Source organism: Arthrobacter sp. NPDC093139, assembly GCF_044754165.1.
In the GTDB taxonomy this organism is placed as follows: domain Bacteria; phylum Actinomycetota; class Actinomycetes; order Actinomycetales; family Micrococcaceae; genus Arthrobacter.
In genome coordinates this window covers 1-56,415 of record NZ_JBIVOO010000011.1, presented here as the reverse complement: position 1 = coordinate 56,415, position 56,415 = coordinate 1, and the positions used below count along the sequence as shown (strand labels likewise).

At 65.6% G+C, this 56,415-nt stretch carries 53 protein-coding genes (1 of these 53 only partly in view); 32 read left to right on the top strand and 21 right to left on the bottom strand.

Features of this window, described 5'->3' with window-relative positions:
• Position 1, bottom strand: a 1-nt sliver of a protein-coding gene (locus ACIP90_RS16120; protein WP_400580558.1) for a 3-keto-5-aminohexanoate cleavage protein. It extends 917 nt beyond the left edge of the window; only 1 of the gene's 918 nt is visible here; only part of the start codon is in view: it crosses the left edge, with 1 base visible at position 1; its stop codon lies beyond the left edge, outside the window.
• A 125-nt stretch (positions 2-126) separates the two neighbouring features.
• Between ACIP90_RS16120 and ACIP90_RS16115 the strand changes: the two genes are divergently transcribed.
• The 5 genes from ACIP90_RS16115 (at position 127) to ACIP90_RS16095 (ending at position 4,264) form a co-directional block, all read left to right on the top strand.
• Positions 127-1,305: an XdhC family protein gene (locus ACIP90_RS16115; RefSeq protein WP_400580556.1), complete on the top strand. Its 1,179-nt coding sequence runs from the start codon at positions 127-129 to the stop codon at positions 1,303-1,305.
• Between the two features lie 92 nt (positions 1,306-1,397).
• Entirely contained in the window at positions 1,398-2,507 is a 1,110-nt protein-coding gene (moaA, locus tag ACIP90_RS16110) for a GTP 3',8-cyclase MoaA (RefSeq protein ID WP_400580555.1), read from the top strand.
• 3 nt (positions 2,508-2,510) lie between these two features.
• Positions 2,511-2,777 (top strand): MoaD/ThiS family protein, encoded by a 267-nt coding sequence (locus ACIP90_RS16105; RefSeq protein WP_400580553.1) that lies wholly within the window; start codon positions 2,511-2,513, stop codon positions 2,775-2,777.
• A gap of 63 nt (positions 2,778-2,840) precedes the next feature.
• A complete protein-coding gene (locus ACIP90_RS16100) occupies positions 2,841-3,299 on the top strand; it encodes a molybdenum cofactor biosynthesis protein MoaE (protein ID WP_400580551.1) in 459 nt (152 codons plus the stop codon).
• Positions 3,300-3,766: 467 nt separating this feature from the next.
• Positions 3,767-4,264, top strand: a complete 498-nt coding sequence (locus ACIP90_RS16095) for a DUF1097 domain-containing protein (RefSeq protein WP_400580549.1) — start codon at positions 3,767-3,769, stop codon at positions 4,262-4,264.
• A 139-nt stretch (positions 4,265-4,403) separates the two neighbouring features.
• Here the strand turns inward: ACIP90_RS16095 and ACIP90_RS16090 are convergent, their stop codons facing one another.
• Positions 4,404-5,171 carry an IclR family transcriptional regulator gene (locus ACIP90_RS16090; RefSeq protein ID WP_400580547.1) on the bottom strand — a complete coding sequence of 256 codons (768 nt, stop codon included), beginning with the start codon at positions 5,169-5,171 and terminating at the stop codon, positions 4,404-4,406.
• Positions 5,172-5,320: 149 nt separating this feature from the next.
• On the opposite strand from ACIP90_RS16090, the gene ACIP90_RS16085 reads away from it, so the two are divergent.
• Genes ACIP90_RS16085 through ACIP90_RS16070 form a run of 4 tightly spaced genes read left to right on the top strand, consistent with a single transcriptional unit; the run spans position 5,321 to position 8,212 of the window.
• The gene (locus tag ACIP90_RS16085; protein WP_400580545.1) at positions 5,321-6,028 is read left to right on the top strand and encodes a CoA transferase subunit A; all 708 of its coding nucleotides are present in this window, start codon (positions 5,321-5,323) and stop codon (positions 6,026-6,028) included.
• 1 nt (position 6,029) lies between these two features.
• Complete coding sequence (locus tag ACIP90_RS16080; RefSeq protein WP_400580658.1) at positions 6,030-6,746, top strand: CoA transferase subunit B; 717 nt, start codon at positions 6,030-6,032, stop codon at positions 6,744-6,746.
• Entirely contained in the window at positions 6,743-7,912 is a 1,170-nt protein-coding gene (locus ACIP90_RS16075; RefSeq protein WP_400580543.1) for an acetyl-CoA C-acyltransferase, read from the top strand. Before ACIP90_RS16080 ends, ACIP90_RS16075 begins: the two co-directional genes overlap by 4 nt.
• Positions 7,913-7,924: 12 nt before the next feature.
• Positions 7,925-8,212, top strand: a complete 288-nt coding sequence (locus ACIP90_RS16070) for a hypothetical protein (protein ID WP_400580541.1) — start codon at positions 7,925-7,927, stop codon at positions 8,210-8,212.
• A gap of 423 nt (positions 8,213-8,635) precedes the next feature.
• On the opposite strand, the gene ACIP90_RS16065 is transcribed toward ACIP90_RS16070, so the two are convergent.
• Both ACIP90_RS16065 and ACIP90_RS16060 read right to left on the bottom strand, forming a co-directional pair.
• Positions 8,636-10,675 carry an ABC transporter ATP-binding protein gene (locus ACIP90_RS16065; RefSeq protein WP_400580539.1) on the bottom strand — a complete coding sequence of 680 codons (2,040 nt, stop codon included), beginning with the start codon at positions 10,673-10,675 and terminating at the stop codon, positions 8,636-8,638.
• A complete protein-coding gene (locus ACIP90_RS16060; protein ID WP_400580537.1) occupies positions 10,672-12,420 on the bottom strand; it encodes an ABC transporter ATP-binding protein in 1,749 nt (582 codons plus the stop codon). Before ACIP90_RS16060 ends, ACIP90_RS16065 begins: the two co-directional genes overlap by 4 nt.
• Before the next feature lie 174 nt (positions 12,421-12,594).
• On the opposite strand from ACIP90_RS16060, the gene ACIP90_RS16055 reads away from it, so the two are divergent.
• Together ACIP90_RS16055 and ACIP90_RS16050 are read left to right on the top strand one after the other, a co-directional pair.
• Positions 12,595-13,113, top strand: coding sequence for a YbaK/EbsC family protein (locus ACIP90_RS16055; protein WP_400580535.1), 519 nt, complete (start codon positions 12,595-12,597; stop codon positions 13,111-13,113).
• A gap of 101 nt (positions 13,114-13,214) precedes the next feature.
• On the top strand, positions 13,215-14,054 hold the full coding sequence (locus tag ACIP90_RS16050) for a PhzF family phenazine biosynthesis protein (protein ID WP_400580533.1): 840 nt from the start codon (positions 13,215-13,217) through the stop codon (positions 14,052-14,054).
• A gap of 12 nt (positions 14,055-14,066) precedes the next feature.
• Here the strand turns inward: ACIP90_RS16050 and ACIP90_RS16045 are convergent, their stop codons facing one another.
• Positions 14,067-14,987 (bottom strand): 2-hydroxyacid dehydrogenase, encoded by a 921-nt coding sequence (locus ACIP90_RS16045; RefSeq protein WP_400580531.1) that lies wholly within the window; start codon positions 14,985-14,987, stop codon positions 14,067-14,069.
• A 217-nt stretch (positions 14,988-15,204) separates the two neighbouring features.
• Between ACIP90_RS16045 and ACIP90_RS16040 the strand changes: the two genes are divergently transcribed.
• Positions 15,205-15,645: a VOC family protein gene (locus tag ACIP90_RS16040; RefSeq protein ID WP_400580529.1), complete on the top strand. Its 441-nt coding sequence runs from the start codon at positions 15,205-15,207 to the stop codon at positions 15,643-15,645.
• A gap of 17 nt (positions 15,646-15,662) precedes the next feature.
• Here the strand turns inward: ACIP90_RS16040 and ACIP90_RS16035 are convergent, their stop codons facing one another.
• A complete protein-coding gene (locus ACIP90_RS16035) occupies positions 15,663-17,132 on the bottom strand; it encodes a cation:dicarboxylate symporter family transporter (protein WP_400580528.1) in 1,470 nt (489 codons plus the stop codon).
• Between the two features lie 425 nt (positions 17,133-17,557).
• On the opposite strand from ACIP90_RS16035, the gene ACIP90_RS16030 reads away from it, so the two are divergent.
• The 4 genes from ACIP90_RS16030 (at position 17,558) to ACIP90_RS16015 (ending at position 21,251) form a co-directional block, all read left to right on the top strand.
• A complete protein-coding gene (locus tag ACIP90_RS16030) occupies positions 17,558-17,812 on the top strand; it encodes a hypothetical protein (RefSeq protein ID WP_400580526.1) in 255 nt (84 codons plus the stop codon).
• A gap of 173 nt (positions 17,813-17,985) precedes the next feature.
• Positions 17,986-18,588, top strand: coding sequence for a dTMP kinase (locus tag ACIP90_RS16025; protein WP_400580524.1), 603 nt, complete (start codon positions 17,986-17,988; stop codon positions 18,586-18,588).
• Between the two features lie 297 nt (positions 18,589-18,885).
• Positions 18,886-19,836 (top strand): SRPBCC family protein, encoded by a 951-nt coding sequence (locus ACIP90_RS16020; protein WP_400580522.1) that lies wholly within the window; start codon positions 18,886-18,888, stop codon positions 19,834-19,836.
• A 137-nt stretch (positions 19,837-19,973) separates the two neighbouring features.
• Entirely contained in the window at positions 19,974-21,251 is a 1,278-nt protein-coding gene (locus ACIP90_RS16015; RefSeq protein WP_400580520.1) for a phosphotransferase family protein, read from the top strand.
• A gap of 73 nt (positions 21,252-21,324) precedes the next feature.
• On the opposite strand, the gene ACIP90_RS16010 is transcribed toward ACIP90_RS16015, so the two are convergent.
• Positions 21,325-21,531, bottom strand: coding sequence for a hypothetical protein (locus ACIP90_RS16010; protein WP_400580519.1), 207 nt, complete (start codon positions 21,529-21,531; stop codon positions 21,325-21,327).
• Between the two features lie 502 nt (positions 21,532-22,033).
• Between ACIP90_RS16010 and ACIP90_RS16005 the strand changes: the two genes are divergently transcribed.
• From ACIP90_RS16005 to bcp, 7 genes are all read left to right on the top strand, one after another.
• Entirely contained in the window at positions 22,034-22,834 is an 801-nt protein-coding gene (locus tag ACIP90_RS16005) for a hydroxypyruvate isomerase family protein (RefSeq protein WP_400580517.1), read from the top strand.
• Between the two features lie 167 nt (positions 22,835-23,001).
• The gene (locus ACIP90_RS16000; RefSeq protein ID WP_400580515.1) at positions 23,002-23,880 is read left to right on the top strand and encodes a 2-hydroxy-3-oxopropionate reductase; all 879 of its coding nucleotides are present in this window, start codon (positions 23,002-23,004) and stop codon (positions 23,878-23,880) included.
• Between the two features lie 125 nt (positions 23,881-24,005).
• Positions 24,006-25,796 (top strand): glyoxylate carboligase, encoded by a 1,791-nt coding sequence (gcl, locus tag ACIP90_RS15995; protein WP_400580514.1) that lies wholly within the window; start codon positions 24,006-24,008, stop codon positions 25,794-25,796.
• Positions 25,797-25,826: 30 nt separating this feature from the next.
• Positions 25,827-27,041, top strand: a complete 1,215-nt coding sequence (locus ACIP90_RS15990; RefSeq protein ID WP_400580512.1) for a glycerate kinase — start codon at positions 25,827-25,829, stop codon at positions 27,039-27,041.
• A complete protein-coding gene (gene allB, locus ACIP90_RS15985) occupies positions 27,034-28,377 on the top strand; it encodes an allantoinase AllB (protein WP_400580510.1) in 1,344 nt (447 codons plus the stop codon). The genes ACIP90_RS15990 and allB overlap by 8 nt, the downstream gene beginning before the upstream one ends.
• 11 nt (positions 28,378-28,388) lie before the next feature.
• The gene (locus ACIP90_RS15980) at positions 28,389-29,075 is read left to right on the top strand and encodes a winged helix-turn-helix domain-containing protein (protein ID WP_400580508.1); all 687 of its coding nucleotides are present in this window, start codon (positions 28,389-28,391) and stop codon (positions 29,073-29,075) included.
• Positions 29,076-29,207: 132 nt separating this feature from the next.
• The gene (gene bcp / locus ACIP90_RS15975; RefSeq protein WP_400580507.1) at positions 29,208-29,687 is read left to right on the top strand and encodes a thioredoxin-dependent thiol peroxidase; all 480 of its coding nucleotides are present in this window, start codon (positions 29,208-29,210) and stop codon (positions 29,685-29,687) included.
• Positions 29,688-29,784: 97 nt separating this feature from the next.
• Here the strand turns inward: bcp and ACIP90_RS15970 are convergent, their stop codons facing one another.
• Complete coding sequence (locus ACIP90_RS15970; protein ID WP_400580505.1) at positions 29,785-30,744, bottom strand: polysaccharide deacetylase; 960 nt, start codon at positions 30,742-30,744, stop codon at positions 29,785-29,787.
• A 12-nt stretch (positions 30,745-30,756) separates the two neighbouring features.
• On the bottom strand, positions 30,757-32,274 hold the full coding sequence (locus tag ACIP90_RS15965) for a purine-cytosine permease family protein (protein WP_400580503.1): 1,518 nt from the start codon (positions 32,272-32,274) through the stop codon (positions 30,757-30,759).
• 106 nt (positions 32,275-32,380) lie between these two features.
• Between ACIP90_RS15965 and ACIP90_RS15960 the strand changes: the two genes are divergently transcribed.
• Positions 32,381-33,955, top strand: coding sequence for a PucR family transcriptional regulator (locus ACIP90_RS15960; RefSeq protein ID WP_400580501.1), 1,575 nt, complete (start codon positions 32,381-32,383; stop codon positions 33,953-33,955).
• A gap of 127 nt (positions 33,956-34,082) precedes the next feature.
• Here ACIP90_RS15960 and purU read toward each other — a convergent pair whose 3' ends face one another.
• Genes purU through glyA form a run of 7 tightly spaced genes read right to left on the bottom strand, consistent with a single transcriptional unit; the run spans position 34,083 to position 42,945 of the window.
• Positions 34,083-34,979 (bottom strand): formyltetrahydrofolate deformylase, encoded by an 897-nt coding sequence (purU, locus tag ACIP90_RS15955; protein ID WP_400580499.1) that lies wholly within the window; start codon positions 34,977-34,979, stop codon positions 34,083-34,085.
• 3 nt (positions 34,980-34,982) lie between these two features.
• Entirely contained in the window at positions 34,983-36,356 is a 1,374-nt protein-coding gene (locus ACIP90_RS15950; protein ID WP_400580497.1) for an L-serine ammonia-lyase, read from the bottom strand.
• Entirely contained in the window at positions 36,356-36,991 is a 636-nt protein-coding gene (locus ACIP90_RS15945) for a sarcosine oxidase subunit gamma (RefSeq protein ID WP_400580495.1), read from the bottom strand. The genes ACIP90_RS15950 and ACIP90_RS15945 overlap by 1 nt, the downstream gene beginning before the upstream one ends.
• A complete protein-coding gene (locus ACIP90_RS15940; RefSeq protein ID WP_400580494.1) occupies positions 36,984-39,941 on the bottom strand; it encodes a sarcosine oxidase subunit alpha family protein in 2,958 nt (985 codons plus the stop codon). The genes ACIP90_RS15945 and ACIP90_RS15940 overlap by 8 nt, the downstream gene beginning before the upstream one ends.
• Complete coding sequence (locus tag ACIP90_RS15935) at positions 39,938-40,360, bottom strand: sarcosine oxidase subunit delta (protein WP_400580493.1); 423 nt, start codon at positions 40,358-40,360, stop codon at positions 39,938-39,940. Before ACIP90_RS15935 ends, ACIP90_RS15940 begins: the two co-directional genes overlap by 4 nt.
• Positions 40,361-40,387: 27 nt before the next feature.
• The gene (locus ACIP90_RS15930; protein WP_400580492.1) at positions 40,388-41,608 is read right to left on the bottom strand and encodes a sarcosine oxidase subunit beta family protein; all 1,221 of its coding nucleotides are present in this window, start codon (positions 41,606-41,608) and stop codon (positions 40,388-40,390) included.
• Positions 41,605-42,945, bottom strand: coding sequence for a serine hydroxymethyltransferase (gene glyA, locus ACIP90_RS15925; RefSeq protein ID WP_400580490.1), 1,341 nt, complete (start codon positions 42,943-42,945; stop codon positions 41,605-41,607). The genes ACIP90_RS15930 and glyA overlap by 4 nt, the downstream gene beginning before the upstream one ends.
• A 141-nt stretch (positions 42,946-43,086) precedes the next feature.
• Between glyA and ACIP90_RS15920 the strand changes: the two genes are divergently transcribed.
• Positions 43,087-43,758: a GntR family transcriptional regulator gene (locus ACIP90_RS15920; protein ID WP_400580488.1), complete on the top strand. Its 672-nt coding sequence runs from the start codon at positions 43,087-43,089 to the stop codon at positions 43,756-43,758.
• Positions 43,759-43,864: 106 nt separating this feature from the next.
• On the opposite strand, the gene ACIP90_RS15915 is transcribed toward ACIP90_RS15920, so the two are convergent.
• From ACIP90_RS15915 to hxlB, 3 genes are all read right to left on the bottom strand, one after another.
• Positions 43,865-44,413: a hypothetical protein gene (locus ACIP90_RS15915; protein ID WP_400580486.1), complete on the bottom strand. Its 549-nt coding sequence runs from the start codon at positions 44,411-44,413 to the stop codon at positions 43,865-43,867.
• A 492-nt stretch (positions 44,414-44,905) separates the two neighbouring features.
• Positions 44,906-45,529, bottom strand: coding sequence for a 3-hexulose-6-phosphate synthase (hxlA, locus tag ACIP90_RS15910; RefSeq protein WP_400580484.1), 624 nt, complete (start codon positions 45,527-45,529; stop codon positions 44,906-44,908).
• Between the two features lie 88 nt (positions 45,530-45,617).
• The gene (gene hxlB, locus ACIP90_RS15905) at positions 45,618-46,220 is read right to left on the bottom strand and encodes a 6-phospho-3-hexuloisomerase (protein WP_400580482.1); all 603 of its coding nucleotides are present in this window, start codon (positions 46,218-46,220) and stop codon (positions 45,618-45,620) included.
• Positions 46,221-46,434: 214 nt separating this feature from the next.
• On the opposite strand from hxlB, the gene ACIP90_RS15900 reads away from it, so the two are divergent.
• The 3 genes from ACIP90_RS15900 (at position 46,435) to ACIP90_RS15890 (ending at position 49,309) form a co-directional block, all read left to right on the top strand.
• Positions 46,435-47,745 carry a LuxR C-terminal-related transcriptional regulator gene (locus ACIP90_RS15900; protein ID WP_400580657.1) on the top strand — a complete coding sequence of 437 codons (1,311 nt, stop codon included), beginning with the start codon at positions 46,435-46,437 and terminating at the stop codon, positions 47,743-47,745.
• A gap of 34 nt (positions 47,746-47,779) precedes the next feature.
• Entirely contained in the window at positions 47,780-48,352 is a 573-nt protein-coding gene (locus ACIP90_RS15895; protein ID WP_400580480.1) for a GNAT family N-acetyltransferase, read from the top strand.
• 150 nt (positions 48,353-48,502) lie between these two features.
• A complete protein-coding gene (locus ACIP90_RS15890; RefSeq protein ID WP_400580478.1) occupies positions 48,503-49,309 on the top strand; it encodes an IclR family transcriptional regulator in 807 nt (268 codons plus the stop codon).
• Positions 49,310-49,385: 76 nt separating this feature from the next.
• On the opposite strand, the gene ACIP90_RS15885 is transcribed toward ACIP90_RS15890, so the two are convergent.
• Both ACIP90_RS15885 and ACIP90_RS15880 read right to left on the bottom strand, forming a co-directional pair.
• On the bottom strand, positions 49,386-50,612 hold the full coding sequence (locus ACIP90_RS15885) for an aromatic ring-hydroxylating dioxygenase subunit alpha (protein WP_400580477.1): 1,227 nt from the start codon (positions 50,610-50,612) through the stop codon (positions 49,386-49,388).
• An 80-nt stretch (positions 50,613-50,692) separates the two neighbouring features.
• Positions 50,693-51,898: an NAD(P)/FAD-dependent oxidoreductase gene (locus ACIP90_RS15880; protein WP_400580475.1), complete on the bottom strand. Its 1,206-nt coding sequence runs from the start codon at positions 51,896-51,898 to the stop codon at positions 50,693-50,695.
• Between the two features lie 360 nt (positions 51,899-52,258).
• On the opposite strand from ACIP90_RS15880, the gene ACIP90_RS15875 reads away from it, so the two are divergent.
• The 4 genes from ACIP90_RS15875 to ACIP90_RS15860 form a co-directional block, all read left to right on the top strand.
• Positions 52,259-54,262, top strand: a complete 2,004-nt coding sequence (locus ACIP90_RS15875; protein ID WP_400580473.1) for a BCCT family transporter — start codon at positions 52,259-52,261, stop codon at positions 54,260-54,262.
• Positions 54,263-54,436: 174 nt separating this feature from the next.
• Positions 54,437-55,561, top strand: coding sequence for a GTP 3',8-cyclase MoaA (gene moaA / locus ACIP90_RS15870; RefSeq protein ID WP_400580471.1), 1,125 nt, complete (start codon positions 54,437-54,439; stop codon positions 55,559-55,561).
• Positions 55,562-55,568: 7 nt separating this feature from the next.
• Positions 55,569-55,835 carry a MoaD/ThiS family protein gene (locus tag ACIP90_RS15865; RefSeq protein ID WP_400580469.1) on the top strand — a complete coding sequence of 89 codons (267 nt, stop codon included), beginning with the start codon at positions 55,569-55,571 and terminating at the stop codon, positions 55,833-55,835.
• A gap of 307 nt (positions 55,836-56,142) precedes the next feature.
• The coding region (locus ACIP90_RS15860; protein ID WP_400580467.1) for an alcohol dehydrogenase catalytic domain-containing protein at positions 56,143-56,415 on the top strand (273 nt) is incomplete at its 3' end.

Genomic DNA, 56,415 nt, shown 5'->3' with positions numbered 1-56,415 from the left:
TGGTGGTACTCCTCCGCTAGACTAACGATAATCGATTATAACGCGATTAGGCAGCCGAAGACCAGAGCCCATGGGGTTCAGGTGTTAAGGCTGATCGAGAACGGCAACATGCGAGGGTGAGAAGCAATGCGCGAGATACTTGACGACCTTCTTGCCTGGTGGCGAGCTGGCCACACAGTCGGGATGGGCACCGTCGTGGCTACCTTTCAATCCGCACCCAGGCTACCGGGCGCCTCCCTTATCGTGGGGCCGGACGGAGAAGCCGTCGGCTCAGTCTCGGGCGGATGCGTCGAGGGTGCTGTCTACGAGCTTGCACAGTCAGTGGTGGAAAACGGCGCCCCCGTTCTGGAACGCTACGGCGTGAGCAGCGAAACGGCCTTCTCCGCCGGACTGACGTGCGGCGGCATTCTCGATGTATTTGTCGAGCCCATAAACCGTGAGACCTTCCCCGATCTGGAGTCAGTTGCCAGAGATGTGGACGAAGGGCGCCCGGTGGCCGTCGCCACCGTAATAGAGCATCCCGACCCCGAGCGGCTGGGTGCCAGGCTGGTAGTAAGGCCTGAAGGAGAATCAACCGGCACCCTTGGCGGCGCCGTCCTCGATGACGCGGTAGGCGATGATGCGCTAGGCCTGCTGGGACTGGGCCACAACGGCACGTTCACCTACGGTCCTCACGGTGAGCGGCTCGGCGATGGTGTCAAGGTCTTCGTTTGGGCCTTCGCCCCCGCGCCGCGCATGCTGGTGTTCGGAGCCATCGACTTCGCCGCGGCGGTTGCCAGCATCGGTTCCTTCCTCGGCTATCACGTCACCGTCTGCGACGCCCGCCCGGTGTTCGCAACCCGTGCCCGGTTCCCGTCCGCCGATCAGGTCATCGTCGACTGGCCCCACCGGTACCTGCGCAGCGAGGCCGAAGCAGGCCGCATCGACGGCCGCTCTGTTCTCTGCGTACTCACCCACGATCCGAAATTCGATGGGCCGCTGCTGGAGACGGCACTCACTCTTCCTGTGGGATACATCGGTGCCATGGGATCCCGACGTACCCACGAAGACCGCATGGGCCGGCTCCGCGAGGCTGGAGTCAGCGAAGAACAGCTGCGCCGGCTGTCGTCGCCGATTGGGCTCGATCTTGGTGCCCGAACCCCTGAGGAAACAGCGGTCAGCATCGCAGCCGAAATCATCGCTCACCGCTGGGGCGGGACCGGGACCCCCTTGGGCAGCACCAGCGGGCGCATCCATCACGACATGTGGGCAAAAGCACCGGGGGCGCTTACCCCGGCCCACAACCACATCGAGGCCTCCACGTGAAAGTCGCCCCCGTGACGGGACCATCAGCGCCAGAAACCCCAACGTGCACACCCTCCGTGCCGGGGAAAACAACATCACCCACCCCCCTCGGCATGCCGAGCATCCGCCCCGGCCCGGAACCTGAACCCGATGCGGTACCGCCGCTCCCCCACCGTGAAGCACCCGACGGGCTCTGGGACCGGTACGGGCGGCGCGCCACAGACATGAGGTTGTCCCTTACCGACAGGTGCAGCCTGCGCTGCACCTACTGCATGCCTGCCAAAGGCCTCGAATGGATGGCCAAGCAGGCAGTCATGACCGCCGAGGAGATAATCCGGACTGTCCGCCTCGGCGTCAGGGAGCTTGGCATCCGTGAGCTGAGACTGACCGGCGGAGAGCCCTTGGTGCGTGCAGATCTCCTTGACGTCATATCCGGGATCCGTGCCAATCATCCGCACCTGCCGATCGCCATGACCACCAATGGTGTCGGACTCCAAACGAAGGCGGCCCCGCTGAAGGCAGCTGGACTGACCAGGATTAACGTCTCCCTCGATTCCCTGCACGAGGAGACCTTCAAGCGGCTGACGCGCAGGCCGTTCCTCACCCAGGTCCTGGCCGGAGTAGATGCTGCCCGTGACGCCGGGCTCGGACCCGTCAAGCTCAACGCCGTCCTCATGCGCGGCATCAACGACGCCGAAGCGCCAGAGCTCCTGCGCTGGTCACTGCAGCAGGGGCATGAGCTGCGCTTCATCGAACAAATGCCCCTGGACGCAGACCACGGCTGGAGCCGACGGGACATGATCACCGCCGCGGAAATCCGCGAGCTTTTGTCGACCGAGTATGTCCTGACACCCGACCCCGGCCACCGGGACGGGGCCCCCGCAGAGCGGTTTCAGGTGCGGCGCCGCGACTCCAGCCGAGGCGGCATCACAGGCCAGGCGCTGGGAACGGTCGGCATCATCGCCTCAGTGACAGAACCCTTCTGCGGCGATTGCCGCCGCACCCGGATCACTGCAGACGGAAAGATCATGAGTTGCCTCTTCTCCCGCCATGAGGTCGACTTTGTCTCGCTCATGCGGCAAGGAGCCACGGATCGCGAGCTCGCGGAAAGGTGGCAGGACGCAATGTGGGCCAAGCCCCGGGCCCACGGCATGGACCGCACGGGCCTTGGCACCGAGGATTTTGTTCAACCGGATCGCAGCATGAGCGCCATAGGAGGCTAACCAGTGCTCGTACGTTATTTTGCTGCCGCATGCGCAGCCGCCGGGGTCGAGGAGGAAGATCACCCCCTGCCCGAGGGCACCAGCCTGGAAACACTGCTGGCAGCTGTACTGGCGGTTCGCCGCCCGGAACCTCCGGCAGGAACGGCGCCCCTCTCGCGCATACTGCAGCGATGCAGCTTCCTGAGAAATCAGGTCGCCCTTCGTGACCCCACTGCAGGACTCGGGACAAGTGACGTCATCGATGTCCTGCCTCCCTTCGCCGGCGGATAGAACCCTGCAGCGGCAGACCGGCCGCAGCAATTGAACAGGGGAATGAATCAGAAGGAGCGGCCAATGAGCAGGGCAGAAACGCAAATCCAGGTCATAAGGACCTCACTGGCCTCCGAACCGATCGCCGTGGAAGAGGCAATCGCCGCTGTCGGGTCAGAAGGGGACGGTGCCGTTGTCAGCTTCAGCGGCGTCGTCCGCAATCACGATGGAGGCAAGAGTGTTGAGCAGCTGAGGTACTCCGCCCATCCGATCGCGGAGCGGGTGCTCAGAGAGGTAGTTGCAGCCCTCGTCCAAGAGAACACCGGCGCGGACAGTCAATCCTTGCGGATCTGGGCCGCACACAGGGTTGGCCGGCTTGAAATTGGCGACTCCGCGCTCGTGTGTGCCGTGGCGGCCCCCCACCGGCAGCAGGCGTTCGAGGTCTGCTGTGAATTGGTGGACCGGATCAAGGCGCAGGTCCCGATTTGGAAAGAGCAGTTTTTTAGCGACGGCACCACAGAATGGGTCTCCTCAGGGGGCTAACGTCGGCACTGTCCAGCCCTGGATACCGCTCGCGTTAGTGCCCGCTCGCGTACAGCCTCCCATGTGGGCCGCGACATCGCGTTTGGAAGCCCCACCGCCGGGCGGAGCAAAGAGTCATAGGGTTGTGTCGCTATGCCTGGAGACCCGTTCCGTGTGGCCCGAGACGCACAGCTGTCCGGGCCCCTGATTCACCTCAACAGTGTGCAATATCGGCTCAAAGCCTTGTGAGTGCAGTCACAGCCGTGTACAGTCGCAGTCAGATTATCAATTAACGATAATCGGTGAAGTGCCTCCCCTCCCGCTCCAGTTCCGCTAAGGCGATGCCGCCAAGGGCAAAAAAATATGGAGCGGCCCTGCTTTAGCTCAGGCCCAAAGGGACTGGACGTCGGCAGATGCCGCAGGGAGGGGTCACCGCCTTCCACCCCCTCAACTGATCAACGATGCTCTCTTGAAAGCAAGGAACAACTATGAAGGCTCTTGTAATTATCGGTATCACTGCAGGCGTTCTTGCCGGCTTCTGGGCCGAGTACAGCACTCCCCTTGGACTCATCACCTGGGTCGGATTCTTGTCATGGGCGTGCTTCTTCGCGGCGGGAGGCAAGCGGACGGGGCTTCTCAAGACCATCCCTGCGAACCTGACCGGTGTCCTGTGGGGCGCCGCAATGGTGTGGGGGGCGTCAACACTGCCGATTCCGGGGGCCCTGGGAGTCTCGGTCGCCATCGCTGCCTTCGCCATGTGCATCCAGGCACGCTGGAGTGTCCTGAGCTTTATCCCGGGGGCGTTCGCCGGCACCGCGGCATACTTCGGAAATAACCTCGACCTTCTAGGCACGTCACTGGCGCTTGTTATCGGTGCCTGCCTTGGTTGGATCTCCGAATTTGCTGCCGGCCTCATCATGAATGCCGGCAGCAGGAAAAGCGACGCCGCTGCGACTTCCGACGCAGCTGCCGTAGCCCATAACTAACGCGTGAAGCGCCGGCGGGCCACCAATTCCCGGCGGCGCTTTTGTCGTTCAGCCCTGCGGGCACCGGAGACGGGACAACCCCGCGCCAGCAGGAATCCGGCCCCTGCGCGTTCAAGCCAGAGGAGGGCAGGGCAGGGGCTCAGCGTTTGATCTTCTCGGATAGGGCGTGGGCGTGGCGCAGCAGCAGGCGCCCAAGGACGGGGCGCCGTTCGGCGGAGAAACGGGACTCTATACCGGTGATGCTCAATGCCCAGGCAGGCTGCCCGGCGGCGTCGAACACCGCCGCTCCCATGCCCCAACTTCCTTGAACGAGGAGCCCAGGATTGGTTGAATATCCCGCCGCGCGGGTCTCTTCGACCCGTTGGCGGATGAGGTCCGCAGCGTGTTCGGGGCCAAAGTGTTCTTCCAGTCGCGCGCGGGCAAGGTACCGCTCGGCGGCATCCCGCGGCAGGAACGAGAGGATAACCAGGCCCGCGGATGCGACGCCGAGAGGGAAGCGCTTGCCCTCGTAAAGAACGAAGGAACGGATCGGGAAGCTGCCGTCCTGGCGCAGCACGCAGACAGTTTCGTCGCCGCGTCGGGCCGACAGGAAGGCGCTCTCCCCGGTCTCTTCAGCAAGGGCCCGGACGTGGTCGCGGGCCAGTTCGGTGATGTCATAGCGCTCCGCGGCGATAGACCCCATGAGGTAGAGCTCGGGCCCCAGGTGCCAGCGGCCCGCCTTGGAATCATGGTCCAGGAACCCCTCGACCGCCAAAGATGACAGCAGCCGATGGGCCGTGGGGCGCGCCAACCCGGTGGCGCGGGCTACCTCTGTCGTCCCGATTCCGCGGGGCATGGCCCCGCTGACGGCTCGGAGAACCTGGCCGATGCGGCCGACGACTTGGGCCCCGGGAAGCGTTTCACTCATGTCTACATTATGGACGCTTTGGTCCGCTCTGACCACAAGGCGACCAATAAATGGTCAAGGGCACATTTACATTGACTGCACTCCAGGGCAAAAGCTACGGTTCATGACACACCTCGCACAGATCATATAGTGGACGAATAGGAAATAAGATGGCAGAAAAACTTTGGGGCAGCGCCGCAGAGGCACTGGCCGGAACCATCCAGGACGGAATGGTCCTCGCCGTCGGGGGATTCGGCCTCAGCGGCATCCCCCGGGACCTCATCGAGGCGGTACGCGACAGCGGCGCGCGTAACTTGACCGTCGTATCCAACAACATGGGCGTGGACGGCAAGGGACTGGGCCTGCTGCTGGAGAACCAGCAGGTGAGCAAGGTTCTGGCTTCCTACGTTGGGGAAAACAAGCTCTTTGCAGAGCAATACCTGGCAGGCACGCTCGATGTTGAATTCGTTCCGCAGGGAACCCTCGCGGAGCGTCTGCGCGCTGGCGGAGCAGGCATCCCCGCCTTCTACACTCCCACTGGCGTTGGCACGCCGATCGCGGAGGGTAAGCCTGAAGCAGAATTCGATGGCCAGCGTTGCATCCTGGAACGCGGCATCGTTGCAGACGTCGCCTTGGTCCGCGCCCACCAGGCAGACCGCGAAGGCAACCTCCGCTACAGAATGACTGCCCGCAACTTCAACCCCCTCGTCGCAGCGGCCGGCCGAACGACCATCGCTGAAGCCGAAGAAGTAATCGATGGTTACCTGGACCCCGAGGACGTAATCACACCAGGGGTCTTCGTGCAGCGAGTGGTGCGCGTCGTCAATCCGACCAAAGACATCGAACAGCGGACCGTACGGGTCCGCGCGGAGGTATGAAATCATGTGGACCCGTGATGAAATGGCGGCCATCGCCGCCAGCGAACTCGAAGACGGCCAGTATGTGAATCTGGGCATCGGAATCCCGACGCTAGTGGCCAACCACCTGCCCGAGGGCGTCCGCGTTACTCTCCAAAGCGAGAACGGCTTGCTGGGCATGGGCCCGTTCCCCTACGAAGGCGACGAGGACGCGGACCTCATCAACGCCGGCAAACAGACCGTCACAGTTCTGCCGGGCGGCAGTTTTTTTGACTCCGCTGTTTCCTTCGGCATGATCCGTGGCGGACACGTACAGACCGCCATCCTCGGTGCCCTGCAGGTATCCGGGGCAGGAGACCTGGCTAACTGGACCATTCCAGGAAAGCTCGTGAAGGGTATGGGCGGTGCCATGGACCTTGTCGCCGGCACACCGCGCGTGATCGTAGTCACCGACCATGTAGCCAAAGACGGTACCCCGAAGATCGTGTCCGAGTGCGACCTTCCGCTGACCGGTGTTGGCGTTGTCGACCGCATCATCAGCGACCGTGCAGTCTTCGATGTAGTGGACGACGCGCTTGTCCTGCGCCAAATTGCCCCAGGGCATACCGTCGAAGAACTTCGCACTCAGACCGGGGCGGCATTCACCGTTGCCCTCGAGCTGGCTTCCGGTGATCCCGAGGCACTCCGGCAGGCGGACACCCCTGAGCCCGCATCCGAGGCCGTCGGGGCAGACGCATGAGCGCACTGATCGCCGGCTACGCCCGGACACCCTTCGCCCGGTTCAACGGACAATTCGCCTCCATCCCGGCCACATCCCTTGGCTCTCACGCGATCGCGGCAGCGCTTAGCCGTGCCGGGGTAAATCCGCAGGAAGTCCAAAGAGTGATCGCCGGACACGTCCTGCAGGGCGGAGCGGGCCAAAACCCCGCCCGACAGTCTGCCGTGGCGGCAGGAATCCCCTTGAGCGTCCCGGCAATCACGCTGAATGCAGTGTGCCTCTCGGGCATCGAGGCCGTCGCTTCCGCCGCACGGCTGATCGACAGCGGTGAGGCGGACATCGTCGTAGCGCTCGGCCAGGAGTCCATGTCCTTGGCTCCTCACGTGTTCAACGCGAGGGCCGGACAAAAGTACGGGGCATTGCAGGCCGTGGACACACTGGAACTCGACGGCCTTACTGACGCCTTCGAACGCCGATCGATGGGGATTTCCACCGAGGACGGCAATACCGACTACGGTCTGGACAGGGCAAGCCAGGATGCATGGGCAGCGGCCTCGCACCAGCGCGCCGAGGCACATACCGCCTTCCATGCCCAAGAAATCGCCCCCTACACGATCACCTCACGCCGTGGAGATAGCGTAGTCGCCGGTGACGACGGAGTTCGGAACGGGACGACCAGCGAGTCACTCGCAGCCCTGCGTCCGGCCTTCAGCAAGGCAGGGACCATCACGGCCGGCAACTCCTCGCAAATCACAGACGGCGCCGCCGCATTGGTCCTCGTCAGCCAAGCAGCTGCTGCACGGCTGGGCCTGTCCCCAATCGCTGCAGTGGAATCCCACGCCTTCGTGGCCGGGCCGGACGTGCGGCTGCACGACCAACCCGCCAACGCGATCCTGGCCGCACTCAAGAAAGTCAACGCCGGAGTAGAAGACCTGGCCGCCGTCGAGATCAACGAGGCGTTCGCCGCCGTGGCCGTCCAATCGGTCCGCACACTCGGAATCAGCCCCGATATCGTCAACACCCGTGGCGGCGCGATCGCCCTCGGACACCCCATCGGAGCCTCAGGTGCCCGTATTGTCGGAACACTGGCGCGTCAACTCGCCGAGCTTGGATCGGGTCAGCTGGGCGCCGCGGGAATCTGCGGCGGAGGCGGACAGGGATCCGCGGTCGTTCTCAGGTCGCTCTAGGGACTGCATCCGATGACGACAAGCATCAAGCTCATGCCTGAGCAACTAAACAGGCCCACCCAGTATGGCTACCAGCGATCGGTTGTGGCGAATTGGTGCGAGCTCATCCCTGGCGACACTGTGTTGCTTCTCGGCCCCCTGGCCGGGGAGCGGCACAGGGGAACGATAGACGCCATTTCGGCGGACGGCACCGTCATGTGGCTGCTACTGGAGAACGCCGGCGGTCGGAAACTATTCCATCACGTCGACGGCTACCAAACACTCGTCGATCCTGTCAGGACCGGACGTGGGGATCAATAAGCAAAAAAATATCCGACTCCCGGCGCTGGCGGCGGACACGCAACTCACGCAACCCGAAAGTCGGGGCCAGCGCCGGGCCTCCCCTCTACCCCAGTGGCAGAGTGCCAGAAAATGGGTCAGAATCCCGATACCTGCTATTGAGGACTGCGCCAGCCGGGGCAAGGGACCACTAATGCCGGCAACTACCGCTGTCAGTGATGAAGTACACCCCAACCTGACGTCAGGTAAGAAGCCGAAGGGGCGTCAGCATAGGGTCTGTTTCCCCTTTTTCTGACAAAGCTCAAGAGGCTCTTAGATCTCAACCTGACAAGACTGATACTGGCCAGCACCGGATGGGCGCTTGTCTCCGTCTGCTTATCTTCCCCTTACGCCGGTGTCAGTGCATAAGTCAGCCTGGAACGGCGCCGCCTTGCACCAGCCGCCTTAAACCTCCGCGACTGGAGCCGCGAACTGCGCCTCGTACAACCGCGCATAAGCCCCACCACGTGCCAGCAACGAAGCGTGCGTCCCCTGCTCCACGATCTGCCCGGCCTCCATGACCAGGATGAGGTCGGCGTCGCGGATAGTTGACAGACGGTGCGCAATTACGAAGCTCGTCCGGTCGCTCCGCAGGGCACTCATCGCCTTCTGCACCAGCACCTCCGTCCGGGTATCAACGGAAGAAGTCGCCTCATCGAGAATCAAAACGGAAGGCCGGGACAGGAACGCCCGGGCAATCGTCAGCAGTTGCTTCTCCCCCGCTGAAACATTGGAACCCTCGTCCTCCAATACGGTGTCGTAGCCCTCCGGAAGCGAGCGCACGAACCGGTCCACATACGTCGCCTGCGCCGCCTCCAGGATCTCCGCCTCCGAAGCACCAGGCCGGCCGTACGCAATGTTGTCCCGGATGGTCCCGCCGAACAGCCACGTATCCTGCAGCACCATGCCCAGCCGCGAGCGCAGCTCACGTCGCGGCACGGAGGTGATGTCCACGCCGTCGAGCGTTATCCGCCCCGCGTCAATCTCGTAGAACCGCATCATCAGGTTCACCAGCGTGGTCTTGCCCGCGCCGGTCGGCCCCACAATCGCCACCGTCTGCCCCGGCTCCGCCACCAAAGAAAGCGAAGAGATGAGCGGCTTGTCCGGCGAGTAGGAGAAGGACACGTCCTCGAACACCAGCCGTCCCCGCGCTCCGCCATCGGGAGAGGCAGCAGGCAATGGATCCGGCAGCTCCTCGTCCTCGTCCAATAACGAGAACACCCGCTCGGCGGACGCCACCCCGGACTGCAGCAGGTTGGCCATGGACCCTAGCTGCGCCAGCGGCATGGTGAACTGCCGCGAGTACTGGATGAACGCCTGCACATCCCCCAGCTGCATCGCCCCGGACGCCACCTGCAGGCCGCCCACCACCGCTATCCCCACGTACACCAGGTTCCCGATGAAAGTCATGGCCGGCATGATCAGCCCGGAAACGAACTGCGCGCCGAAGCTCGCCTCATACAGCTCCACGTTCTTTTGCCGGAACCGTTCCTCCACCTCGTGCTGCCGGCCGAACACCTTCACTAGCGCATGCCCGGTGTACGTCTCCTCAATCTGCCCGTTCAGCTCCCCCGTGTTCTTCCACTGCGCCACAAACAGCTTCTGCGAGCGCTTGGCGATCAGCGCCGTGATCACCAGCGTCAGCGGCACGGTCACCAGCGCGATCAACGCCAAGGTGGGCGAAAGGATAAACATCATCACCAGCACCCCCACCACCGTCAGCACAGACGTGACCGCCTGGCTGATGGACTGCTGCAGGCTCTGGGAGATGTTGTCGACGTCGTTGGTCACCCGGCTCAGCAGCTCCCCGCGCTGGATCGAATCGAAATACCGCAGCGGCAGCCGGTGGATCTTCGCCTCCACCTCCCCGCGCAGCCCGAACACCGTCCGCTGCACCACCCCGTTCAGCACATACGCCTGCACCCACATAAACGCCGATGCCAGCACGTACAGCACCAGCGCCCACAGCAGCACCGTGGACAGCGCCGCGAAGTCGATCCCCTGGCCAGGCGTCAGCGCCATCGGCGTGAGCATGTCCGCCTGCTGGTTCTGCCCGGACGCCCGCAGCTGCGCAATCACGTCCGCCTTGCTCGCCCCGGCCGGCAGCTCCCGGGACACCACTCCGGCGAAAATAAGGTTGGTGCCCTCCCCCAGCAGCCGCGGCCCGATCACCGACAGCGCCACACTCGCGGTCCCCATCACCAGCACCAGCAGCAGCCACCCCCGCTCTGGCCGCAGCGTGCCCAGCAGCCGCTTGGCCGACGGCCCGAAGTTCATCGCCTTCTCGGCGGGGACGTTCATCCCCGCGAACGGCCCTCCACGTCCCGGCCCGCCCGCCGGACGGGGGATGCGTTCGACGACGGCGGGCCCGGTTTTCGAGGCAGGTGCTGTTCCGGCGGTGGCAGCGGAGGTAGCGCCCGACGGCGGCCGGTGCGGTGTGCTCATACCGTCTCCTCCGCTGCCAGCTGGGACGAGACGATCTCGCGGTACGTTTCCGACGTCTCCAGCAGCTCACCGTGCGTTCCGCGCCCGACGATCCTGCCGCCGTCGAGCACCAGGATCTGGTCCGCGTCAACGATGCTGGACACCCGCTGGGCGATGATCACCAGCGTGGCACCGGCGGTGCTGCGCTTGAGGGCACGGCGCAGCCGGGCGTCGGTGCCAGTGTCCAGCGAGGAGAACGAGTCATCAAAGATGTACAGCTCGGGCCGCTTCACCAGGGCCCGGGCGATGGCCAGCCGCTGCCGCTGCCCGCCGGAGACGTTGGTGCCGCCCTGAGAGATGGGCGCATCCAGCCCGCCCTCCATCTCCTCCACGAAGTCCCGGGCCTGAGCGATCTCCAGTGCGGCCCAGAGCTCCTCCTCGGTGGCGTCCGGCTTGCCGTACTGCAGGTTGCTGCGAACGGTGCCGGTAAACAGGTAGGGCCGCTGCGGCACCAGGCCGATGTGCCCCCAGAGCAGGTCCGGGTGCAGCTCGCGGACGTCCACGCCGTCGATCCGGACCGAGCCCGTGGTGGCGTCGAACAGCCGCGGCATGAGGTTCACCAGGGTGGTCTTCCCTGCGCCGGTGCTGCCGATGATCGCCGTCGTCTGCCCTGCTTTGGCGATGAAGCTGATCCCGGAGAGGACGGGCTGGTCGGCACCCGGGTAGGCGAATCCGGCGTCGACCATTTCCAGTTCACCGCGGCGCCGGCCGTCTGAAGAAACAGCGCTGCTGACAGGCTTCTTCGGTGGCTGGACACTCGACTCCGTACCCAGCACCTCGCCAATCCGGTCCGCGGAGACGGCGGCACGCGGGATCATCACCGCCATAAACGTGGCCATCATGACGGACATCAGGATCTGCATCAGGTAGCTGAGGAACGCGATGAGCGTGCCCACTTGCATGGAGCCGTCCTCGATCCGGAACGAGCCGAACCAGATCACCGCCACACTGGAGACGTTCAGCACCAGCATCACCACGGGGAACGCGAGCGCCATCAGCCGGCCCGCACGCAGCGCGGTGTCCGTGACGTCCTCGTTGGCTTGGGCGAAGCGGGCCGTCTCGATGTCCTCGCGGACGAACGCGCGCACCACACGGATGCCGGTGAGCTGCTCGCGGAGCACTCTGTTCACGGTGTCGATCCGCTTCTGCATCTTCCGGAACAGCGGCACCATACGGATGATGATCAGACCCACCCCCGTCAGCAGCACGGGCACGGCGACCGCGATCAGCCAGGACAGCTGCACATCCTGCCGGACGGCCATGATCACGCCGCCAATCGCGAGCATGGGCGCGGCCACCATCATGGTGGCGGCCATCAGCACCAGCTGCTGCACCTGCTGGACATCGTTGGTGGACCGGGTGATCAGGCTGGGCGCGCCGAACCGGGTGACTTCCTGTTCGGAGAACTCACCCACGCGGGAGAAGATGGCGCCGCGAAGGTCCCGGCCCGTGCCCATGGCGGCCTTCGCCCCGAAGTACACCGCAATCACTGCGCACACGATCTGCAGCAGCGTGATTCCCAGCATCAGGGCGCCCAGGCTGAGGATGACGCCGGTGTCCCCCTTGGCCACGCCCTCATCGATGATGTCCGCGTTCAGCGTGGGCAGGTACAGGGAGGCGATGGACTGTGCCAGCTGGAAAACCACGACGGCGACCAGCAGCCCGCGGTGCGGCTTCAGGTATTCAACGAGTAACTTCCAGAGCATGCGGGGCTCCACTTCTCGCCGCAGGGGTTCCCAGGAATTGGAATTCCGGCGGATCCCACGCAAACAGATTCGAAGGCCAGTGTACGTCCGGCGCCTTGGGGCCGGACGTGACCGTGGCCGGTCCCGCAACGCGTAGGCGCCCGTTGTACTTTGGAACGGACGAGAGGAACCCCCGTGACCGACACGATCCTGATGGCCGAGGTGGCCGACGCCCTGGAACGCCACGGTGTCCGCCACGAAGTACTCGAGTGCTCCCCGGAGCTCGCTGACACCGCGGCGTTCTGCGAGCACTACGGCTTCACCCTCGAGGAGGCGGCCAACACCATCGTCGTGACGTCAAAGAAGGTGGATCCGCCCTTGTACGCGGTGTGCGTGGTGCTCGGCACCACCCGCCTCGACGTGAACCGCGCCGTGCGCGGGCTGCTGGGCGTCAAGCGGGCCTCCTTCGCCGACGCCGAGACCACCACCGCCGTGACCGGGATGCTCATCGGCGGAGTGACGGTTCCCGGCATCGAGGGGCTGCCTGTCTATGTAGACCGCGCGGTGCTGGACGCGGAGCGGGTTGTCATGGGCGGCGGCAACAGGTCCAGCAAGATCGTCCTTGCACCGGCCGAACTCCTCAAGCTGCCCGGCGTCGAGGTAGTGGACGGCCTGGCCACACCGCGTGATCCCGCGGACCTGCTGCAGGACTGAACCCGGGTCCACTTTCCGAAATTGGCTCTGGCGCGACTGCGTGTCCGTTCCCTAGCGTGGGTCAGGACGCCAACGAACTTGGGACGAAAGAGCAGGCCGCCATGGTGAACAACTACAACTTTTCGCAGGTAGACGTCTTTGCCCCGGGGCCCAAACCGGGCAACCCGGTGGCCGTCGTGCATGACGCCGATGCCCTGACCACCGAGCAGATGCAGACCTTCGCGAACTGGACCAACCTCTCCGAAACCACGTTCCTGCTCAAGCCGTCCAATCCGGACGCTGATTACAGGCTGCGGATTTTCACGCCAAAGGCCGAGCTGCCCTTCGCCGGGCACCCCACGCTCGGCTCGGCCCATGCCTGGCTGGAGCGCGGCGGTGAGCCCCGCACCGAAGGGATACTGATCCAGGAGTGCGGCGTCGGGCCTGTGGCGATCAGGCGTGAAGGGCACGAGCTCGCCTTTGCGGCGCCACCCCTGCGTAGATCAGGACCGGTGGGGCCGGCCGTGCTGAAGCAGGCACTCTCCGGCCTCGGGATCGGCGAGGACGACGTGCTGGCCAGCAATTGGGTAGACAACGGGCCGGGCTGGCTCGGCCTCCGGCTGGCTTCCGCCGAAGCCGTACTGGACCTCAAGCCTGACTTCGCCGCCATGGGTGAACTGCTGGTCGGCGTCATCGGTGCGTTCGGCCCGGGAGGCCCGGCGGACTTCGAGGTGCGTGGATTCGCCCCGGGCCTCGACGTCCCGGAAGACCCGGTAACCGGCAGCCTCAACGCCGGCCTGGCGCTGTGGCTCCTGGCCGACGGAGTGGTCAACGGAAGTTACACAGCCAGGCAAGGCACAGTCCTGGGACGCGGTGGCCTCATCAGCATCACCAGCGACGGCTCCGACGTCTGGGTTGGCGGTGCCAGCCGCACCGTGATCAGCGGCAGCGTTTCACTCTGAGCCGGCTCCGGATCAGCCGCCCAGCACCACGTTGGCCGGCGGTTGTCCTGCCAGCATGAGGTCGATCTGCCGCTGCAGCAGCCGTCCCATCCGGGGAGGCATCGCGGCGCTGGCGCCGCCCACGTGCGGGGTGATGATGACGCCGGGCGTCGACCACAGCGGGTGGTCCCGGGGCAGCGGCTCCGGGTCGGTGACGTCCAGGGCCGCGCGGATCCGTCCGGCGGAGGTGTGGCGGACGATGGCGTCGGTGTCCGCCACCGGCCCGCGGGCCACGTTGACGAGCAGCGCGCCGTCGGGCATGGCCGCAAGGAACGCATCGTCAATAAGGTGCCGCGTGGCGTCGCTCAGCGGGACCCCCACCACCACGATGTCGTGCTCCGGCAGCAGCGCCGGCAGTTCGTCGATGCCGTGCACCTCTCCCCGTTCATCCGTCCGCGCCTGGCTGGCCACCCTGGTGACGCTGGTTTCGAACGGAATGAGCCGCTGCTCGATCGCCTTGCCCACGCCCCCGTAGCCCAAAATCAGGACCCTGCTGTCGGCCAGGCTGGCGGTTGGCCTGGTCTCCCAGAAGCCCTCCTGCTGGTTGCGCAGGAGCCGCGGGAACTCACGCTGGCTCGCCAGCACCATGGCCAGGACCAACTCCGCAGTGGAGGTCTCGTGGACGCCGGCCGCATTCGCGAAGACCCGCCCGGCGGGCAGTGAATCCGCCACGCCGTCGTACCCGATCGACTGGCTCTGCACCAGGGCCGTTTCCACGTCCTCAAGCCTGCGAAGCACCTGTGCCCCGCCCTTGTAGGGCGGGACCACGATGTCGATGCGCTGCTGCGGCGGCTCGCTCGCGAAGTCCCACTCCAGCACCGTGACGTCCGCATGCGGCTTCAGGTACTCACGCAGTGCCGCGTCCGGCACGCTCACAGTAATCTTCCGGGTCATGGGTCTCCAACAGCTCCGTCGGATCAGGGGCAGGCGCGTCCATGGCGGTGTCCATGGAAGGGTGGCTGCCGGGTGGATATTCTCCCTGCCAGCCTAGTGGAGCGGCCAGGCCAGGGGGGTAGGCTGATGACCGCCACGCCATTCGGAATGGGCGGCTGCCACGGCCGCCCCTACCGAGACGTCGATGGAGGCGTCGCCAGAATTGGAGACTGCACCCATGTCACATGTGCGACGCTTTGACCACGTCGGCATCACCGTTGCGGACCTCGACAAGGCAATGGCGTTCTTCGTCAGTCTGGGTCTCGAGGTCGAGGGCCGGATGTTCATGGAGGGCGAGTTCGTGGACACGGTGATCGGCATCCCCGACTCCCGCAGCGAGATCGTCATGCTGCGGGCGCCCGACGGAGGCGCCGGCGTGGAGCTGTCAAGCTTCATCCACCCCGACCACCAGCCCGGGTCTTCCGCCCCGATGTCCACCGAACTGGGGCTGCGGAACGTGGCGTTCGAGGTGGACGACCTTCAGGCAGCCGTCGAACGGCTGGCCGCCGACGGCTACGGCCTGATTGGCGGCGTCGGTCAATACGAGGACGTGTGGCGCATGGCGTACGTTCGCGGACCCGAAGGAATCATTGTGGCCCTGGCCGAGCGAATCGGTTAACGCCCGATCCAGAAGAGCTAGCGGAGGCCTGCCGGCTGCACGCCATCCGCCGCAGCGTGCGCATCAGGAGCATCAGCAGCCGCCGGGCCGCCGTCGTCAGCAGCACTGGGAAGTCCGACGGCGGCGGGAGACTCCGGCGGGCCGCCCGCCGTCGTGCTTTCCCCGCTGAAAGCGGCCAGCATGGCCTCCCGGTCGAACTGGCCCTCCCACTTCGCGACCACGAAGGTGGCGACGCAGTTGCCCAGCAGGTTCACCACGACGCGCATGGAATCCATGACGCGGTCAGCGCCCAGCAGGAGGGCCACGCCGGCCACCGGGAAGATGCCCAGCGCCCCAGCCGTCGCCGAGAGCGCCAGGAATGCGGAGCCCGGCACCCCGGCCATGCCCTTGGAAGTCAGCATCAGGATGCCCAGGGCAGCCAGCTGCTGGCCGAGGTCAAGGCTGTGGCCGAAGGCCTGGGCAAGGAAGAGCAGGGAGATCGAGAGGTAGAGCGCAGCGCCGTCCAGGTTGAACGAATACCCGGTGGGCACGACGAGCCCGGTTGTGGCACGGGAACAGCCGGCGTTCGTCAGTTTGGCCATGATGCGCGGCAGCACGGATTCGGTGGAGGCAGTTCCGAGTGCCAGCAGAAATTCCTCCCGTGAGTACCGGACGAACTGCCACAGCGGAACGCGCGGATAAACCCAGGCGACGAAGAACAGGAGGGCGATGAAAACGAGCGCCGCGCCGTAGCAGGCCGCGATCAGCACCGCGTAAGTGCCCAGCGAATCCAAGCCGTACTGCCCGATGATGAAGGCCATGGCACCGAACGCGCCGATGGGGGCCACGCGCATCACCCAGCCCATGATCTTGAAGAAGAGCTCCAGCACAGTCTCCAGCAGGGTCACCACCGGCAGGCACCGTTCGCGGCCCACCACCACGATGGCGGCCCCGAAGAACACCGAAAAGCACAGCACCTGAAGCAGGCTGTTGGACGCGAAGGCACCCACCATGCTGGTGGGGATGACACCCAGCAGGAACTGCCCTGCATCCTTGGGCGGGGCCGTGCCCGTCTTGGCATCCAGCGCGTCCTGCGAGAGCGTCGCCGGATCGATGTTCAGGCCCGCCCCCGGCTGGATCACGTTGCCGACGACAAGCCCGAAGACCAGGGCAAACAGGGTTGCGCCCGTAAAGTACAGCAGGGCTTTTACGCCCACCCGGCCCACTGCCTTGACGTCCCCCACGGCCGAAATGCCCGTGACGATGACCAGGAAGATCAGCGGCGCAATGATCATCTTGATCAGCTGGATGAAACCGTCCCCCAAGGGCCGCAGGCTGGAGCCGAGGTCCGGCCAGAAGTGCCCTATCAAGATGCCCAGGAGCACCGCCACGAGGATCTGGAAGAACAGCTGCTTGTAGAAAGGCTTTCGGGCATGACTCCCGGCCGTCGTGTTCGGGTCGGTGGGCGTTTTGGCCGGCGGAGAAGCGGGTAAGGAGGAGGGATTCATCGTGGATGCCTGTCGGTCAGGGGCGGCACGTGTCGCCATTGTCGGTCACCGGCAACGCTAGAGAGCGGATGTTTCCGGAAGGCTAAATCCACAGCGCGGAATTGTTTAACCGCGGAATGGAACCGACCAAAGTCCCTGTCCGTGAGTTTGCCCACCTTATTTTGATTCAGTCAAAATAAGCAGGTAGCGTTAAAGCAGGCCGCCGAAGCCCTTTGAGTGCCGCTCACGGCAGTTTCTGTACAGGAATGCACCGCACGGAACACCGCGGTACCGGAGATTCACATTGCGGCAGGCGGTCTCCCTGCCACATTGCCGCACAACCAGGCACCGCCTGGATGCGCTGCTTAAGCGCACCCCTACCGTCGAGCGATGCGGCACTGAACCGGAACGGCCCCACCCATCCCGCGACCCATCAGGAGAACACCATGACTTTGCAGACTGAGCGATTCGCGCACAAGAAGGCCGGGACCACCACGCGTCCGGCACACCACACTGCGCCCCGGGGCGGCAGCTATGTGACCCTGCCCGCCGCCCGGAACGAAATTCCCCGCACCGAGGGAACGTACGTAACGACGCCCGGCGGCCACGCCGGAAACGGCGAGAAGGTACAGGGCCGATACGTCACGCTACACACCCCGCACCTGGACGAAACCGAAGGCAGCTATACCCGCCGCGGCTAGCCCAATGGAGCTGGAGGCAGGACCACGGAGGACGACGGCGGCGCCGGAAGCGCCGCCGTCGTCCTCTTCTTTTTTGGACAGCACGGCATAGGCTCGAGTGATGCCCCCTCACGCCGGGACGATCAAAGGGCGCCCGTCGTTGGGACTGATAACGAAAACGGAAGGAGGACTACTTGCTGATTGTGCTGACGGGAATCGACGGCTCGGGAAAGACGACGGCCGCCCGCGCCTTGGCATCCGCCGCGCTGGCTGAAGGCAGGGAAGCCCTGCTTCTTAGCAACTACGCCGGACGGCGCAGGATGTCGCTGCTCTCCGCCCGGCTGGGGATCCGACTTCCGCCCCGGCTGGCCGACGCCGTTGAATCCATCATCCGCTCGGCCAACGTGCTGGTCTCCCACGCCCGGGCCAGCCGGTTCCAAGGACTGGTGGTGATGGACCGGCACCTTCACTGTCAGCTGGCACTCCGTGAGGCCAAGGGGCTGCCGCGGGGACGCGCCCTCCCATGGCTCCTTCAAAAACTTCCGGCCCCCGACCTTGTCATCCACCTCGACATCGACCCGCAGCAGGCCCATGACAGAATCGTGGCGCGCGGCACGGACGAGGAATCCCTCGCCGACCTGACGGCACTCCGCGACGCCTACCGCGCACTTCCGGAATTCACCGGCTTCACAGTTGTCGATGCCGGCGCGCCGGAGCACCAAGTCCTTGCGGACCTGAGGCGCGCCCTCGCCCAAGCGGAAAAAGCCCGCACCAGCGCTGCAAGACTCAAGGTTTAATCAAGAACTCACCAAGACCACCGAATCGGCAATCTCCGGCGGTACATTGATTTCAAGCTCTCCGATTTCCCCCCAGAACGGAGAGCCCAGGGAGCCCCCGCGCTCGAGCCAACAGACTCGCGCTGGGGCCCCCGCTCAACTTCCCCACCCCCTGCACCCCGGCAGCCTCCGTTCCGGGCGCCCGCCGGAACCGCCCCGACTCTGGCCATCCCACGGCTCAACCCGATATGGTAAGCATGCTGACGAATTAGGTTTTGTTCGTCATGGCCTGTTCCAAAAGTCGACGAAGGAGACACTGTGAGCACGAGGGTAGAAAAACGAATTCTGGTCAACGTACCGGTAAGCACGGCCTACAACCAGTGGACGCAGTTCGAGGATTTTCCGCATTTCATGGGCGGGGTGAAGAGCGTGACGCAGCTCAGTGACGACCGCCTTGAATGGGTCGCCGAGATCGCCGGCGTCAAACGGAAATGGGAAGCCAAAATCCTGGAACAGATCCCTGATCGCAAAGTTGCCTGGGCAGCCACCGAGGGCGCCACGAACGCCGGATCGGTCGAATTCGAAGACGTCGGCGGCGGACAGACCTCCGTGCGGCTCTTCATCGACTACGAGCCCGAGGGGCTGGTGGAGAAGGTCGGTGACAAGCTGAACGTGGTGGAACGCCAGGCCGAGTCCGACCTCCAGAAGTTCAAGGAATTTATCGAGGACGAACGGTATGCCAGCGGCGCCTGGCGCGGCTCCGTGAACGAGGGCGCTTCCGTGGGGACACCCGGCGTCGAGCAGGCCGCGGAGTCACGCGGAGACAGCGGCAAGGCCGGCGTATCCGGCAAGCTTGCCGCCGGAGTCGGGGTAGCCGCCGCAGCAGCGGCCGGAGCCGTCGCCGCAACCCGCAGCGGTGAGTCCGATACCGACACCACAGTGCCGGTGGCCGGAGACACCGCCACGCCAGCGGTGGCACCGGCATACACGAGCACGGCTGACACCACCGGGGCTGACACCACCGGGACAGCGGCCATTCCCGGGGCAACCGCGGGAACCGGGGCAGCCGGGGCGGCCGCCGGCGGGTCGGCCCTGTCAGACGACGCCATCGCTCATCCCTTTGACCAGACCAATGGCCTCATTGACGACGAGGGCGATTCGGACGAAACCGCGACCAGTGACACGCTGAGCGCGGCCGACCGCGACGAAGCCGCCGATCGCGGCCCCGGCACAGTTCCGCCCGCAGGCGGGACACTGGGACAGCACTAGCAGCCCAGCCGAACTGAAGGGACGACGGCGGGATCTCCCGCCGTCGTCCCTTGCTTTTCCGTCGCGCGGGATCCTTAATGGTTGTCACTCAGCGGTCTCCGTTGAATGCATTGGTACGCCCGGAAGGCCCAGACCCCATGACAGCAGCGGAGTCCAGACACTGGCACCCTGACCGGTCCCTTGCCCTCCGCGACACCGCGCTCCCCTGTCTGCCCTACCTGCTGGACAACCACCGCCTGTCCGAACTGCTCGGCGAATCCGTGCACGTCACGAGGGTCCGCTACAGCCCGCGGACGTCGCTGCTGGTGGCCTTCCGCCGCACCCGGAACGGAAGCTTCAACTACGGCTGGGCCCTGACACGGGCCGCCAAAGGGAACGGCAAGCTCCGCAGGCGTGAAGAAGCATCCAGAACACTCGGCGGGGATGTCCGCATCCTTCATCCCGACCCGCGGCTGCAGGACGCCATGGTGGCCGTGGGCGGCGTCGAGGACGACTGGGGGCTGCAGGAAAATCTTGCCTGGCTGCGCGAGCATGGACCGGAGCGGCTCGGCCTCCGCCGTCCCTCAGGGACCAGCCTCCTCGCGGGCTCCAGTTCCGTGCTGCGCTACAAGCCCGGACGCTGCCTGGTGCTGCTGCTTCCCAATGCCGGGGCGCCCCTCGTGGTCAAGGCTTCCGCGAAGCCGCTCGAAACCGGGCACCGGCAATTCCACGAAAGCCTGCATCTGAACGGAGTGCCGGTCCTGCCCGAGCTGGGCAACTCTGAATGCGCGAAGCATGGAATCAGCGCCTGCGCAGCCTGGGGCGGGGGCGATCTGGCGGGACTTGACGAGGGCGACGGAGCCCGGCGCGCGGGTGAAGCCCTGGCACGGGTCCACGCCATGCCCCCGCCGGCGGATCCCGGCAGCGGCGGTCCTTCCCGGCCATCCGCTCTTTCCGACCGGCTTGCCGAAATCCGCTCCATGGTGGCCTCGCTGGTCCCCGCACTGGAGGACCCCGCACGGCGCCTGGAGGCCGCGCTCCGGATGCTGCCCGCGTCGCCGGGATCCAGGGAGCCGGTCCTGGTGCACGGCGATTTCTCCCCCGAGCAGGTACTCGTCCACGGGCCCGAGGTCCGCATCCTCGACTTCGGCCGGGCGCACACCGGCGCACCCGAAGCCGACCTGGGATCGTTTGCAGCAGCAGAAGAAGCCCGCGAGCCGCTCGCCGGAGGGCCGTCCGCAGGCGGCCCAACCACCGCCGGACTGGCTGAGGGTTACGCCGGGGCCGGTGGCCGGTTCAACCAGAGGGACGTGAACGCGTGGGCGGCAGTTCGGCTGTTTACGCGCTGTTTGGAGCCCTTCAACGACCGGGCATCCGACTGGGCCGCGGACATGGCCTGGCACCTGCGCAGGGCACAGGAGCTGGTTGGTTCGTGAACGGAACAGCGGCCACCCAGGCGCCGCGCTGCGCCTGAATGACCGCTGTTTCGGTGGCTTGGTGTAGTGGCTGTCAGAGCACTGGGTCGGGTGATCCGGTGTGCTTCTTGTGGGTTTGCATCAGGTGCAGCTGCAGTTTCGCCTCTGCTTCCCGCCGGCGCCGAGCCTGTTCGCGCAACTTCCGCGTGGCCTCGGAGCCTTCGGGACGGAATCTTCCGGCCGTTCGATTTCGGGGATCGCCACCGCCGGAGGGTGCCGCCGCCATCATCTCTTCGCTCATGCCCGTATCCTCACACGCGCGTGACGCGGCGAGAAGGGCCGTGACTGTAATGTGACCGGATCTGGCGCCCGCGCTGAATAGCCCGCCATGAATAAGGGCCGGCGGCGCTTTTGGGAAGGCACCCCGGCTCCCGGGGTTCTGCCGTCGGCCCCACCTTTATTTTACGAGCCAGGCGCAGTCACAGACAGGGCGTTTCCCGCATTTCCTTGGACTTCGCCGCGAGTGCAGGCACCGGGCTCAGCAAATCTGCACCAGATTTGGGCCGCCGCCTGGCCGGCGCGCCCCTGAGTACCGCGGGCGTGAGAGCGGGTTTGCCGCGAAAGTGGTGCAGATGTGCCCGCCCAACTGCCAAGCAGGCCTCCCGCACAGCCCCGCCCCTTGACTCCGGCACGCTCCTTTCCCTACACTTTTCATAAAGCAGAATCTAAATTCCACAAAGCGGAAACAGTAAAGTGAAGCGCAAGGGAAGATAGATCAAAGCCCCTCCTCGGAAGGACCTACGATGACGTACACAGTGAACTGCTCCATCCTCCTGACGGAGCTGCCCTTGCTCGAGCGCCCCGCCGCCGCGAAGGCAGCCGGTTTTGACGCCGTCGAGTTCTGGTGGCCCTTCGACACCTCCGTCCCCACTGACGCCCAGGTCACCGAGTTCGAGAACGCCATCAAAGACGCCGGCGTTCAGCTGACGGGCCTGAACTTCAACGCCGGCAACATGCCCGGCGGCGACCGCGGCCTGGTCTCCTGGCCTGCACGCTCCACCGAGTTCCAGGACAACATCGACGTCGTCGCCGGCATCGGCGAGCGCCTCGGCTGCAAGGCCTTCAACGCCCTCTACGGCAACCGCGTCGACGGCGAATCCGCCGAGAAGCAGGACGCCGTCGGCGCCGAGAACCTGGCCGCCGCGGCCAAGGGCGTCGCGCACATCGGCGGCACCGTCCTCCTCGAGCCGGTCAGCGGCGCACCCCGTTACCCACTCCTCACGGCCGAAGACGCGCTCAAGGTGATCGCCCGCGTCAAGGCGGAATCCGGTGTGGACAACATCAAGCTCCTCGCCGACTTCTACCACCTGGCGGTCAACGGGGACGACGTCGAATCCGTCATCGAGAACCACGCCAAGAGCTTCGGCCACATCCAGATCGCCGACAACCCCGGCCGCGGGGCTCCCGGAACCGGCGAGCTTCCCCTCGGCGAGTGGATCGCCCGCAGCCGCGCACTCGGCTACCAGGGCTACATCGGACTCGAATACAAGGAACCGCAGGAGACCGCTTTCGCCTGGGCAATCCGCGAGCACGCCTCCCGGTAATCCCCACCCGCTCCCCAGCCTCGCAAGCTCGGCCGGGGCCCCCTGCGGGCGTGGGCCCAACCACTCGCTCCCCAGCCTCGCAAGCTCGGCCGGGGCCCCCTGCGGGCGTGGGCCCAACCACCCGCACACCTGCGCGAATATACACAGACTTCAGTAAAGGAAACACAATGAGCAACGTTGCAATCATCGGACTCGGAATCATGGGCCTGCCCATGGCCATCAACCTCGTCAAAGCCGGCCACACGGTCATCGGCTTCAACCGAAGCCAGGACAAGATCGACAAGCTCGTCTCCGAGGGCGGCAAGGGCGCCACGAGCATCGCGGACGCCGTCAAGGATGCCGACGTCGTCATCACCATGGTGCCGGACTCCCCCGACGTCGAAGGCGTAGTCAGCGGACCCGAGGGCGTCTTCGCCAGCGCGAAGAAGGGTGCGCTGTGGATCGACGCCTCCAGCATCCGCCCCGACGTGGCCAAACGCCTGGCCGAAGAAGCAGTCGAGGCGGGCATCCGCCCGCTCGACGCCCCGGTTTCCGGCGGCGAGCAGGGCGCCATCGACGCCGTCCTGTCCATCATGGTCGGCGGTGACGCGGCCGACTTCGAGGCTGCGCAGGACGTCCTGAACGCCGTCGGCAAGACCATCGTCCACGTCGGCCCCTCCGGCTCCGGCCAGACCGTCAAGGCAGCCAACCAGCTGATCGTGGCGGTCAACATCGAGGTCCTCGGCGAGGCCATCGCTTTCCTTGAGGCCTACGGCGTGGACACCGACGCAGCCCTCAAGGTCCTCGGCGGCGGCCTGGCCGGCTCCAAGGTCCTGGACCAGAAGGGCCAGAAGATGCTGGACCGCAACTTCGACCCCGGCTTCCGCCTCGCCCTGCATCACAAGGACCTCGGCATCGTCACCTCCGCCGCCCGCGAAGCCAACGTCTCCATCCCGCTCGGCGCCGTCGTCGCCCAGCTCGTCGCCGCCACCGTCAACCAGGGCGACGGCGGCCTCGACCACTCGGGACTCTTCAAGCAGGTCCTCCAGCTCTCTGGTCGAAAGTAAACCAGGCCGCAAGTAAGGCACCTCCGGCAATAGCCGGCTAACAAGCAAAACCGGAGTACCGCCGTCGTACATAACGATGGCGGCTCCCTCAGCACACCCAAAAACAGACTTTCAAGGAGCACACCATGACGAAGATGCGCACAGTTGACGCAGCCGTCGCCATCCTGGAAAAGGAGGGCGCCACGGAGGCGTTCGGCCTGCCTGGCGCGGCAATCAACCCCTTCTACTCCGCCATGCGGGCCCACGGCGGCATCCGCCATACGCTGGCCCGCCACGTTGAAGGCGCCAGCCACATGGCGGACGGCTACAGCCGCGCCGCGGACGGCAACATCGGCATCTGCGTCGGCACGTCCGGCCCGGCCGGCACCGACATGATCACCGGCCTGTACGCCGCGTGGGCCGATTCCATCCCGATGCTCTGCATCACCGGCCAGGCCCCCGTGGCCAAGCTGCACAAGGAAGACTTCCAGGCCGTGGACATCGAGTCCATCGCCAAGCCCGTCACCAAGATGGCCATGACCATCCTGGAGCCCGGCCAGGTTCCCGGCGCCTTTCAAAAGGCGTTCCAGCTGATGCGCTCGGGCCGCCCCGGCCCCGTGCTGCTGGACCTGCCCATTGACGTGCAGATGGCCGAGATCGAATTCGACATCGACACCTACGAACCGCTGCCCGTCGAGAAGCCCAAGGCCAGCCGCAAGCAGCTGGAAAAGGCCCTGGACATGCTGACCTCGGCCACGCACCCGCTGATCGTGGCCGGCGGCGGCATCATCAACGCCGGTGCGTCTGCGCAGCTGGTGGAGCTGGCCGAACTGCTGAACGTTCCGGTCATCCCCACCCTGATGGGCTGGGGCGCCATCGCGGACGACCACCCGCTGATGGCCGGCATGGTGGGCCTGCAGACCTCGCACCGCTACGGCAACGAGAACTACCTGCAGAGCGACTTCGTGATCGGCATCGGAAACCGCTGGGCCAACCGCCACACCGGCGGCCTGGACACCTACACCGCGGGCCGCAAGTTCGTGCACATCGACATCGAGCCCACCCAGATCGGCCGCGTATTCTCCCCGGACTTCGGCATCGCCTCCGACGCCGGCGCGGCGCTGGACGGGCTGCTGGAACTGGCCCGCGAACGCCGCACCGCGAACACCCTGCCGGACTACTCCGCCTGGGTTGCCGAGTGCGCCGGACGCAAGGCCACCCTGCACCGCAAGACCCACTTCGACAACATCCCCATCAAGCCCCAGCGCGTGTACGAGGAGATGAACAAGTCCTTCGGCAGGGACACCACCTACGTGTCCACCATCGGACTGTCCCAGATCGCCGGCGCCCAGATGCTGCACGTCTTCGGCCCACGCAAGTGGATCAACGCCGGCCAGGCCGGTCCCCTGGGCTGGACCGCTCCGGCAGCGCTGGGCGTGGTGCGCGGCAAGCCGGACGAGACCGTGGTTGCCCTGTCCGGCGACTACGACTTCCAGTTCATGATCGAGGAGCTGGCCGTGGGCGCGCAGTTCAACCTGCCGTACATCCACGTGGTGGTGAACAACTCCTACCTGGGCCTGATCCGCCAGTCGCAGCGCGGGTTCAAGATGGAACAGAACGTGTCCCTGGCGTTCGAGAACATCAACAGCCCGGACCTGTCCGAGGACACCAGGGGCTACGGCGTGGACCACGTCAAGGTGGCCGAAGGCCTGGGCTGCAAGGCCATCCGGGTGGAGAACCCCAACGACATGGGCGCTGCCTTCGACAAGGCCAAGGCCCTGGCGGGCGAGTTCCAGGTTCCGGTGGTGGTTGAAGTGATCCTGGAGAAGGTCACCAACATCTCCATGGGCACCGAAATCAACGCCGTCAACGAATTCGAGGAGCTGGCCGAGACCAGCGACGACGCCCCCACCGCAATCCTCGCCCTGCAGCCCTAAGCCGCAGCGCCCGACAGAACAGGCAACGCCATGCGCATTGTGATCGCGCCGGACAAATTCAAGGGCTCGCTCTCGGCCCCTGAGGTCGCCCGGCACCTGGAGAAGGGGCTTACAAAACAGTGGACAGCGTCGGCCGCGTCCTCTGCTTTGGAGGTCCTCCGGATCCCGGTGGCCGACGGCGGCGAAGGCACCCTGGATGCCGCCGACGGCTCCGGCTTCACGCGCCGGAGCGCCGTGGTCAGCGGGCCCACCGGGCAGCCGCTCACGGCAGAGTTCGCAGTCCGCGGGCGGGAGGCAGTCATCGAAATGGCGGCTGCCTCCGGCCTGGCCGTCCTGCCCGGCACATCCGGGAACGCCGGGCGGCCGGATTCCGCCACCGCCCGGACCTCCAGCAGCCTGGGCACCGGCGAACTCATCAGGGCAGCCCTGGACGCGGGATGCCGGCAGATCATTCTGGGCGTCGGCGGCAGCGCCAACACCGACGGCGGCGCCGGGCTCCTGCAGGGACTCGGCGCCAGGCTCCTCGACGCCGACGGCAACGACCTGCCTCCGGGCGGCGCTGCCCTCGCCCGGCTCGCGAACATCGACTTCTCCGGCTTCGACAGCCGCCTGGACGATGCCCGCTTCGTCCTCGCCAGCGACGTGGACAACCCGCTGCTGGGACAGGAGGGGGCGCCCGCCATCTTCGGCCCGCAAAAAGGCGCGTCCGCGGCGGACGTCAAGGACCTCGACGCCGCCCTCGCCCGCTTTGTGGGCGTCCTCGCTGGAGAGATCGGCCCACGCGCGGTGAAAGCCGCTGGCGCGCCGGGCGCCGGGGCGGCAGGCGGCGTTGGTTACGCGGCCATCGCGGTCCTGGCCGCAACTCGCAGGCCGGGCATCGACGTCGTCCTCGAATTCACCAGACTGGCCGACCGCCTCGAGAACGCCGATCTCGTTATCACGGGCGAGGGCAGCCTGGACGAGCAGAGCCTGCTGGGCAAGACGCCCGTGGGCGTGGCCCGCGCTGCAGCGGCGGCCGGCGTTCCGGTGGTGGCCGTCTGCGGCCGCACCACACTCACGCCGCAGCAGCAGCGGGAATCCGGTTTCCGGCAGGTCTACCCCTTGACCTCGCTGGAGGCCAAGGTAGAAGTATGCATAGCCGAGGCAGGACCTCTGCTTGAAGAATTGGGAAAGCACATCGGCCGTGATCTGGCGGACCTGACGCCCGCCGCCCACGCCACCACAAAGGAGCCCCTGAATGTCTGAAGAACGTTTTGACCTGGTCATCCGGGGCCAGCGCATCCTCACCACTGCCGGCATCGCTGCGCGCGAGGTGGGCGTGCGCGGCGGCAAGATCGTCGCGATCGAACCTCTCGGCAACGGCCTGTCCGGCGCTGACGCGATCGAACTCGGCGACGACGAAACCCTGATCCCCGGCCTGGTGGACACCCACGTCCACGTCAACGAGCCCGGCCGCACCGAGTGGGAGGGCTTCGCGTCCGCCACCCGCGCCGCTGCCGCCGGCGGCGTCACCACCATCATCGACATGCCGCTGAACTCCATCCCGCCCACCACCAATGTGGAAGGCCTCAAGCTCAAGCGCGAAGTCGCCGAGGACCAGGCGTTCGTTGACGTAGGTTTCTGGGGCGGCGCCATCCCCGGCAACAAGGCCGACCTGCGCCCGCTGCACGACGAGGGCGTGTTCGGCTTCAAGTGCTTCCTGCTGCACTCCGGCGTGGACGAGTTCCCGCACCTGGACGCGGACGAGATGGAGGAGGACATGCGCGAGCTGAAGTCCTTCGACTCGCTCATGATCGTCCACGCCGAGGACTCGCACGCGATCGATCATGCCCCGCACCCGGGCGGCGACCAGTACTCCACGTTCCTCGCCTCCCGCCCCCGCGGCGCCGAAAACAAGGCCATCGCCGAGGTCATCGAGCGTGCCCGCTGGACCGGCGCCCGCGCCCACATCCTGCACCTGTCCTCCTCGGACGCGCTGCCGATGATCGCCTCCGCCAAGCGCGACGGCGTCCACCTCACCGTGGAGACGTGCCCGCACTACCTCACGCTGATGGCCGAGGAAATCCCCAACGGCGCCACCGCGTACAAGTGCTGCCCGCCCATCCGTGAGGCCTCCAACCGCGAGCTGCTCTGGAAGGGCCTCCAGGACGGCACCATCGACTGCATCGTCTCGGACCACTCCCCGTCGACGCTTGACCTGAAGGACCTGGAGAACGGTGACTTTGCCGTGGCCTGGGGCGGAGTCTCATCGCTGCAGCTGGGCCTGTCGCTGATCTGGACCGAGGCCCGGCACCGCGGCATCCCGCTGGAACAGGTCGTATCCTGGATGGCCGAGAAGCCTGCCGCCCTTGCCCGCCTCTCCAACAAGGGCCAGCTGGCCCTCGGGTACGACGCCGACTTCTCCATCTTCGCGCCCGACGAGGCCTTCGTGGTGGACGTCTCCAAGCTGAAGCACAAGAACCCCATCACTCCGTACGACGGCAAGGCACTCTCCGGCGTCGTACGCCGCACCTACCTGCGCGGTGCCGTGGTGGACGGACAGACTCCCGGCGGCAAACTGATCCGCCGCGGCGGCGTCTAAGGCATCCTGCCATGGCTGTTCATGCCCATACGCCGGCTCCGAGGGGACGGTGCGCGCCCAGTCTTAAGGCGCGGGGACTGGCCGTCTGGGTGACCGTCGGGGCAGGGCAGGAAATCGATGATGCAGTCCTGGCGCACGCCGCCGAACTGGTGCTGGCGCGCGCCTTGAAGATCGCCCCGGAGGCGGAAGTCCACTGGCCCGCCGCCGGAGCTGCAACGTCCGCCGTCGGGATCACAGCCGCCGCGATGCCCCCTGGGGAGGGGGTACCGGCGGGGCCCGACGGCGGCACTCCCGCGCCGTCGTCGTCCTCCCCGGAGGACTCCCCGCAAGAGGACGACGACGGCGTCTCATTCCTTCCGCCGTCACCCGGCCCCGTCAGCCGGGTCGCCGTCGACCTCGCCAAAGGCGAGGTGCTGCTGGACGGTAAACCTGTGTCACTTACCGGCGTCGAATTCACGCTACTGCGCTACCTCGTGGAGAATTGTTCACGCACGATCAGCCGGGAGGAACTCCAGCAGTTCCTGGAGCGGTTCGACAATCCCGGCGCTGCGCCCCGGTCGATCGACGTGTATGTCGGGCGGGTGCGGCGGAAGCTGCGCGGCGGCCGCCATGCGATCGCCACCGTACGCGGCGGCGGCTACCGGTTCGTTCCCGGTCCGGCCGCAACCGTGCGCGGGCCGGCGGAATACAGCATCTAGCCGGGCTGTTATCCACTTGAGCATTGTTGTCCGACCAGCTTTGTACCGCAGATTCATCTACAGCAGAGTTATGTTCAGCACAGCTATGTACTGCACAGCTTTGTATTGCACGATCCATCCGAAGGAAAAGCCATGAGCACCCAACTGACCACGAAGCTCCAGCCCGGAACCCAGGCCCCTGACTTCACCCTGCCGGACGCCGAAGGCAAGCACACCAAGCTGGCCGACTACCGCGGCAAGAATGTCATCGTCTACTTCTACCCCGAGGCGGCCACCCCCGGCTGCACCACCGAAGCCTGCGACTTCCGCGACAACCTGGCCTCCCTGCAGGGCTCCGGCTACGAGGTCCTCGGGGTCTCCCCCGACGCTCCGGAAAAGCTGGCCAACTTCACCGGCGACTTCGAGCTGACCTTCCCCCTCCTTGCCGACGAGGACCACTCCGTGGCCCTCGCCTACGGCGCCTGGGGTGAAAAGCTCGTCGACGGCGAGGTCCGCGAGGGCATCGTCCGCTCCACGGTTGTCCTGGACCCTGAAGGCAAGGTCAAGCTGGCCCAGTACCAGGTCAAGGCCCAGGGCCACGTCCAGGCGCTGAAGGAAGCCCTCGGCGTCTAGCGCCAGCCCCTCACCTATTGCAGCCAAACGCCAGACGCTCCCTCACTTCATCACGTGAGGGAGCGTCCGGCGTTAATCGACAAGAAGCGAGGGAGCGTCAGAGCTGGTCGGCGGCGAGCTGCGGCTGGCGGATCTGAGCCGGGGTGAAGCGCGCGCCGGCGTCGGGGAATGCCGGAACCTCGATCCGGGCGTGGCTGTGGATCTCCGCGACGGTGTCCCGCGTATGCTCGGCGATCCTGGCCAGGGTGGTGACCCACATCCCGTCCATGGCCTTGACGCGGCTGATCAGCTGTTCCAGTGCCACCGCCTTGGACGGCCGTCCGGAGATAAACGGATGGTTCGTCAGCACGAAGCAGCTCCCGGCGGCGTGGTGGGCTTCAGCCTCCAGGGTCCACATTTCCAGGACCTTGGCCGGACTTTCGATCACTCCGCTGCCTGTCACTCCCGGATAGAAGGCGTACTGCTCCCAGTCATCGAGTGCCCAGTCGACAGGGATTTCGACCAGATCCCGGGGATCGCCGTCTGCGACGCTGAAGCGGTAGGGTGCATCGCCGTCGAGCAGGCTGGAGTCATACAGGAAGCCGCGGTCAGCCAGCAACGCGGGCGAGTGCCAGTTCAGCTCCCACCAGGGAGCGCGGTAGCCGACCGGACGCACGCCCGCGACCTTGGCCAGCGCCTCCAGTCCCCTGTCGATGTACCGGGCCTCGGTGGCGGCGTCGATGCCTTGCATGGGTTCGTGCAGGTAGCCGTGGTGGGCGATCTCGTGGCCCGCATCCACGATCCGGCGTACGACGTCGGGGTAGCTTTCCGCGGTGAATCCGGGGATGAAGAACGTGGCCTGGATGTCCTGGCGCTGAAGGATCTGCAGCAGCCGCGGCACCGCAACCTTGGGTCCGTAGGACTGGTGGGTCATGAGGGACATGCGGCGCGTGCTGGTTGGATCGTGGGCGATGGTGCATGACTCGGCGTCCACATCGAAGGTGAAGGACGCGGCCGCCCGGTAGCCGTCGGGCCAGGTGATGGGGTGGGCGGAGTCCGGGAAGGCGGGGAATTCCATGTCGGTTCCTCTCTAGAGCGTGGCTGCGGTGGTGGACGGACTGTTCGCCGCTACAGGGACGGCTTCCGGGAGCGACTCGCCACCGGCCAGAAACTTCCGGTGCATCCGGGGGCCAAGAATGGCGTAGCTCGCGGCGCTGCTGAGTCCGCCGGCCAGCCAGGACAGGTCCCAGCCTCCCAGGGCAACTGCGACCGGGCCCTGCATGGCGGGCACGAGCCCGTACATGAACAGCCATGTGGAGAAAATACCGACCAGGAGGGATACGACGCCGGCCCAGTTGATCCCGGGGAGCCGCTTGGTGCCTACGGCGTCGAACAGCCGTGCAGGCTCGCCGGGCCAGCGCTTTTCGATCCAGAAGTAGTGCACCAGCATGACGCCGCCCCAGGCAGCCACCCAGGCAACGAGCCCGATGAGCCAGGCGTCGAGCACCGCCGCGAAGTCCTCCTGGAAGATGAAGAAGACGACGGCGGCGAGCGAGAACACGCCGACGAACAGGTTCAGCTTGTGCCTGCTGATGGAGATGTCGAGGGCCTGGGTGGCGACTGAGAAGGTGTAAATGTTCAGGATGTTCGTGGCGATAGGGCCGTGGAGGACCATGAGCAGAACCGGCAGAGCCAGGACGCCGAAGTTCTGGACGATGAGTTTTCCGGGATCGATCTCGCCGCTGTTGGTGGCGAGGCTGGCACCCAGGATTCCCAGCCAGACGACAGGGATGAACTGGCCCAGGACCGAAGCCAGGTAAACCTTGCGCTTGGGGACTTCGGTGCTGACAAAACGGGAGTAGTCTGCGGCATAGGTGAACCAGGTGATGCCCCAGCCGATGCCGATGGCCGTCATCACGGCGCTCATTGCCGCGATCCGTTCGGAACCTTCCAGGATGTTTCCGGCCGGCCCGGCATAGCCCCAGTCGATCTTCATGCCGAACCATGCCACGGCGGACATGACCGCAAGGATGATAATGGTCGGCGGCACGGTCCACTTTTCAAAAGCCGCAATGGCCTTGTAGCCGAACCAGGCGATGGCCACCTGTGCGGCCATGATGGCGGTGGCGACGCCGATCTTCCAGCCGTAGTTGTGGGCTGTGGGATCCACCCATCCGAGTGTGCCGAAGAGCGCCATCACCAGGTCCAGGATGATCCAGGTGTTGACGGCGCACCAGCCGATGACGAGCAGGGCCTGGATCGCGGCCGGCAGGTAGTTGCCGCGCCGTCCGAAGGCCGCGCGGGCCAGGACCATGCCCGTCGCCCCTGTCTTCTGCCCGAGAAGGACAAAGCATCCGAACAGCAGCATTCCGATAAGGTTTCCCAAGACCAGCACAGTGACGGTGTCAGCAAAGCCGAGTCCGAGGTGGATGCCCAGGGCTCCCAGAACCCAGTTGATGGGCGCCAGGTTGGCTCCGGCCCAGATCCAGAACTGGCCTGAGACCTTTCGCGTGCGCTCTGATTCAGGGATGGGCTGCAGCCAGGCTTCGACGTCTTTGTCGGCTACGGGCCCCGGGCCAGCCGGGACTGCAGTGGAATTGTTGTGCATGTGGGCCTCCGTGGGGAAATGGAACACTTTCAGGTTATGTGCGCCAGACCACACCCAACAAGATACGATGTGTACATCAAAAAGCCCACATGCAATACGGAGCGTCATGCCGATCCTGCTCAGCGAAGTTCTGAAACACCGCACCTTCACCGCCGCCGATCCCGTGATCCGCGCCGGGGCCGCCGCAGTCGCGGGAACGCAGCTGCGATGGGTCCATTCCAGTGAGGTCCTGGACATTGCTCCCCTGCTCAGCGGCGGCGAACTGCTCCTCACCGGAGGCGATGCCCTGGTTTCGGCTTCAGATGCGCGCCGCGTGGACTACGTCCGGCAACTTGCCGGCCGTGGCGTCGGCGCCCTCGCCGTGGAGAGCGGGCAGACCCTGCCCTCACTGCCATCGTCGATGATCCGGGCCGCGGAAGAGGCAGGGCTGCCCCTCATCGAATTCCGGAAAGTCGTGCCGTTCGTCGGCATCATGCAGGCCATCAACTCAATGCTGGTCAGCGAATCAGTGGCGCACCTGCGCCGCGCCGACGAAGCCAGCCATGCGATGGCGGTGGAGCTGGCCCATGGCAGCAGCCTCGATCAGATCCTTGCCGTCCTCGCCGGCAACATTGAAGCGGCCCTCGAGCTCTCGACTGTTTCGGGCGTGACGCTGGGCAGCGCGCTGCCCGCCGACGGGGCCCTAGATCCTGCAGACGGCTCAGGGCCCGACGAACCGCACGGAAACCTGCCGCGACGCAGCCCAGGAACGGACGGGACGCTCATCAATATCGACGTGCCCGTCCGCGGGGTGCCCTCGGCGAGGCTGGCCATCAGCGTCCCGCCGCACGGTGACGTCAACCTGGCGCGTGTCGCAGGAGGCAGGTGCGTTGACATCCTGTCCCTGGCATTGCTGCAGCGGATGCCGCCCGGGTTGAAGGAGGTGGCCGGCACCGCCCTGCTGCGCGCGGTCAGTTCCGGCAGCCAGCCTTGGCGGCTTCAGCAGCTCGCGCCCGCCGCCGGGATCCCGACGGCGGCGACGGCGGTGGCGGTGATCGTCCGTACGTCCACGTCGCAGCAGTTGCGGTCCGCGATGGACAAGATCCTGAAGAAGTCGGCCCAGCAGAGCGCCAGCTATGTGGACAATTCCGAGCTCCTCGCTCTTGCGGTACTCCCGGGCGGCCGGGAAGCCGCAGCCCGCGCAGAACTCGTGGACGCCCTGCGCGGACTTCCCGTCGACGCCGGAACCATAACTGCAGTGGGCCCTCTGGCAGCCGGGATTGAGAACGCAACGTGGTCGCTCACGGAGGCCAGGTGTGCGCTGGACATCGCGGGGAGCCAGGGGCTCCGTGCGGACCGGCCGACGCCGGACCCGGCAGGACTCGTGGTCGACGTCGAAGAACTCGCCGTGGAGCGGCTGGCGGCGCAGCACCTGGACCAGGCGGCGCGGCAGGATTACGTCCGCCAGCAGCTGGGTCCCGTACTCGAGCACGACGAGCGGCGGAACTCCCAGCTGCTGCGAACCCTGGCGATCTGGCTCGACTCCGGCTGCAACACTGCGCAGGCAGCCAGGGAACTGCACGTCGAGAGGCAGTCCATGCACCACCGGCTGCAGCGGATTTTTGAGCTGTGCGGCGGGGATCCGCGGGGAACGGGAAGGCTGGCGGCACTGCATCTGGCAACCCGGCTCGCCGCGCTGTAGCCCGGTGGGCAACCGGGAGGACGCTCCCTCACCTTTCGCAAGCAAAAACGAAACGCCCCCTCATCGGTGAGGAAGCGTCTCGAATCATGCGGCGCGAAGTGAGGGAGCGTCCGTGCCCGGCAAGCAGTTACCGGAGCACGACCGTCCTGTTGCCGTGGAGGATCACCCTGCCCTCGCAGTGCCAGCGGACGGCGTTGCTGAGGGCCTTGCATTCGGTGTCGCGCCCGGCGGCCACCAGGTCCTCCGGGCCGTACGTGTGGTCCACGTCCACCACCTGCTGCGAGATGATCGGTCCCTCGTCGAGCTCGGCGTTGACGTAGTGCGCGGTGGCACCGACGGTCTTCACGCCCCGGGCGTAGGCCTGGTGGTACGGCTTGGCGCCCTTGAAGCTGGGCAGGAACGAGTGGTGGATGTTGATGGCACGTCCCTCCAGTTTGCGGGTGAGGTTGTCACTGAGGACCTGCATGTAACGCGCCAGCACCACGAGTTCGACGTCGAACTCGTCCACGAGTTCCAGCAGCCGCGCCTCCGCCTCGGGCTTGGTGGCCGCCGTGACGGGCACGTGGAAGAACGGGATGCCGTGCCATTCCACGAGCGTCTGGTGGTCGGTGTGGTTGGAGACCACGGCCACCACGTCCACGGGGAGTTCACCGATGCGGGCGCGGAAGAGCAGGTCGTTGAGGCAGTGCCCGAACTTGGAGACCATGATCAGCACGCGGCGCTTGGATCCGTGCGGCTCCAGCCGCCAGCGCATCCCGAAGCGTTCGGCCACGGGGCCAAAAGCGGCACGCAGGGTGTCCGCGGTGGAGGCATCGCCGTCGGACGCAAAGTGCACCCGCATGAAGAAGTGCCCTTCGGAGCGTTCGCCGAACTGCTGGTTGTCGATGATGTCGCAGCCGTGCTCCAGCAGGAAGCCGGAGACGGCGTGGACGATGCCCGGCGACTCCCGGCAGTCGAGCGTCAGGACGTGCTCGACGGTGGTCGCGGGCCCGGCAGGGATGGATTCAGGCTTAGTGGCAGTCATGGCTCAGCACTCGATCACATTCACGGCGAGGCCCCCTCGGGACGTCTCCTTGTACTTGGTTTTCATGTCAGCTCCTGTTTCACGCATGGTTTTAATGGCTTTGTCCAGTGACACCTTGTGGCTGCCGTCGCCGTGCAGCGCCAGCCGCGCGGCGTTGATGGCCTTCACACTGGCGATCGCGTTCCGCTCGATGCACGGGATCTGCACCAGGCCGCCCACGGGGTCGCAGGTCAGCCCGAGGTTGTGTTCGATCCCGACTTCGGCGGCGTTTTCCACCTGTTCGGGCGTTCCCCCGAGCACCTCGCACAGCCCGGCTGCCGCCATGGAGCAGGCCGAGCCCACTTCGCCCTGGCAGCCCACTTCAGCGCCGGAAATGGAGGCGTTGATTTTGAAAAGGATGCCGACGGCGGCTGCCGCCAGCAGGAAGCGCACGACGCCGTCGTCGTCCGCCCCCGGAATAAACTTCGCATAATAGTGCAGGACGGCCGGGACGATTCCGGCCGCGCCGTTGGTGGGGGCGGTGACGATGCGTCCGCCGGCCGCGTTCTCCTCGTTAACGGCGAGCGCGAAGAGGTTCACCCACTCCATCGCCCGGAGCGGATCGGTGACGCCGGTGTTCGCCGTCAGGGTCTTGAAGAGCGACGGCGCACGCCGCCTCACCTTCAGCCCGCCGGGAAGGATCCCCTCCGCGGAACAGCCGTTGTCCACGCATTCACGCATGACGGCCCACAGCTTCAGCAGCTCCTCGCGGAGCTCCTCTTCGCTGCGCCACACCAGCTCGTTGGCGAGCATCACGTCGGAAATCGACATGCCTTCTCGCCGGCAGATCTCCAGGAGTTCGTCGGCCGTGGTGAAGGGGTACGGCAGCGGGGTGTCATCAGCCACCACGTTGTCCCCGGGGGCGGCGTCTCCGTCAACGACGAAGCCGCCCCCAATTGAATAGAAGCTCCGCTCGCTGAGGACAGCACCCGTGTGGTCCAGAGCCCGGAAGGTCATGCCGTTCGGGTGTGCGGGCAGCGACTTGCGGCGGTGCAGCACCACGTCCTCGTCCCAGTTGAAGTCCACCCGGTGGTCCCCGCCGATGCGCAGTTCGGCATCCAGCGCGGCGGCAGCCACCTGGTCGTCCGCGGTGGACGTGTCTACGGTTTCCGGCTCCAGGCCCTGCAGTCCGAGGACCACAGCCTTGTCCGAACCGTGGCCGCGGCCTGTTGCACCGAGCGATCCGAACAGCTCTGCCTGGACCCGCGTGGTTGAGCTCAGGAGTCCAGTGCCTTTCAGTCCGTCAGCGAACTGCTTTGCTGCCCGCATCGGGCCGACCGTGTGTGACGACGACGGCCCGATGCCAACAGAGAACAGATCCAGGGCGCTGAGCGCCATCAGGGCACCTCAGGGGAAGCGAACTCCCTCATAGCGTCCAGGAGCCAGCGGCCCAGGTAGTCCGCAAAGGACGCGCGGGGGAACAGCCGGAAGCTTTCGTCGCCGGTCTTGAACAGGACCACCGGGATGTTGCCCACTTCGGTGTTCAGGGCAGTCCCCGGCGTGAGGCTGCGGGGGTGCAGGTCCAGGGAGCAGCCCTTCTCCAACACCGCCCTGGCCCGCGGTCCGGAGAGCTCGAACGTCGTGCGGTTGGCGGACAGGTCCACCACCTGGCCGGGGGCGTCGCCCAGGGCGGCCACGAGGGAGCCGATCAGGTCTCCGCCCAGGGAGTCGTGGGCCTCTTCCGGAGCCACGACCAGGAACTCCTGCGGGCCCAGCCACAGAACCGTGACGCGTTCAGTGCCGGCCACTTCGCCGCAGCGAACCGGCAGTCCGCCGGTGACGGACGCGATCCGCGCCCCTGCCTCGGAGCCCGGATCCACCCGGACGCCAGCCATGGTCTGAAACTGTCCCTCTTTCAGGGCGACCGTTCCTTCGATGGAGCCGGCCTCCATGGCACCGGCCAGGTGTGAGGCAGGGCTGCGGCGGATTTCCCGGAGTCCATTGATGCCTGTGAAAGCTGCGGTGTTAGCCATCTTTGCGGGTCCCTTCGGGGTCAAAAAGTACGGTTTCTGCGACAACAACGTCGACCAGCTGGTCGCCGGCGGCGGCCACGAGGGTCTCCCCGATGCGGTTGCGGCCGTTCTTGATCAGCGCCAGTGCGAACGACCTGCCGAGTGCGGCGCTGTGGTAGCTCGAGGTCACGAAGCCCTGCATGGGCACGGGCCCGTACGCCGTTTTCACAGGGATCCCCTTCTCCACGAGCTGCGTTCCTTCCGGCAACCGCAGGCTGCCGTCCACGGGCAGGACGCTGACCAGCTGCTTGCGGTCTTCGCGCTGCGCGTCCACGCGGGAGTACGAGCGCTTGCCGATGAAGTCCTTGGCCTTGGAGACGATCCACTCCATGCCGGCGTCCTGCGGGGTGACCGTGCCGTCGGTGTCCTGCCCGACGATCGGGTAGCCCTTCTCGGCGCGGAGCACGTGCATGGTTTCGGTGCCGTACGGGGTGATGTTGAATTCGGCGCCTGCAGCGGCCACGGATTCCCAGGTGTTCAGCCCGTACCAGGACGGCACGTTGATCTCGTAGGCCAGCTCACCGGAGAACGAGATGCGGCAGATCCGCGCCCGCACGCCGGAGGCGAGGGTGGTTTCGCGGAAGGTCATGAACGGGAACGCCTCGGCGTCCAGGCCGCCGTTGGCGGCAAGTTCGGGTGCTACCTTCGCGATCACCGCGCGGGACTTGGGCCCGACGACGGCGATGGTGCTCCACTGTTCGGTCACCGAAGTGCAGTGCACGTCCAGTTCCGGCCACTCGGTCTGCAGCCATTCCTCGAGCCAGTCCAGCACCTTCGCCGCACCGCCGGTGGTGGTGGTCATGAAGTAGCGGTCCTCGTCGAGGCGCAGGGTCACGCCGTCGTCGAAGATCATGCCGTCGGGCAGGCACATGACGCCGTAGCGGGCAGACCCCGGTGCGAGCTTCTTGAACGCGTTGGTGTAGATCCGGTTGAGGAACTCACCGGCGTCCTTGCCCCGGATTTCGATCTTGCCGAGGGTGGTGGCGTCCATGAATCCCACTGATTCCCGGACGGCGGCGCACTCGCGGAGCACGGCTTCTTCCATGTCCTCCCCGCCCTGCGGGTAGTACCAGGGCCGCTTCCACTGCCCCACGTCCTCGAACAGTGCACCCTGGGCGACGTGCCACGGGTGGATCGAGGTGACGCGGGCGGGGTCGAACAGCTCGCCACGCTGACGTCCGGCCAGTGCCGCGAAGGCCACGGGGGTGAACGGCGCCCGGTACGTGGTGGTGCCGATGTCGCCGATGCCCCGGGACGCTTCGCCGGCCTGCCGGAGGGCCGCCGCGATGACGCCGATCGCGTTGACGCCCGAGGTCTTGCCCTGGTCGTTCGCGGTGCTGATGGAGGTGTAGCGCTTGATGTGCTCCACAGACCGCATGCCTGCGCCGGTCGAACGCAGGACGTCGGCCACGGACTGGTCGCGCTGGAAGTCGACGAAGTGGTGGTGCCAGTCGTCCGGCGTTCCGGTCTGGCCGGGGACCAGCCACAGCTGGCGGGTGGTACCGGACGCTTTCGGCTCGCCGAGGACGGAAGGCTGGACGGCGGATTCGAAGCCGGCCGCGATGGCCGCCGATGCTCCGGCGGAGATGCCTTCGGCGAGGCAGTCAGCGAGATCGAAGCTGCCGCGGCCGGAGCCGACGATCTGCTGGTTCGGGACCACGGTGGCCGGCACGAAGGCCGCCAGGTCCTCGTCCCAGCGCAGCTTGCCCTGCCGCTGTGAGTGCAGGTGCACCAGCGGGCTCCAGCCGCCGGAGACTGCCAGCAGGTCGCAGGCGATCTCTTCGATGCCGGAGGTGAGTTCGCCGTTGTCGTTGATGCTGCGGACGGTGACGCTGTTGAGCCGGCCGTCAGTGTCGGTTCCTGCGGCGCCGGAAGCCGTGTCGGCCACGGCGCTGCCGATCAGCACCCGGGTGCCGGCTTCGGCGGCGGCTGCTGCCGCCGGCGTGAGGGCGGGACGGGCGTCGACGACGGCCGCAACCTTGACGCCGGCGGCGCGCAGGTCCGCGGCGAGGGCGTAGGCCGAATCGTTGGTGGTCCCGATGACCACCCGCGACCCGGGGGCGACGGCGTAGCGGTTGAGGTAGCTGCGGACGGCCGAGGCGAGCATGATGCCGGGGCGGTCGTTGTTCTCGAACACCAGGGGGCGTTCGTGGGCGCCTGGGGCCAGGACCACCTGATTGGCACGGATGTGCCAGATACGCTGCCGGGACACACCGGGGGCGGCCGGGCTGGACAGGTGGTCGGTGCGGTTCTGCACGGCGATGACGTAGTTGGCGTCGTAGGCGCCGAAGGCCGTGGTGCGGTTCAGCACCGTGCATTCGGCGCCGGAGACGAGCTCAGCCTCGACGTCGGCCACCCATTCCAGGGCGAGTTTGCCCTCGATGGTGTCCGCCAGTTCGGGAGCCGTGGAGCCGGACAGCAGCGATCCGCCCAGTTCGGGCTGGTCGTCCATCAGGATGACGCGGGCGCCGGTGCGCACGGCTTCGCGGGCGGCGGCGAGGCCTGCGGGGCCGCCGCCGATCACGAGGACGTCGGTGTGGACGTACTTCTTGTCGTACTCCGCCTTGTCATCGGCCGGGTCCAGACGGCCCAGGCCGTTCAGCAGGTCAGCCTTCAGGCCGTCCACCAGGCTGACGGTGGTGGCGGGAAGCATGGACTCGGCCACGTCACCGGGGAACCGGGCTTCGATCCGCACCAGGGCGTTGGGCTCTTCCACCCCGGCGGCCATGATGCCGCGCGGCCGGTCCTCGTACAGGGAGCTGCCGACGGCCACCCGGCCGTTGGCGAGCAGCGCAGAGGCCAGCGTGTCGCCCGGGTGTCCCGTGAATTCCTCGCCGTCCACCGTGAAGCGCCAGGAGATGCTGCGGTCGATGCGTCCGCCGGTGCTGAGGCGCGCGTTCTGGGAAGTCATTTCGTTGCTCCCTTCGGGGCGGTGGTGCCGGCTGGTGAAGCAGCCGGGGCGATGCTGGTAGCAGAGATGCTGGGTGCGGCATTCCCGGTGGTGGTGCTGTCAGCGGCGGTGCTGGCAGTTCCGGCTTCCGCCGCGGCAGGGATCCTCACGTCGGGCCGCGGTGTGCCCATCGGGTAGATGGCCTGGATGTCGTAGGTGACCGTGTCGCGGAGCATATTGAACCACTGCCGGCATCCGGTGCTGTGCACCCACCGCTCAGCGAAGCTGCCCTTGGTGTTATCGCGGTAGAACAGGTACTCAGCCCATTCCCGGTCGTTGAGATCGTTGGGGTTTTCGGGGTAGGCCACATGGGCCTGGCCGCCGTAGTGGAACTCGGTTTCGTCCCGCGGGCCGCAGTTGGGGCAGGAGATAAGCAGCATGTGCGTTTTCTTTCTTGTGGACGGCGGCTAGTGGGCGACGGCGGCAGCGCCGTGTTCGTCGATCAGGGCACCGGTTTCGAAGCGCTCCAGGGCAAACGGCCTGTTCAGCTTGTGCGGTGTTCCCGTGGCGATGGTGTGCGCGAAGGTCAGGCCGGCAGCGGGCGTGCCCTTGAAGCCGCCGGTTCCCCAGCCGCAGTTGACGAACATGTTCTCCACCGGGGTCAGTCCCACGATGGGTGAGGCGTCCAGCGTGGTGTCCACGATGCCGCCCCAGGTCCGGAGCACGTGTGCCCTGGCAAAGATGGGGAACAGTTCGACGGCGGCTGCCATCTGGTGCTCGATCACGTGGAAGGAACCGCGCTGGCCGTAGCCGTTGTAGGAGTCGACGCCGGCGCCCATGACCAGCTCGCCCTTGTGCGCCTGGGAGACGTACACGTGCACGTGGTTGGACATCACCACGGTCGGGTGGACCGGCTCGTGCAGTTCGGACACGAGTGCCTGCAGCGGGTGGGACTGGATGGGAAGCCGGAATCCGGCCATCTCGGCCAGGACCGAGCTGTGGCCCGCGGCGCACAGGCCCACCTTTTCGGTGTTGATGGTGCCGCGGTTGGTCTTGACGCCCACCACGCGCTCGCCGTCCTTAAGGAAGCCGGTGACTTCGCAGTTCTGGATGATGTCCACGCCCAGTTCGTCGCACTTGCGGGCGAAGGCCCAGGCGACGTGGTCGTGCTTGGCGATGCCGGCGCGCGGCTGGTAGGTCGCGCCCATGACGGGGTAGCGGATGTTGTCGCTGATGTTCAGGATGGGGCAGAGTTCCTTGACCTGATCCGGTTCCAGCCATTCGGCGTCGACACCGTTGAGCTTGTTCGCGCCCACTCTGCGGATGCTCTCGCGCACGTCGCCGAGGGTGTGGGCCAGGTTCATGACGCCGCGCTGGCTGAACAGGAAGTCGTACTCCAGCTCCTCCGGCAGGATCTCCCAGAGCTTCAGGGCGTGCTCGTAGATGGCCGCGCTCTCGTCCCAGAGGTAGTTGGAACGGATGATGGTGGTGTTGCGGGCCATGTTGCCGCCGGCCAGCCAGCCCTTTTCGAGGACGGCGATGTTGGTCATGCCGTGGTTCTTCGCCAGGAAGTAGGCCGTTGCCAGGCCATGCCCGCCGCCGCCCACGATCACAGCGTCATAGGAGGACTTGGGCTCCGGGTTGCGCCACAGGAAGTCCGGGTGTTCCGGGAGCTGATGGGTGCTCACTGGGCTGCTCCAATCATGTCTGTTTCAAAGGCGGCAATCTCGGAGTCGCCGTTCAGGTGCGGGTAGAGGGGGAACTGTTCGGCGAGCGCGGTCACGCGTGCGCGGAGTTCGACGGCGGTCGCGTCGTCGAGGGTGCCGGTGCCGGCGGAGGCGATGAGCGCCGTCGCGATAACGTCTGCAACCTCGGTGAATTCGGCGGCGCCGAAACCGCGGGTGGCGAGGGCCGGGGTGCCGATCCGGAGGCCGGAGGAGACCATCGGCGGGCGGGGGTCGAACGGCACGGCGTTGCGGTTGACCGTGATGCCGATCTTGTGCAGGGCGTCTTCGGCCTGCTGGCCGTCCAGTTCGGAGTTCCGCAGGTCCACGAGGACCAGGTGCACGTCCGTGCCGCCGTTGACCACGGTGATGCCGGCAGCCTCAACGTCGGGCTGCAGGAAGCGCTCGGCGAGCAGCTTGGCGCCCTGCAGGACGCGCTCCTGGCGTTCCTTGAATTCGGGACCGCCGGCGAGCTTGAAGGCCACGGCCTTGGCGGCGATGACGTGCTCCAGCGGGCCGCCCTGCTGGCCTGGGAATACGGCGCTGTTGATTTTCTTGGCGTACTGCTCCTTGGCGAGGATGACTCCGCCGCGCGGTCCGCCCAGCGTCTTGTGGGTGGTGGTGGTGACGACGTCGGCGTAGGGCACCGGGTTGGGGTGCAGCCCAGCCGCGACCAGGCCGGCGAAGTGGGCCATGTCCACCATGAGGTAGGCGCCCACGAGGTCCGCAATCCGGCGGAATTCTGCGAAATCGAGCTGGCGGGAATAGGCGGACCAGCCGGCGACGATGAGCTTCGGCTTGTGCTCCAGTGCCAGGGCCTCGACTTCGGCCATGTCTACCCTGAAGTCGGATTCACGGACGCGGTAGGGAACCACGTTGTAGAGCTTGCCGGAGAAGTTGATGCGCATGCCGTGGGTGAGGTGGCCTCCGTGGGCCAGGTCCAGGCCCATGATGGTGTCGCCCGGGTTCAGCAGTGCGAACATTGCGGCGGCGTTGGCCTGGGCGCCGGAGTGCGGCTGGACGTTAGCGAACTCGGCGCCGAAGAGGGCCTTCACGCGGTCAATGGCGAGCTGCTCGACCACATCGACGTGTTCGCAGCCGCCGTAGTAGCGCTTGCCGGGGTATCCCTCGGCGTACTTGTTAGTGAGGACCGAACCCTGCGCTTCCATGACGGCGGACGGAGCGAAGTTCTCCGAAGCGATCATCTCCAGCGTCGACTGCTGGCGCACCAGCTCGCGGTCAATTGCCTGCTGGATTTCGGGATCGACTGCGGAAAGTCGCTCGTTCAACTGCTCAACCACGGGTGCTCCTTTGAAATACCTTTTTGACTTGGACTGATATATCAGTGTTGGTCTCAATGGTATGATTGCAATCACAATTGAGTCAATAGCCGGAAGCAAATGGGTCCCCGCTTCCGATCGATCCAGGATTGGAGCCGCGCCGTGAATGCACTGACCGCCCTGCTTCCCGCCGAGGAAGAAGCGCCGTCCCAGGCGGAGGCCGCTTACCGGCAGTTGCGCGACAAGCTGATCATGCTAGACATCCGCCCAGGTGAACCCATAAATGACGGACAGCTGGCCACCGAGCTCGGCTTCAGCCGGACGCCGGTACGCGAGGCGATCAAGCGGCTGGAGGTGGACCACCTCGTGGTTTCGTATCCCCGCCGGGGAACCTTTGCCACCACAGTTGACTTCACGGAACTGGCCGACGTCTCGGAAATCCGGGAGCTGCTGGAGCCGCTGGCGGCACGCCGTGCCGCCACCCGCGCCAGCGCTGCCATGCGCCGCGAGCTACTCGAGGTCGCCGAGACCATCGCGGAGCTCGCGCCCAACCCCGCGGAGTCCCGGGAACTGATGCGCTACGACCTGATGGTGCACCGCCTGATCTACCGGGCGGCGGCCAACCCGCACCTGGAAGACACCCTGATCCGCTACGACAACCTGGCCACCCGCATCTGGTGTGTGGTCCTGGACAAGGTCCCGTCGGTCAGCGGCCACATCACCGAGCACGTGGACCTGTTGAAGGCCGTGGCGGACGGTGACGCAGACAAGGCAGGGGAGCTAGCCCTGCATCACGTGACAAGCTTCGAAGAAACCATCCGCAAGGTGCTTTAGGGCCACCACCCAGCCAACGCCCCCTTCCCGCACTCACACGAAGGATCCCCCGGGAGGTCCCGGGGGATCCTTCGCTGTCCTAATGCGTCAGGTGCTCAACAGGGACTTAGCGTCCGCCTCCGCCGATCACGCCCTTCTCGACGGCGTTGGTGACGGCGTCAGCCTCGGCCCGGGTCAGCGTGCCGTCGCTGACAGCGGTGTCGAGCCTGGCCTTCAGGGCGGCGGCGCGCTCCGCCTGGGCGGCGGTGCGGATTTCCTCGAGAGCCGCCGTGACCTTCGATTCCTCGAGGCCAAGCTTCTCAGCCAGGGATTTGGCCATCGCCGCTTCCCGGGCGGAACGGTCGGGCCTGGTGCCCTCGGCGGGCGGCGTCGTGGGCTTGCTGGCTTCCCGGAACGCCTGGAGCGCCTCGGTCACCTTGGCTTCCTCGACCCCAAGCTTGGAGGCAAGATCCGCCGCGAGCTGGCCGCGATCCCCCTTGTGGCCGCCGCGCTTGCCGAAGCCATCGGTGGGTGCTGTGCTGTCTGCCGATGCACTGGCACTTGGCGTGGGCGTCGGTGTTTCGGCAGCCGATGCCATCCCCGTGACTCCCATTCCGGCGCCGAGGGCCAATGCCCCGGCCGCGATGCCAAGCGTGATTCTCCTACTACGTGACATGCCGATTCTCCTCAATCCGCCGCCTGAGGCGGCTTTTGCTGAAAAGGCGGCTGTTTTCCGCCCTTCCTCAAAGATGAGGCAGCGGGCTAAGGCACGGCTGTTCGGAAGCTGTCAGCCTGCTGTGAATGCGGGCCAGGCGATCATGTCACTCGCCCAGGGCGGGCACGGCTTCAGCGGTGTTTCTTCCGGCGCGTCGGCCACTTCACGTTCAACAGGAGCAATCCCAGCAACAAGGAGTCAACCGTCATGATTGCCGCAATGAGGTAGGCCCAACCGATCATCATGGGTTGCTCACCGCTACGCGACGGCCCGGGGTGCGGGGGTGCATGAGAATGCACATACTGATCTCCTGACTTGGATCCCCCAGCCACTCGATAGTTCATCAAGTGTGCCACGACGTCGCCCGCGAAGGAATGGCCTTTAACGGCCAATGGTGAGAGGACGACGGCGGGACGTTCCCGCCGTCGTTCTCTCACCTTTGCCGGCGACTTGCTAGATGATCGCTGCGCGCAGTTCCTTGGCTGCAACGGCAGGGTCGGCGGCGCTGTAGATGGAGCCGCCGACGACGGCGACGTCAGCGCCGGCGCGCTGCACCGAGCTGATGGTGGAGAGGTTCACGCCGCCGGCGACGGAGAACGGCACGCGGGCTTCCTCGCCGGCGCTGAGCAGCACGTCCAGGTTGTAGCCCGGCTTGGCCTGCTCGTCCAGGCCTGCGTGCATCTCTACGAACTTGGCGCCCAGCGCGCGGACTTCCTTGGCGCGGGTCACCTTGTCCGCAACGCCGATCAGGTCAACCACGACGCCCTTGTTGTGGGCCTTGGCTGCCTTGACCGCACCGGCAATGGTGGAGTCATCGGCGCCGCCGAGCACCGAGACGAGGTCCGCACCGGCTGTGAAGGCGATGTCGGCTTCCAGCTCGCCTGCGTCCATCGTCTTCAGGTCGGCGAAGACGATCTTGTCCGGGTGCGCGGTCTTCACCGCGGTGACGGCGGACAGCCCGGCGTTCTTCACGAGCGGCGTGCCGAGCTCGATGATGTCCACGTATTCGGCAACCTGGCCGGCGAGCTCCAGGGCGGCTTCGACGGTCAGGACATCCATGGCGACTTGCAGTTTCATATGTGATTCTCTTTCTCTATTTATTGAGGCTGGCTTTTTTGTTGTGGCTGGCTTCAGGGGTGAGGTTTTGGGTCAGCGGGCGGGCGGCTCATTCGAGGTTCGCGTGGCGCTGCCAGAGTTCCTCAGGTGTTGCGGCGTCCTCATCCCAGAGGCTTTGGAACACCGCTTCAGTGGTGGCAAACAGCACCTGCTCGAACAGGCTCCCCGAGTACTGCCGGGAGAGGTTCGAGCCGTGGTCCGTCTTTTGCGCGGCGGGGATAATCACGACGGCGGAAGCCGCCTTTGCGAGCGGGGAACCGGCGTTTGTGGTGTAGGCAGCGATCCGGGCGCCCTGGGCCGCGGCGGTTTCGGCGGCCTTGACCACGCCGGCAGTGGTGCCCGAGCCGGAAGCTGCGAGGAGCAGGTCGCCGGAGCGGATTGCGGGCGCGGTGATCTCCCCGACGACGTGCACGTTCAGGCCGAGATGCATCAGCCGCATGGCTGCCATCTTCAGGACAAGGCCGCTGCGCCCGGCTCCGGTCACGAAGATCCGGTCGGCCAGCCTCAGTTCGGTGACCAGGGCAGCGACCTGCGCCGGATCGACGCGCTGGAACACTCCGCTGATTTCGTCCTGAACCAGGCTCCGGTTGCGATCAAAGGACCGGGACACACCGGCCGGGACGGCCTGATCGGTTTCTGAGACGACGGTCATTGGCAGATACCCTCCTTTACGTAAGTTGTTACCTGTCCATCCTCGCCCGTCCATTGAGTGGGTCCAACGCTTTGATCGGACGGTCTCAACCACCCAAAGGGGTAGGCAAATTATCGTGGACCCGTAAACTGGGTAGGTGGTTACTCCTGTCGAAGCTCCCAAAACTTCCCCCCTTCCCCCGCTGGACGCCCCGCTGGACGCCGGGGTGCCGGACCTGGGCACACTGTCCCTCCACGCGCAGCCGCTGCTTGAGTCAATCGCCGCACTGTCCACCGCGCCGCTGGCAACCATCGCTGCACGGCTGCGTGATGCCACGCTCCCCTATGTACGCAGCAGCGCCCTGGTCATCTTCACCGAGGACTGCACCGGCCGGCCCCAAAAGAAGGCAGGCAACGAGGCCATCATCAGCCGCGTCTCCATCGCCGAACTCGACCACATCCGGTCTTCCCTTTCCGAAAGGGAGCTGGGCGGCGAAAGTCCGCCCGGCGGCGCCAGCTCCCCCTGGCTCGGCGAAGCCGTGCTCGGCGGCGAGAAACGCCCGGTCCTGGCCCTCTCCTCGCCGAGCAATGCGCTGCTGGTCCTCGCCGATCCGCAGCCCCTGCCCGATCCGGCCGACCGGGCCCCTGCGGAACGGCTGCTCCGTTACCTTTGGACGCTGGCTGCCGAGCGCATCCGGGAGAAGGTGGCGGATGCACCGCCGTCGTACCTCATTGAGTCCCGTGCGGCCTCGGCCGAAAGGGTAAGGGTGACGGCCGAACTCGTGGACAGGCACTCAACCACGCTCGAAACCCTGCTCGCCGCACTGCGATCTCCGGCCCTCACTGATGAGGCCGCACGCAAGGCGGCCACGGAAACTGCCGCCAAGGCCCTGGTGGGACTCCGCACGCTCAGTGACCGCACCACGGAGCTCGTGGAGGAGCCCGTCTCCTCGGCGTTCCAGCGCCTCCGCGAGGATCTGAAACCCCTGATGCACTTCAGCGGCATTGACGTCCAGTTCATCGACCCCCCCGTCAACGGCCGCGCCCTTCCCGGCGAGGTGGCCCACGCCGCTCGGGCGATCGTCCGGGGCCTCGTCCTTGCGATGGTGGACCAGGGCGGGGTGCGCCGGATCCGGACGCAGTGGGACTGCGACGGCGAGAACCTGCTCGTCAACGTTCGCGACGACGGTCCCGGCGAACTGTCCGGAGAGTCACCGAACTTGGCCCGTCTCGGCCACCGGGTGGAAGCCCTGAACGGCCGCATGTCCGTCGATGTGATGCCAGGCTGGGGCGCCGACGTCGCCGTCGCAATTCCCCTCGATCCGCCGGTGCGCCAAATGGCCGACGTCTCCGAGTGGAAGCTCGGCGACCGCGAGCTGGAGGTGCTCCAGCTGCTGGCCGCCGGGCAGCGGAACCGGGCCATCGCCGCGAAACTGCACATCAGCGAGAACACTGTGAAGTTCCACCTGCGCAACATCTTCCGGAAGGTGGGCGCGTCCTCCCGTACTGAAGCCATCGCGATGGCCCACAGCAAGGGCCTGCGCTAGCCAAAGCCGGAGCTTCGAGGGAAGGACAGCACCCATGGCGATCGACATCCGCCCGGCAACTCGGTTCGAGGACGTTGCGGCGATGGTTGGGCCGAAGCGGCCCGATGCGAACGTGTGCTGGTGCCTGAGCTACCGCATCCCCTCCAAACAGAACGTGGAGTTGCGCGGCGCCAAGCGCGGGGAGCTGGTGAAGGAACTGGTCCGGCAGGACCCGCCACCCGGGGTGCTCGCATACGACGGCGGCGAGGTGGTGGGCTGGGCCGGCGTTCATCCGCGCGCCGACACGAGCTTTGCCCGCAACCGCAGGATTCCCCACGTGGACGATCTCGATGTGTGGTCGGTGTGGTGCCTCCGGGTACGGCCCGGGCACCGCGGCAACGGAATCTCGCATCACCTCCTGCAAGGGGCCGTCGAGTTCGCCAGGAGTTACGGCGCACCCGCCATCGAGGGCTACCCCGTGGACAACCAAGGGAAAAAAGTCGATCTGACGATGGCATACGTCGGCACTCGGGCGCTCTTCGAAGGCGCCGGTTTCACCAAGGCTGCGGACACGGACTCCGTCATCAACGGCTTCCCACGCGTGCTGATGCGTCTTAACCTGCGCTGAAGTTTGGTCTGCCGCGTTAAACCGTTTAATGCAATGTCGGCCCCGTCACACTTCCCGGTCTAGGATCGAAGTGTGCAACTAAATGAGAGGACGCTGCGGCGGCCTTGTGGCGGGTAACCGGGCCGCAGAAATTACTCGAGAGTATGGAGCATGGCTTCGAACAGTGACCCTGAATCTGAGATCGAGACCGAGGCTGGCCACGGCGGTGTCCAGTCCGTAGACCGAGCCCTCGCAGTCCTGGAGATCCTGGCCCGGGACGGCCACGCCGGCGTGAGCGAAATAGCCGAGGAAATGGGCATTCACAAGTCCACGGTTTCCCGGCTGCTGGGATCCCTCGTCAACAGGGAGATGGTCCATCAGAACAGTGACCGCGGAAAGTACCAGCTGGGCTTCGGCATCCTGCGGCTGGCCAGCTCCATCCCCGGCAGGCTGAGCCTGGTCCGTGAGGCGCGGCCTGTACTGGAGGGCCTGGCCGAGGCGTTCAAGGAAACCGTGAACCTCGCCGTGCTGCGCTCAAACTATGCCGTGAACGTCGACCAGGCCATGGGGCCCTCCACGCTGGCCACGTACGACTGGGTGGGCAGCCTGACGCCTCTCCACGCTACGTCCAGCGGGAAGGTCCTCCTGGCAGCGCTGTCCGCCGACGAACGGGACAGGATCCTGAAAGAGACAGGACTCCCGGCCCGCACGCCGCGGACCATTACCAAACGGGACAAACTCGAGGATCAGCTCGTCGAGGTCATCCGGGAGGGCTATGCGGTGACCCTCGAGGAATTCGAGATCGGACTGAAATCCATGGCCGTTCCCGTGTACAACCATGTTGGTACGGTGATCGGCGCGGTCAGTATTTCGGGACCTGCGTTCCGTTTCGACCCGGAAAAGACTCCGGGACTCCTTGGTGCACTGAAGGAGGCGGGGATGCAGATCAGCGCGAACATGGGGTACACGCGGCGTTAAGTCAGCACACGTGATGACCCCGGGCCGGGGGCCCGGGGTCATCGATTGATTGGTTGTGGTGTTATCGGGGCGGGGCTTAGGAGGCCGGGGTGGCGGTCTCTTTGCGCTGCAGGGTTTCGGCCCGTTCCTCCAGCGGCGGGGTGTCCGCGGTGAGGCCCAGCAGGGCTTCTCCGGAGAGCGGTACGTCGCCGACCTTTTCCTGGACCCAGTCGTGGAAAGCGCCGATGTGGTGTTCGCTGGGCACCAGCACGCCGCCCTTGGCGTAGGACTTGGAGGCCATGCCCGGCTGGCACCGCTCGCAGGCATCGAAGTCCTGCATGTTCACGCGGTGGAACAGCTCCACAGAGGCGCTGACATCCTTGCCGGACTCCACCACGGAGGGCAGGTACAGCCAGTCACACTCCACGATCGTGTGGTCCGCGGACATCGGGAACATCCGGTGGATGATCACGTGGTCCGGAACCAGGTTCACGAACACGGTCGGCTTGATCGTGATCGCGTAATAGCGCCGGTCCTGGTCCTCGGCCACACCCGGGATGACGTCCAGGCCCTCGGAACCGTCCACCGTGAAGCCCTTGATGTCCTCACCGAACTCCGCGCCGTGGCCCACGAAGTACTGCGCGGCCAGCCCGTCAGCGAACTCCGGCAACACCTCGGTCAGCTCCGGGTGGATCGTGGCGCAGTGGTAGCACTCCATGAAGTTCTCAATGATGAGCTTCCAGTTCGCCTTCACGTCATAACGGATCCGACGTCCCACGGACAGGTTCGCCACGTCATACCCGTCAATGGCGTGCACGTTGCCCAGGCGTTCCTCGATCGCGCCCATGACGTCCTCCTCGAAGGACGGCGGCTCCTCGGCCAAACACACCCACACATACCCCAGGTACTCACGGATGTGGACCTTGGACAGGCCGTACTCATCCCGGTCAATGTCAGGCATCTTCGTCAGGTTCGGCGCGGCGATCAGCTTGCCCTCGAAGTCATACGTCCAGGCGTGGTACGGGCACTGGAAGTTGCGGGCCGCTTCGCCCTTTTCCTCCATGCACAACTTCACACCACGGTGCCGGCACACGTTATAGAAGGCCCGGATCTGCCCCTTGCGGGTCCGCGAGATCAGCACGCTCTCCCGGCCCACCTGCACCGTCTGCCACGCCCCGGGCTTATCCAGATCCGAGGACCGGATCGCGCAGAACCACATCTGCTCGAAAATACGCTCCTGCTCGGCCCGGAAAATAGCCGGATCCGTATACAAATGACCACCCAGCGTCGGGATCAGGCTCGGCGTGGTTACCTCAACAGACAATGTTCCTCCTCAGAACGGCACACATGAAGTGCGTAAAACTGGTGCAGCAAAGTTTTGCGATGGTGTGCGGCAGTTGCCGCCTATGGGGCTACAGCAGCGATCAGGCCAGGCTGGTCCTGCGGCTTCGTCCCCGAAGCCGCTATATTGCGCCGCCATTTGGTGAAGAGCCTGGGCTGGTTCATTCCCAGGACCGCCACCGGCTCGTCTCCGCGGTAGTACACGGCGAGGAAGCTGTGTTCTTGGGGATCCCCTGCCTCAACCTCAAGGCGGTCGTAGCCGGCGGAGTGCCCCGCGAACTGAATCTTGACGCCGTGCTGGTCAGACCAGAAGTAGGGCGGCTTCAACGGCTGTTCCGGGGCATCGCCGTCCAAGAGGGCCTGAACAGCCAGCGCTGCGCGCTCCAGCGCGCCGGTCCAGTGCTCAATCCGCCGGTGGCCCCCGTAGGCCTTATCGAACCAAGCAGCGCAGTCACCGACGGCGACGATCCCCGGAATGTTGGTGCGTCCCATGGCGTCGCACAGCACGCCCGAGCCTAGCTCGACCCCGGACCCGTCCAGCCACTCGGTGTTCGGCTCAGCGCCAACCCCGACGACGATGACGTCCGTCGCCAGGTGACGGCCGTCAGCCAGCGTAAGACCGGTAACAACGCCTTCGCCTGTGTGAAACTCTTCGATCACGGCGCCGCAAATGAGATCAACGCCGTTGGCCAAGTGCAGTTTGGCGACCAGATCCCCCATGTCCTGCCCGAGCTGCGCTGTAAACGGAACCGGCGCGTTGTTGATCATGGTCACCTCCATTCCCCGGGAGGCAGCGGCGGACGCAACTTCAGCACCGACGAAACCAGCACCGATAACGGTCATGCGCTGGCCCGGCACCAGCCGTGGTGTCAATCCCTGGGCATCGGCGATGGTCCGAAGGTAGAAAACATTCTCAAGCCCGTCCAGGGCAGGCAGCTTCCGGGCGCGCGCGCCGGTGGCTATCACGATGCCGTCGGCGCTGACGGAGCTTCCGTCGTGCAGCCGCACGGTCCGTGAAGCTGCATCCAGGCCAACCGCCCCGCCTCCCAGAAGCCATTCCGCCTGCAAGCCGTCATCGTCCGTTTCCAGGAAAAGGTCTTGGGAGGTGATGGTACCGAGCAGAAAGTCTTTGGATAGCGGCGGCCTGTCGTAGGGACGGTAATGCTCATCGCCGATCATGATCAGCCGGCCAGCGAAGCCTTGGGCGCGGGCGGCCCTGGCGGCAGAAAGGCCAGCCAGCGAGGCTCCAACGATCGCAAGCGTCTGCATAATCCTCCACATCGTCAATTGCTAAATACGCAACATCGCGCACTATACGCAACAGAGTGAGGCATGCCACACCCGCCTGTCAAACTCCCCGAACACCGGCCCGGAGGGCGCGTAACGGCATAAAAAATGCTTGACATCGCGTGTGACGGAGCGCACCCTGTTGCATAAGGCGAATGCTGTTGATTCTTGCGGAACGTAACCCGCCGCAGCAGCGCTGTCGCAAAATCTCCTCCGGCCCAACCGCCGGTACGCACACATGAAGTACAAACCGTCGACGGCAGCATCATGGTCATCGAGCCGGGCGAGGCCCCCAACCTTCCGCCCAGACTAACCAGAAGGCCATGTATAAATCGCAAGCCCATGACTCGGCGAGCAAAGGACCCGCTCATGGCTATCAATAGTGACCTAAAGCCATCAACACCCGAAGAGTTGCCTGCCGGGAATGGTTTGGCAGAGACTCCTCCTAGCGAAGAACCCGAAAGTAGGGGGAACATCAAAGAAGTAATCAGTGTCTCCCAGGAAGGCACCACCCCAGCAGTACTCGATCCGGAGGAAGGAGGCGCAGCGACCTTGCCGGACGAAGAAGAGTACGAGCAGATTCTGGAAGAGCTGCGCCATGCAAAGACCGAGCAGGCCGTGACGGAACGCCGGAACACCAAGCTCACCCTCGACAAAGTTACCTTCGGGATCACGGGCGCCATCGCCGTCGCCTTTGTGGTCTGGGGCTTCTCTGGACGCGACAGTCTGTCCGACACCTCCAAGGGCGCCTTGAACTGGGTCATGGAGTACACCGGCTGGCTCTTTATGGTCCTGGCTTCGCTCTTCGTGATCTTTGTCCTGTGGCTGGCCCTGGGCAAGTTCGGCAACATCCCGCTGGGCAAGGACGGCGAAAAGCCCGAATTCCGGACGGTCTCCTGGGTGGCCATGATGTTCGCCGCCGGCATGGGCATTGGCCTCATGTTCTATGGCGTGGCCGAGCCGCTCTACCACTTCGTTTCGCCGCCGCCCGGCACCGTGGACGGCCGCACGCCGGATGCCATCCAGACCGCGATGGCCACCTCCATCTTCCACTGGACCCTGCACCCCTGGGCCATGTACGCCGTGGTCGGAATCGCCATGGCCTACGGCACCTACCGGCTGGGCCGCAAGCAACTGATCTCCGCGGCCTTCACCTCACTCTTCGGCATCAGGATGGTTGAGGGGCCTGTAGGCAAGTTCATCAACATCCTCGCCATCTTCGCCACCCTCTTCGGCACCGCAGCATCCCTGGGACTCGGCACCCTGCAGATCGGCAGCGGCATGACCTCCAACGGCTGGTTCGGCGAAATCGGTACTCCCGTACTCGTGGTGATCGTGGCCATCCTGACCTCCTGTTTCGTGGCGTCCGCCGTCTCCGGCATCAGCCGCGGCATCCAGTGGCTCTCCAACATCAACATGGTCCTGGCCGTCATCCTGGCACTCATCGTCTTCGTCGCCGGCCCCACCCTGTTCATCCTGAACCTGATTCCTTCCGCGGTCGGCGACTACGCCCGCGACCTTGCAGAAATGTCCTCCCGCACCGAAGCCGTCGGAGACGAAGCCCTCCGCACCTGGCTGACCGGCTGGACCATCTTCTACTGGGCCTGGTGGATCTCCTGGACACCCTTTGTGGGCATGTTCATCGCACGCATCAGCCGCGGCCGCACCATCCGCCAGTTCGTCACCGGTGTACTGCTGGTCCCCAGCATCGTCAGCGTCATCTGGTTCTGCATCTTCGGCGGAAGCGCCTTCCACGTCCAGCAGGAAGCAGACAAAGCCAACACCCCCGGACTGGTCACCATGGTCGATGGGACACCGACCGTCAACTTCGACGGCGCCCTCTTCGACCTGGTCAAGAACCTGAACATGCCTGGCTGGCTCACTGTTGCCGTCGTCGTGCTGGCCATGGTCCTGGTCGCGATCTTCTTCATCACGGGTGCCGACGCGGCCTCCATCGTGATGGGATCGCTCAGCTCCAACGGCGCCGAGCACCCCCGCCGCGGAGTGGTCATCTTCTGGGGCAGCCTCACCGGCGCCGTGGCTGCGGTCATGCTGCTGGCCGGCGGCGACGAACCTTCGGAAGCCCTGTCCGGCCTGCAACGGATCACCATCGTGGCTGCCCTGCCATTCGTCATAGTCATGCTGCTGCTCTGTTTTGCGCTCGCCAAGGACCTGCGCCACGATCCCCTCTCCTTGCGCCGGCGCCTGGCAACATCCGTCATGGAACGGGCCATCCGGACCGGCGTGGAACAACACGGCGGCGTCCAATTCGACCTCGTCACCAAGCACCAACGTGACGACCGGCGCTCCGACGGAACGCCCGACTCCAAAGACCAGACCACCTAGTCTGCTTCTTACCGGTCTTACAGGCCCAGAAGGAAGGGCTGCAGCTTCCGTGCCGCCGCTGTCATGCGGCGGCACGGAATTGACGGATATCGACGACGCCTTCCTATCAGGAAACAAAGCAAGCGTCATTACAACGCACGCTTCACGTATGAAGCGAAGAAATGGTTTGAGTGCATGACTGTTCAGCTAGGAATTCCGCGGCTCCCCAGCAAAAGCGGCGGCGGGCTGCCGATGCCTCCGAGCCGGCCTTCGGGGGTGCCCGCCGGCCTGCTGGACCGGTTCGGGCGCCAGGCAACAGACCTTCGGTTATCCGTGACCGACAAGTGCAATCTTCGGTGCTCATACTGCATGCCCGCACAGGGTTTGGACTGGCTCTCAAAACAATCCCTCATGACCCCGGACGAGATCGCGCGGGTCGTGGGCATCAGTGTCGAGAAACTCGCCATCCGCGAACTCCGTCTTACCGGTGGCGAGCCCTTGGTACGCCCTGACCTGGTGAATATCATCCGTGCCCTGCGCCAGCAGCACCCCGATCTGCCCATCTCCATGACCACTAACGGCGTCGGCCTGGACAAGAAGGCACAGGCACTCAAGGACGCCGGGCTGACCCGGATCAATATCTCACTCGATTCCCTTCACGAAGAGACGTTCGAGCTACTAACGAGGCGCCCGTTCCTCAACAAGGTGTTGGCGGGAGTGGAAGCGGCACGGACTGCAGGATTGGGACCGGTCAAAATCAACGCGGTACTGATGCGGGGTATCAACGACGCTGAAGCGTCCGGGCTTTTGGCGTGGGCACTCCGCTACGGTTACGAGCTCCGCTTCATTGAGCAGATGCCGCTTGATGCGGACCATGGCTGGACGCGGCGCGACATGGTCACCGCCGCCGAAATCCGTGAATTGCTCTCCCAGGATTTCGTCCTCACCCCGGATCTCCGGGAGCGGGCGGGAGCCCCGGCAGAACGGTTCCAGGTCAGGAAGCGAAACGCGGTTGCCCGCGGGTGCCCTGGTCCAGTCTTGGGTACCGTTGGCATCATCGCCTCCGTCACCGAACCCTTCTGCGGCGACTGCAGGCGCACGCGCATCACGGCGGAAGGCAAGCTCATGAGCTGCCTTTTCTCCCGGGAGGAATTTGACCTGCTGGGCCTGATGCGCTCGGGGGCAGATGACGCAGAACTGGCACGGCGCTGGCAGGATGCGATGTGGGTTAAGCCGCGGGCACACGGAACGGAACACGTCGGCCTGGATTCCGCAGACTTCAAGCAGTCGGGCCGCAGCATGAGCACTATCGGAGGCTGAACAAACATTGTTGGTACGATACTTTGCCGCTGCATGTTCTGCCGCCGGCGTAGAAGAAGAACACCATGATCTGGCAGATGGCGTAACTCTCAATGAACTCCTGACTGCCGTACTTTCGATTGACCGTCCGGATCCCCCGGCGGGAACGCCTCTACTGGCCCGGATCATTGACCGGAGCAGCTTTCTTCGCAACGAAGTTGCTGTACGGCACCGTGGCTTGGCCCTTGGCAGGGAGGACGTCATCGATATCCTGCCGCCTTTTGCCGGCGGCTGAGCCCGAGCCTTGGTCGCGACCGCATTCGCCAGCCCAGGAGAGGCGCCTACTCGTTGACACTCTTCTGGCGACGCAACTAGTATCGTCATATATCAGTTAGATATCAGCGGAATATCAGCCGTTGTTGTCGAACGCCGGGGCCATGGTCTGCTCCGCACCCCTGGGTCGCTTGAGGCCTGGAGCCGATGCCGAGGGACTCGGCAGCGGTGATCCGTTTGCAAAGCAGACAACCCCGTCTGGGCAAAAGTCCGGAAGGCATGGCCACTCCCGCAGTCAGAGTGACTCGCAGTGAAAGGAACGCAAGCTAATGGTTCATAAAGTCAAGGCAGTCATTGCCCTGGAGAAGGACGCTCCGGTGTCGTTGGAGACGATTCTGGTGCCGGATCCGGGTCCGGGGGAGGCGTTGGTGGACATCCTGACGTGCGGGGTGTGTCATACGGATCTGCATTACAAGCTCGGCGGGATCGGGGATGAGTTCCCGTATTTGTTGGGTCATGAGGCCACGGGTGTGGTGGCGGCTGTGGGTGAGGGCGTGACGGAGGTGTCTGCGGGTGACCGGGTGATCCTGAACTGGCGTGCG

Coding starts and splice junctions, on each gene's coding strand:
- ACIP90_RS16115 (WP_400580556.1), top strand. CDS start 127: ATGCGCGAGATACTTGACGACCTTCTTGCCTGGTGGCGAGCTGGCCAC.
- moaA (WP_400580555.1), top strand. CDS start 1,398: ATGCCGAGCATCCGCCCCGGCCCGGAACCTGAACCCGATGCGGTACCG.
- ACIP90_RS16100 (WP_400580551.1), top strand. CDS start 2,841: ATGAGCAGGGCAGAAACGCAAATCCAGGTCATAAGGACCTCACTGGCC.
- ACIP90_RS16095 (WP_400580549.1), top strand. CDS start 3,767: ATGAAGGCTCTTGTAATTATCGGTATCACTGCAGGCGTTCTTGCCGGC.
- ACIP90_RS16090 (WP_400580547.1), bottom strand. CDS start 5,171: ATGAGTGAAACGCTTCCCGGGGCCCAAGTCGTCGGCCGCATCGGCCAG.
- ACIP90_RS16085 (WP_400580545.1), top strand. CDS start 5,321: ATGGCAGAAAAACTTTGGGGCAGCGCCGCAGAGGCACTGGCCGGAACC.
- ACIP90_RS16075 (WP_400580543.1), top strand. CDS start 6,743: ATGAGCGCACTGATCGCCGGCTACGCCCGGACACCCTTCGCCCGGTTC.
- ACIP90_RS16070 (WP_400580541.1), top strand. CDS start 7,925: ATGACGACAAGCATCAAGCTCATGCCTGAGCAACTAAACAGGCCCACC.
- ACIP90_RS16065 (WP_400580539.1), bottom strand. CDS start 10,675: ATGAGCACACCGCACCGGCCGCCGTCGGGCGCTACCTCCGCTGCCACC.
- ACIP90_RS16060 (WP_400580537.1), bottom strand. CDS start 12,420: ATGCTCTGGAAGTTACTCGTTGAATACCTGAAGCCGCACCGCGGGCTG.
- ACIP90_RS16050 (WP_400580533.1), top strand. CDS start 13,215: ATGGTGAACAACTACAACTTTTCGCAGGTAGACGTCTTTGCCCCGGGG.
- ACIP90_RS16045 (WP_400580531.1), bottom strand. CDS start 14,987: ATGACCCGGAAGATTACTGTGAGCGTGCCGGACGCGGCACTGCGTGAG.
- ACIP90_RS16040 (WP_400580529.1), top strand. CDS start 15,205: ATGTCACATGTGCGACGCTTTGACCACGTCGGCATCACCGTTGCGGAC.
- ACIP90_RS16035 (WP_400580528.1), bottom strand. CDS start 17,132: ATGAATCCCTCCTCCTTACCCGCTTCTCCGCCGGCCAAAACGCCCACC.
- ACIP90_RS16030 (WP_400580526.1), top strand. CDS start 17,558: ATGACTTTGCAGACTGAGCGATTCGCGCACAAGAAGGCCGGGACCACC.
- ACIP90_RS16015 (WP_400580520.1), top strand. CDS start 19,974: ATGACAGCAGCGGAGTCCAGACACTGGCACCCTGACCGGTCCCTTGCC.
- ACIP90_RS16010 (WP_400580519.1), bottom strand. CDS start 21,531: ATGAGCGAAGAGATGATGGCGGCGGCACCCTCCGGCGGTGGCGATCCC.
- ACIP90_RS16005 (WP_400580517.1), top strand. CDS start 22,034: ATGACGTACACAGTGAACTGCTCCATCCTCCTGACGGAGCTGCCCTTG.
- ACIP90_RS16000 (WP_400580515.1), top strand. CDS start 23,002: ATGAGCAACGTTGCAATCATCGGACTCGGAATCATGGGCCTGCCCATG.
- gcl (WP_400580514.1), top strand. CDS start 24,006: ATGACGAAGATGCGCACAGTTGACGCAGCCGTCGCCATCCTGGAAAAG.
- ACIP90_RS15990 (WP_400580512.1), top strand. CDS start 25,827: ATGCGCATTGTGATCGCGCCGGACAAATTCAAGGGCTCGCTCTCGGCC.
- allB (WP_400580510.1), top strand. CDS start 27,034: ATGTCTGAAGAACGTTTTGACCTGGTCATCCGGGGCCAGCGCATCCTC.
- ACIP90_RS15980 (WP_400580508.1), top strand. CDS start 28,389: ATGGCTGTTCATGCCCATACGCCGGCTCCGAGGGGACGGTGCGCGCCC.
- bcp (WP_400580507.1), top strand. CDS start 29,208: ATGAGCACCCAACTGACCACGAAGCTCCAGCCCGGAACCCAGGCCCCT.
- ACIP90_RS15970 (WP_400580505.1), bottom strand. CDS start 30,744: ATGGAATTCCCCGCCTTCCCGGACTCCGCCCACCCCATCACCTGGCCC.
- ACIP90_RS15965 (WP_400580503.1), bottom strand. CDS start 32,274: ATGCACAACAATTCCACTGCAGTCCCGGCTGGCCCGGGGCCCGTAGCC.
- ACIP90_RS15960 (WP_400580501.1), top strand. CDS start 32,381: ATGCCGATCCTGCTCAGCGAAGTTCTGAAACACCGCACCTTCACCGCC.
- purU (WP_400580499.1), bottom strand. CDS start 34,979: ATGACTGCCACTAAGCCTGAATCCATCCCTGCCGGGCCCGCGACCACC.
- ACIP90_RS15950 (WP_400580497.1), bottom strand. CDS start 36,356: ATGGCGCTCAGCGCCCTGGATCTGTTCTCTGTTGGCATCGGGCCGTCG.
- ACIP90_RS15945 (WP_400580495.1), bottom strand. CDS start 36,991: ATGGCTAACACCGCAGCTTTCACAGGCATCAATGGACTCCGGGAAATC.
- ACIP90_RS15940 (WP_400580494.1), bottom strand. CDS start 39,941: ATGACTTCCCAGAACGCGCGCCTCAGCACCGGCGGACGCATCGACCGC.
- ACIP90_RS15935 (WP_400580493.1), bottom strand. CDS start 40,360: ATGCTGCTTATCTCCTGCCCCAACTGCGGCCCGCGGGACGAAACCGAG.
- ACIP90_RS15915 (WP_400580486.1), bottom strand. CDS start 44,413: ATGTCACGTAGTAGGAGAATCACGCTTGGCATCGCGGCCGGGGCATTG.
- hxlA (WP_400580484.1), bottom strand. CDS start 45,529: ATGAAACTGCAAGTCGCCATGGATGTCCTGACCGTCGAAGCCGCCCTG.
- hxlB (WP_400580482.1), bottom strand. CDS start 46,220: ATGACCGTCGTCTCAGAAACCGATCAGGCCGTCCCGGCCGGTGTGTCC.
- ACIP90_RS15895 (WP_400580480.1), top strand. CDS start 47,780: ATGGCGATCGACATCCGCCCGGCAACTCGGTTCGAGGACGTTGCGGCG.
- ACIP90_RS15890 (WP_400580478.1), top strand. CDS start 48,503: ATGGCTTCGAACAGTGACCCTGAATCTGAGATCGAGACCGAGGCTGGC.
- ACIP90_RS15880 (WP_400580475.1), bottom strand. CDS start 51,898: ATGCAGACGCTTGCGATCGTTGGAGCCTCGCTGGCTGGCCTTTCTGCC.
- ACIP90_RS15875 (WP_400580473.1), top strand. CDS start 52,259: ATGACTCGGCGAGCAAAGGACCCGCTCATGGCTATCAATAGTGACCTA.
- moaA (WP_400580471.1), top strand. CDS start 54,437: ATGACTGTTCAGCTAGGAATTCCGCGGCTCCCCAGCAAAAGCGGCGGC.